This is a genomic window from Oleidesulfovibrio sp., from assembly GCF_047973035.1.
GTDB lineage: Bacteria > Desulfobacterota > Desulfovibrionia > Desulfovibrionales > Desulfovibrionaceae > Oleidesulfovibrio.
Map to the genome: position 1 here is coordinate 57,672 of NZ_JBKEBF010000039.1, position 57,671 is coordinate 115,342.

Below are 57,671 nucleotides of genomic sequence, written 5' to 3' on the forward strand. Positions count from 1 at the left end.
GTTGGACGTTGTGTGTTTGTTCCGTGGCCCCTCCCCGACTTGCGATATACACAAGCCTGGGAGATTGTTATGTCTATTCTTACTTTGAACAGTGCGCTTTCCGGCGTGCTTGAGCAGCACATTGCCGATCTGGCAGCGCGTGAACGTCTTTCCGAAGGCGCTATTCGTGCTGGTATTCAGAACGGGACTATGGTTCTGCTTGCCAACCCCTCTCACCCTGATGTGCTTCCGACGCTTGTAGGTCAGCCTGCCAGCGTAAAGGTGAATGCCAACATCGGTACTTCTCCTCTTAAAAACAGCGTTCCCTGCGAAATGCGCAAGTTGCAGGTTGCGGTTGATGCTGGTGCAGATACTGTTATGGATCTTTCCATTGCAGGTGATCTGGATAGCATCCGTCGCGAAATGCTTGCCAATACGCGACTGCCTCTCGGTACAGTTCCTATGTACTCCGTGGCGCAGCGCTACCTTGATGCGGATAAAGACCCCGCAGGCATGGACCCTGAAGAACTGTTTGAAGAAATTGAAAAGCAGGCGGAGCAGGGTGTTGACTTTATCACTGTACACTGCGGACTGGCCCGCCGTGGGGCCGAGTTTGCTACTGACGGCAGCCGTCTGCTGGGTATTGTTTCCCGTGGCGGATCGATTCTGGCTCGATGGATGTTGCGCAACAATAAAGAAAACCCGCTGCTGACCGGCTTTGACCGTTTGATTGAAATCTGCCGAAAGCACAACGTGACATTTTCTCTCGGTGATGGTCTGCGCCCCGGTGCTGGCCATGATGCAGGTGATGCTGCACAGTATGAAGAAGTCATGGTTCTTGGCCAGTTGGCCAAGAAAGCACTTGCAGAGGGTGCACAGTGCATGATCGAAGGCCCCGGGCATGTTCCTTTTAATCAGGTGCGCAGCCAGATTCAGACCATCAAGCGTATGACTAATAATGCGCCTTTGTATGTTCTCGGACCGCTGACCATTGATTCCTGCCCCGGTTATGACCACATTGCCGGTGCGATTGGCGGTGCCATAGCGGTTGAGGCCGGCGTTGACTTCCTGTGCTATCTCACTCCTGCAGAGCACCTGACTTTGCCTTCGATGGAAGATGTGCACGCTGGTGTTGTGGCTTCTCGTATTGCTGCACAGGCCGGTGAAGTAGCTCTTGGCAGAGCTGCTGCACTGGAGCGTGAAGAAGGTATTTCGCGCGCCCGTAAAGATCTGGACTGGGATGCAATGAAAAAGTTCGCCCTTGATGCTCCCAAAATTGATGAGCGCCGTGGCGAACACAAAGATGAAGAAGAATGCGCTATGTGCGGTAAGTTCTGCGCAGTAAAAATGCTTCGTGACGACCCTATGGGTAAACTGTAAGCTTTTTACACATGATAAAGGCGGGATGGCGGCTTGCCGACTTGCTTTTGCGTAAGTTCGAAGAGATTACGGCCTGTGATGTGCTCATCACAGGCCGTTTACTATTTACATGAGATGCGAGTTGACGACATGTTGAGGGGCTGTTTTGATGAATGCCCGTATGTTTTCAGCTGTAATGTCCATAAGCCTTTTTCTTGCCGTTAGTGTAGACCAGGCGATGTGTGGCGTTATCAGGCAGTTAGCGGCATTCATAAGAGTGTTGTCCGCGGGCAGGGGCTCAACCTCTGTAACATCAAGGCCCGCTCCTCCCAGCTTTCCGGCGTTTAAAGCGTCAGCCAGTGCATTTTCATCAATCAACGGCCCTCGGGCTGTGTTCAGGACTATTGCGCCGTTTTTCATGGTTTGAATACGTTCTGCGTTTATCAGGTGTTTGTTTTCGCTGGTAAGGGGGCAATGCAGAGAGACGACATCAGCTTCAGCAAGCAGTTCATCCAGTTGGCAGAATCTAAAGTTGTTGTAAGCCGGAGCGGCCTTCGGTCGCGGGGCATAAGCAAGAATGTTCATGCCGAATGCGTTTGCCAGTTCCGCAACGCGTCTGCCAGAATTGCCAAAGCCGATGACCCCCATGGTAAGGCCTGTAAGCTCTCTTTGTGTGCCGTCCCAGAAGCACCAGTCCGGCGCAGCAGTCCAGACGCCTTGTTTGACAAGGCTGTCATGGTGGGCAGTTCTTCTGCAAAGTTCCAGCAACAGCGCCATGGTATGCTGTGCGACAGCTTCTACTCCGTAACCCGGAACATTGGATACGGGAATTTTTTTGCCTGCTGCAGCTGCAATGTCCACCACGTCATAACCAGTTGCAAGAACAGAAATAAACTTCAATTCCGGCAAAGCGTTAATGATGTCTGCTGTAAGCCTTGCTTTATTGGTAAGAAGAATGTCAGCACCTTGAGCTCTGGTGAGTATGTTTTCCGGTGCGGTTCTGTCGTAAGTTATCACTTTCCCGAAAGTTTGAATTTTGTCCCAAGGGTTATCGCCGGGATTTAATGTATAGCCATCTAAAACAGTAATGTTCATTGCGCCCTCTGTGTCTGAATTTGCTGTATGCAATCGTTTTGGCAAAGTTGTGTGTTACGGGTTGCTGACTTGGCAACAAAGGGTAATGTGCCTTGCCGGAGTGTTCAGCTATAGCATTTTTCAGTTACATATTTTATCATTATTGTTTGAAAAAATGAATGTCTGATGTTTCGGAGAGTTGCATAGTGCATAAGAGAATATTATGGGTTTTTGCCGGTGCGTTATGCGTTTTGGTCGCAACTGTCCTTATTGCGGCAGTCACACTTTTTGATTCTGATTTTCTCTCGGCTACCCTTGAGGACTTGTTAACTAAACAGTTGGAAACAAGTTGCCATATTAATGGCCCTGTGAATCTGGCGCTTTTTCCGGTGCCTGGTTTAGAGGCAGAGGATATCGTTGTTGATCAACCCGAGGGATTTGTTTCCTCTTCGCCTCTGTTAACCGCAGAAAAGGTTCTTGTTCAGTTTAAGCTGAACAGAATTTTCAGCGGGATATTTGAATTGGGGCACAGCAATATTCAACGGCCTGTAATTTCATTAGTGCGAGAGGTAGACGGGCGCGCGAACTGGCAAGCTCTGGCCGAAGCTTTTGGTGGGACCAACAGGTTAGAAGCCCCTGCAGACTTGCAGCCTGAATTGCCATTTAAACTTGCAGACAGCAGTTTTGATGGTTTCCGCATGATGGACGGTACGATTCAACTTGAGGACAGGCAAAATAATATTGCTCTTTCCGCCTCTGAGCTGAATCTCTCCTTAACCGGAGGAGAAGCCAGAACCTTTTCCGTTGACGGAGAAATTGCTTTAAACAACACCATTATTAAGCAGAATTTTTCTATCATCGGCGAGATGGTTGTGGATGATACAGAGAACATTCAGCGGGTATTGGGAAGCCTTAAAAGTGAAGGAATTGTCACCATTCTGGGACGCCAGCTTCCGGCAACTTTGGATACCGGAATTGATTACGATATTCAGCAGGGGCTGTTGGATATTGTTCTGGCGAAAGCTTCACTCGACCGTGCTGAACTTTCCGGCGAAGTAAAACTGATCGGATTTTGGAACCAGCTAGTCCTGAATGGTGATGTGAGCGTTGCACATCTCAGTTTGCCGTTCTGGTTTGAGTTCGGTCAATATCTGCCGGACAGCCTTCAGCATGCACTCGATGACTTAAGCGGCTCTCTGACTTTTCAGATGGATAAGAACGGTCTTGTGGTTTCCGCTCTTCAGGCATCTGTGCTTGGTATGCCTTTGAGTGGCAAAGGCGGCGTTTATGACTTTGCAAAACCTGTCATCTCTATTGATGTAAGTGGCCGGTCTATTGATGTAAACAAAGTCTTCCCCGAACTGTCTGTAACTCCTCCTGCAACTTTGCCACGAAGAATCGGCAATGAGCCGCCGGTGCTGCTTTTTGAAGATTCTGCCGACGATGATGAGTCCGGCATCGGGTATGATATCCGTGTTGCCGCAGACAACTTTTCCGTCTTTGGATTTGAAGGGCAGGGTCTGTCTTTCAGGTGCTGGCCCTCAGAACAGGGCACGTACACCTCATATGACGTTGCATCTATTTATGGGGGCTCTGTAAAATCACTTCTTGATATTCGTGATGACTTCGGGTTTCAGGTGGATGTGCAAAATGTCAGTATAGACATACCTGCCAAGCTGCTGGCCGGCAAAGAGGTTGCGGGCGGCATTTTGAACGCACGGGCAGATGTGGTTGCCGATGCTTCTACTATTCAAGGGTTGTTGGCAGATTTACACGGCAGGCTTGATGTTGATATTTCTTCCGGTTTCTTTGCTGTAAAAAGCAAGCGGCTTGCCGGCGGCTCTTTTGAACTGCAACGTGTTCCTTTTGAACGGTTTGATTTTGCTTTAAAAATGGATGGCAAAAGTGCCGATCCTGATAAGCAGAAAGGACTTCTGCCATACTATTGGAACCTTAAAGGGGCACAACGTTCCAGTGCCTCAGATAATACTTCGTTTTCCTTAATCGGGCCTGTTGCACTTGATCCTTTGAGCCTTCTTCCCGAGGCACTTCATAATGCACGCTTTAAAATTATCCGAAAAATGCCGATTGAACTGCCTTCGGGAACAGAACCTAGAGTAATTACATATGAAGGACGTGTTACGGCTGACCTGATACGGGGCAATGTTCAAGTTTCAGATGGAAATGCAGAGTTTATCGGAATTAAAGCCGGATGGGATGCTTCAACGAAGGATATATATTCCGATGAGGCATGGAACGGAACGTTTGATGTAAATGAGATTCCTGTTCGTCGTGTTGTGAGTACTGTTTGGGGTAAGGATAGCTTTCTGCCGCCGGATCCGCGTGTATTGAATTATGCGGAACTTTCAGGGCAATTCCGATATGCGGGAAAGCGCCTCAATCTGGAAATTGCACAAGGGCAGATAGATAAAACTGTCTTTGCGGCTTCAGTCGAGGCTTTGCCTGAAAAGCAGATTTATTCTTTTGTCCTTGATGCAGATAATGTAGATATGGACAGGTATCTTCCAAAGGCTGCTAAAGGGCAGCCTGAAGATAAGCCCTTTGACTTTTCGGGATTGCGTAAACTTACTCTGCAAGGTGTAGTTTCTCTGGGGCACTTGATTTATAAGAATATGGCTTATTCCGACGTTCAGGCATCGTTAAGCTGCGCCGGAGGGCGTGTTGCTGTAGAACCCTTGAGAGCGCAGCTATACGGCGGTACCGTAAGCGGATCATTCAGAGGCGACCTGACGGATACTAAGGGGCTTACAACAAAAGCTTCTTTCAGCTTTCAGGAAGTGGATTTCGGCAAGCTTACAACAAGATTTGCAGGCGATGCCTACGTGACCGGCACTGCTGATATTTCATTTGATGTCGCAGGCGTAGTTGATTCTTCTGCGGATGTACCGGCCGGACTTGACGGAAACTGGCAATTTGTTGTCCGGAACGGTGAATATAGCCTGAGAAAGCAGGAAGAAGGAAAAGATAAACCTGTTTCATATAGCTTTTCCGCAGCCAGTGCTTCCGGTTCAATGACCAGAGGCGTGCTGCGCAATGACGACTTCAATTTGTCCGGTCCGCTTATCACCATTACAGGTAAGGGCGATGTAGACCTTGGACGTGAGCTTATTGACTATACGGCAATCGTTTCATTTGCACGCATCCCAAGCTTTCCTGTGCGGTTGCGCGGCTCTATGTACGATCCCAACGTGAACGTGAAACACCTTGAGATTTTGCCTCGGACAATAGGTAATATCGGAGGAGGTGTTTTTAGTATTATCCGCGGAATCATTTCTGTGCCTTTGAAGGCTGCGGATAAGTTGATTGATGGCACTTCACCATAGTTCACTTTTTGCATCTTGTGCAAGTTGTGCAGTGCGCGACTTGTATTTTTGTGCCTTTTCTTGCACTATTTTGTGCATGAAAAGGCTTTTTTTGTGAAGATCTGTTTCTACTGGTCTGATTTTATGACTTTAATTCGTTTGGCACATGTTTTTCATGTGCAAAGCCGGATTATCTCAACAGGATACTTTTATGGAAGTTGCAGATTATAAACGTGAACGAAGCACGCTGATTATCGCCGTGCTAACGCTGGTGACAGTCGGGTTAAGCCTGATTGTTTCTACCGGTCAGGTGTTGTCTCAGCAGGAAGATGCGGGAATGCAACACCTGATTCTGGCATCCCGTTCCGTTTTGCAGGCTGTGGATAGCTCATTGCGACGGAGTATGACAATCGATGAGGCCGGTGATGCCACCTTTGGCAGCGGAGCCGCAGAGTTTTTCAGAGAACTGGAGCAGAGCGGAGAAGTTCTTTTTGTCGGGCTGATTGATAAGCACGGCGGGCGGGTATTGACCTCAAGAGCGAGTGGAGAGTCCGGCACTATTCTTTTTCCTCCTGATGCCCTCAGAACACTGGCGCAATCCGGCGAGTGGCATGGACGCGTCGGCTTCGGCGTAGAAAGTGCTTATGTCTATGGCAAGCGGATTCTGCCGGGCAATACCGGCAGTATGAGCATTCCGAGGGCAGAAACAGGCGAACCTTTACCTGCATTTCTTGTTGTCGGCCTTGATATGGCAAAGCATCAAGCCATCTACCGCAAGTTCAGACAGAACGCTTTGTTTCAGGCTGCGTATATTCTGGGTGCCGCTGTTCTTATCTGGGCGCTTGCCATGGGCCTTATCAAGCGCCGTGAAATGGCTGGCAAAGCACGTCAGCTCGAACGTTTTCAGGTGAAGCTGCTGGATAACCTGCCGGATGGTCTTGTCACTGTAGGAATGAATGGCACCATAATGGCAGCCAACCCTGCCGCAAATGGTATTTTGCAAGCCAGGGGCGATGGGCTTGCGGGAAAGATACTGACGGATCTTCCTGATGAAATGCGCCGTTGCCTTGCTGCTCCCGATTCAGAAACTGCCGGATGGCGGCAGGAGAGTGTCCGCGGGGCGCATCTTGAAATTTTGAGCGTGAAGATGCCGGAAAGCGGTGATGCCGAAGAGCCTTCCCGTCTGGTGATTCTGCGGGACAGAACCCAGATTCGTACTCTTGAAAAAAGCCTTAGTGATGCAGAAAAGCTTGCCGCGGTAGGAACGCTTGCCGCCGGTGTGGCTCATGAAATCCGGAATCCGTTGAGTGCGTTACGAGGCTTTGCTCAATATTTTGCTAAAAAATTCAAGGAGAAGCAGCCGGAAGAAGTCTACGCACAGACTATGGTGCGGGAAGCGGACCGGCTTAACAGGGTCATCACAGATCTGCTTTACCTTGCCCGCCCGAGAAGGGTAAGTCCGAGGCTTGTTCCACTCAGGCGCCTTATTTCAGAGGTTGAAGACCTTGTTCGCTTTGACCTCGATGAACGAAAGATTTCATTGGTGGTCAGCCTTGGGCCGGAAGAAGTCTGGGCTGATGAGGATACCTTGAAGCAGGCTTTGCTTAACCTTGTCCTGAATAGCCTTGATGCGCTGCGCGAGTCGAATAGTCCTGTCAGACAGGTTGATGTGGCATCGGGAATGGCTAAAGACGGTGTCTGGGTTTTTGTACGTGACACTGCAGGTGGTATGACAAAAGAACAGGCAGAGCAGGCCTTTGAGCCATTTTATACTACTAAAAAGAAAGGTACGGGCCTTGGCCTTGCACTTGTCCATAAAACAATGCGCGACCACGGTGGTAAAGCTATTATCGACTCTTTGCAGGGGCAAGGAACAACTGTCGGGTTGTTCTTCCCTGAAGTTGATACGACTGAAGATGTACAACGTACCGTTGATGAAACCGAGAGGGATGCATGATCAAGCGATTGCTCGTTATAGATGATGAACCAGGCCATCGCCTGATGGTCAGGGCCGTAATGGAAGACGCCGGATGGAAGGTGTTCGAAGCCGGAAGTGGCGAAGAAGGACTTTCGTTTCTGGGGACAGATTCAGTTCATGTTGTTCTGCTGGACATGCGTATGCCTGGAATGGACGGTAAGGAGACTCTTGCACGGATTCATGAAATTTATCCTGAATTGCCGGTGATTATGCTTACAGCCTATGGTACCGTTGGATCAGCTGTTGAAGCAATGAAGAAGGGCGCGTTCGATTATCTCAGTAAGCCCGCTGACAATGATGAGCTGACCGCTGTACTGGAAAAAGGATGGGAGTATTCCCTGCTGCTCGCAGAAAACCAGAATCTGCGACGCAAGCTGGGGCAGGGGGATCCTTCTCTGAACATTGTGGGGGGAAGCCCTGCAATGCTCAGAGTGTTGGACTTTATCCGTCAGGCGGGACCAAGCGAAGCTACCGTGCTTATCATGGGTGAGTCCGGCACAGGTAAAGAATTAATCGCGGAAGCGTTGCATGAAGCAAGCGTAAGGCAAGGCAAGCCGTTGGTAAAAGTCAACTGCGCGGCGTTGCCGGGCAACCTGCTGGAAAGTGAATTATTCGGTTATGTAAAAGGTGCTTTTACCGGCGCAGTTAAGGATAAGCCCGGTCGTTTTCAGCTTGCGCGAGGTGGAACACTGTTTCTGGATGAAATTGGCGAAATGCCGGTTGAGCTTCAGGCCAAGCTGCTGCGGGCACTTCAGGAACGTGTGATTGAACCTTTGGGGGCGATCAAACCGGTAGAAGTTGATGTAAGAATAATAGCAGCGACGAACCGCGACCTACGAAAAGCTGTAGAAGGCGGTGAGTTTCGTGAAGATTTATTTTTCAGGCTGAATGTTCTGGAAGTGATTTCTCCTCCTTTGAGAGAGCATATTGATGACATCCCGTTACTGGTCAGCAGGCTGATGGATAAGTTAAGCCGGAAGAACAGGAAGGAAGTTAGAAGTGTAAGCCCCGAGTTTCTGGATGCTTTGATAGCCTATTCATGGCCGGGCAACGTCCGTGAGCTTGAAAATGTCCTTGAACGGGCTTTGATCCTCAGCCGCTCTGATATTCTTGGTCCGGAGTCATTGCCTGCGCAGCTTTTGGAAGGCTCTTCAAAGAGAGAAACACAAGCGCATAGTGGTGCATTGCTGCCTGCTGTACCATCTTTTGATGAAGCTGAAAGAGACACCTTGCTGAAAGCTTTGGACGCACACGGCGGGCATAGAGAAAAGACGGCTGACGCTTTGGGAATCAGTCGACGAACGCTGCAGTATAAGTTGAAAAAATTTGGCCTGACGAAAAGAAATTAACCACCTGGCCCCATTGTATTTTGCGCTTTTTCAGTAAGTATGCTTTTATAGATAGTTACCTAGGCTGTATTAGCGTAACAAAAATGTGAGGGGCTGTGGTGCTTTTCTCCCATGGTGCTAAATGGTTTTACGCAGTCACGATTATGCTGGCTTTAGCTGTTTCCGGCTGCTCAGCCAATCAGAGCGGTTATCAGGCGCTGTTGCAAAGCCGGTACGATGATGCCGGACAAGCATATGAATCTTGTCTGGCTGATGCATGTTCCGACCTGCGAAGCCGCGTCCGCTATGCGTTTGTACTTTATAAGACGCAACAGTATCAGCAGGCTCTCGATTTATTGGATGCGCTGAAAGCCCACCCTGACGTAGCGGAGTTCGCATTTTACTGGAGTGGTCTTGTCCATCTTGTTGTGGGAGACCGGCATCAGGCAATTTTAGATTGGCGACAGTGTGAACCTGACGCTTTTGAAGTACGAAAAGCTGTTTATACTGCTCTTTGGGCAGTGGAAAACAGTAATGATTCAGATCTTGCCTCTGTTGCACAGTCAGTGGATGTATCCGTTCAAGCTGCATATGGACTGTACCTTTCCAGAGTCAAACATGATCCTGAGCTTCCGGCTGCTTATTCCGATGCCGGTTTGAACAGGCTTTCTTCTTTGCCCAGTCCTTATATCCCCTGATGGGATGCTTCTATGAAATGTATTGATTATGAAAAGTTGTATTCCCGGTTTGGTGATAAAGATCTGATCAGAACAATGCTGGGGATATTTATCGGTGACTTTGATGAGCGTTTAGCAAAGATGAAAACTTTGTCAGAGTCATCAGACTTTAACGGATTGTATAAAGCTTCACACGCGTTGAAGGGGGCGGCAGGAACTATTGGTGCCTCTCAACTGGCTTTTTGTGCGGCAACTCTTGAAAACGCTGCAACCGAAGGCAAAGAAGATTCTATTAGGCAAGCATGGTCAGCGCTTATTGATGAAGCCGATTGCGTGAAGTCTGAAGTTGAGATTATTTTGCATGAAGCCGGAATGACATCCTCATAATTTTTTACGAAGGAACGCCTTGCTAGCGTTAATGTTGGTACCTATATGAAAAGAAAGGGATAAAGATAACCCAACGTTCGCCAGGAGGCTTCAATGACAATTGAAAATGGAAGAGATATCTCTTTGATTTCTGCAGGGTGCAATGGGTGCAGGGCGTGTGTTGAAATTGCTCCTGACTATGTTGCATGGATGGAAGGAGACGAGCGTCCCATGCTGCTTTCCGATGTTGCCCCTGATGATGTTGCGCATGAGTTAATGGCTTTCTGCCCTGAAGGTTGTTTTGAATACGACGAATAGCCAGTTACTAATTTGCAAGAAAAAAAGCTGGTCCGGTATTCCGGGCCAGCTTTTCTGTTACATCCAGGAGCCTTTTGTATATCTGACTATTTCTGTAACTCTTCTTGCTTTAACAATATCAAATTGGCCACTCATGGCTTCTGAGGGGGTTTTGCCCCGGGCTTCGTAAACCATCTCATGATACTTGATGATGCCGATATACCTGCCGGAAGCCGCGGACTGCTTCACTCTGGTGGTCAGGTTTTCTGTATTGATGGAAAGATATCTGGCTATATACTCTCCATTTTCTTGTACAATTTCTTTGGAGTGAACAGAGGGTTTGATATTAGCGCTGATCGATTTCAGTTTGCTGTCGGCAAAGGCAATCAGCTTAGCAGCAACTGCAGGATTAGGGCTGAGTGGAACATGAGTGGTTGAAGAATCCTGCCCTGCAAAAGCATTTCCGGCCAGCATGGTGAGGCATAAGGCCAAGCCCAGTACGAATTTCATTTAGCTGTCGTCTCCGGCAACATGTTAATGTAAAACGGCCCAGCGAACACCGCCGGGCCGTTTCTATTCACATTTTCAAAGCCTTACTTGAAGGTGATTTCAACCCTTCTGTTCAGCTTTCTTCCTTCCACGGTGTTGTTGTCAAACTTAGGATTGCTTTCGCCGAATCCTACAGCGTCAATGCGATTTCCGTCAACACCCTCTTTTACGAGGAATGCTTTTACGGATTCAGCACGACGCTGAGACAGACCCATGTTGTAGGTTTCAGGACCGGTGCTGTCAGTATGACCGCCAAGGGTTACCTGCTTGCCTGCATTTTCTTCGATAAGAGCAGCAGCTTCGGTCAGAACGTCGCTTGCTTCGTTGGTGATCTTATCAGAGTCGAAAGCAAATTGGACACTACGCAGAACGATAACTTCTTCGTCTACGATGGGTGCAACAACAGGAGCGGGGGCTTCCACTTCGCGCACTTCGTAGAATACGTCGCGTACAAAACCGTTCAGGGCCTGCTCGTCGGCCAGCAGAGTTTCTGCATCAGCCTTTACGGAGCAGCCGTTCAGAGCGGCAATCTGGTCGAGAACTGCTTTGCCCGCCTCAGTTTCAGCTACGGAAACAACGTGCAGACAAAGGCCGGGGGCGCTGTCATACAGAGCCTGAGCCTGAGCAACTGGATCAGAACCGAAGTTGGATTCGCCGTCACTTACCAGAATGACAGCAGCCTTGCGGGACATTTTGTCAGCCACAGGGCGGAGCATATGCAGGCCATCACCCATGGGAGTGCGGCGGGCATAAATATCCTGCTCGGAGTCAAGGCTCATGATGCCTTGCTCAAGAGCAGACTTGGAATAGGGGCCATAAGACACTACTTCTTTGTAAGGGGCAAAAAGATGCATGCTTGCATCGTAGTTCAGCGCAGGAATAGCTGCGTTGATTTTGCTCAGCGCCTTTTTGGCAACTTCCATCTTCGGCATGTCCAACTTTTCATGAGTCATCATCATGGAGCCGGAATCGTCAACAAAGACGTCGAAGCTGGCAATTTTTGGGGTGTACTCCACTTCTGCGGCATTTGAAATTGCCGGGGCCATGATCAGCATGGCCAGCAGGAGTGAGAAGAAGGGGTTCAGTGTTGCTTTCATACTATTACCTCCGTAAAAAGCAAAGAGAGATGGCAAACTAGGCCGATACTGATTTGTAGAAGTCTATATAGCGTGAATAAGTGGCTGTGACAACACTATTCCATAAAAAAGGGGCATTCTTTGCAAATTGCCCCTTCAATTATAGTGCTTCTAAGGGTGCGGATAAAGCGGCTTCTAATGCTTCATCCAGAGTCGGATGTGCATAAATGATATCGTGTATATTTTTTTGCTGCCACCGTTGCTCAACCATAATGGTTGCTGCTCCTATCAGGTGTGACACTCCATGACCAGTAGCTGCCATACCGCGTAGCTCAAAAGACTCTTCTTTCTTTATCCAGACTGCCTTTACAAAACCTTGCGTTGTTCCATAGGACTGGGCAATGGGGTTTGCAATAAGCGCAGCGCGCGAAACGAAAACATCAAGTCCGGATTCCAGCAACTCTTTTGCTGTGGCTCCTGCGCGCATTACTTCCATGTGTCCATAAACACACGAGGGCATGGCAGGGGGCAAATAGTCTTCTTCATATTTGCCTGAAATTACTGAAACAACATAGCGGGCCTGATGTCCCGCGGCATGTGCAAGCAAGGTTCTGCCATTTACATCACCGATGGCGAATATATTCCCGGCTGCCCGTAACTGGTTGTCGGTAACGATCCAGCCTCTGGATGTGATCTGAACTCCTGCTTTGTCCAGCTGCAATGTAGTAGAAGCAGGAACTCTGCCAGCAGCCATCAGAGCTTTGGCAGCCGTTATTTCTGTACCATCTTCAAAAGTAAGCTTGGCGTTGCCGGATTCTGTTACAAGGCTGGAAACCCGTTTTCCGGTATGTATCGTCCAGCCTTCACGCTTCAGAGCCTTTTGTAATGCTTCGCCGATATCTGCATCTTCGCTGGGAGCAAGATGCGGCAGGGCTTCAACAATGGTAATCTGCGTTCCGAAACGGGAAAATAAATCGCCTATTTCAAGTCCGATTGCGCCCCCGCCGACGATGATCAGGCTTTCAGGGGCTTCTGTCAGGCTGAGAATATGGCTGGAGTCCAACACGCAATCTCCGTCAGCCTGCAAGCCCGGAAATGAAGCCGGAGTGGAGCCGGTGGCGATAATCAGCTTTTTGAACGTGACTGACTGACTACCTTCTGCAGTTGCAACTTCAAGTTCATGCGGACCGGCAAGTGAGCCGGTGCCGGTCAGAACAGTGATTCCGGCTTGCTTCAACTGCTTACCGAGTGCTTGCCTTGACCCTTTGATAAAGCGGTCTTTTTTCTGTTGTAACGCATTCAGAGAAAAGTTGATTTCGCCTGTAGCTGATTTCTGTTTTCTCTGGATATCCAGCAGAGGCTTACTGGCAGTGGCACCAAGCAGCATCTTGGTAGGAATACATCCCCAGTTGAGGCACGTACCGCCAAGGTCATCCTGCTCGACCAGTGCTGTTGTCATGCCTGCCTGTGCTGCAAGAAGGGCAGCCCGGCTTCCGCCGGGGCCTGCCCCTAATACGACAAGATCATACTGTTCATGCGTCATCGGTCAGCACCATGCTACGCGCGGCAAGGGTTTCATCCAGTCTGCGCATTGGCGTGTTAACCGGAGCCTGCTGCAGGGCTTCAGGGTTGATCCGGCCAGACTCAAGTATTTCGAGCAAGTCTTTAATGAATACATCAAGTGTTTCTTTACTTTCAGTTTCGGTCGGCTCAAACATCAGGCACTCTTTGACAATCAGCGGGAAGTAGATTGTCGGTGCATGATATCCCTTGTCCAGCAGCGCCTTGGCAATATCAAGCGCACGGAAGCCGCATTCGGCCTGATCGCAGGCTGATGCGACAAATTCGTGCATGCAGGTGCGGTTGTAAGGGATAGTGATGTGGTTTTCCATCAGCTTACGCATGTAGTTGGCGTTAAGCACCGCAAGTTCTGCAGCCTTGGGTATTCCTTCACGACCAAGTCGCATAATGTAGGCAAGCGCTTTGATATATACACCAAAGTTGCCGTAGAACGGCGCCATGTAACCGATGGATTTCGGGTAGTCATAATTCAGGAAGAACCTGCCGTCGCGCAGCCTGTCCACACGGGATACAGGCAGGTACGGTTCCAGTCGTTCGCTGACACCAACAGGGCCGCTACCGGGACCGCCCCCGCCATGAGGCGTACCAAAGGTTTTGTGCAGGTTCAGGTGGACAACGTCGAAACCGACATCGCCAACGCGCATCTTACCCATGATCGCATTGAGGTTTGCTCCGTCGTAGTACAGCAGCGCGTCAACCGAACGCAGTTTTTCCACGATGCGGGGCAGATGCTTTTCAAAAAGGCCAAGGGTGTTGGGGCATGTCATCATCAGCGCTGCGACATCATCATCCAGAACGGCTTCAAGAGCTTCCGGATCGACGATTCCGTCTTTAGAGTCGATGTTGACTACCTCATATCCGCCAAGAGCCGCAGAAGCGGGGTTTGTTCCGTGCGCGGAGTCAGGGCAGATGATCTTGGTTTTTTTGTTACCTTTATCCTTATGGTAGGCCGCAATCAGCATCACTCCGGTGAGCTCGCCGTGGGCACCCGCCATAGGATGCAGAGTAAAGGCATTCATGCCGTTAATTTCACAAAGCAGACGCTCTGTTTCGTACATGACTTCCAGCGCACCCTGCGTGTACAGACCGGCACTTTTGATTTGTGCCATCAGGGGATGCAGATTGGTAAAGCCGGGCAGTGCGGCTACATGCTCGGTAAACTTCGGGTTGTACTTCATTGTGCACGACCCGAGAGGATAAAAGTTGCTGTCTACACCAAAGTTAAGACGACTTAACCTGGTGAAGTGACGGACAACATCCAACTCGCTCAGTTCCGGCAGTGCGGGCCGTTTGGCGCGAAGCAGATTCTGGGGGATGAAGTCTGTCGCACGTTCTTCTGCTTCCGGTGGAATCGTGCCTGTGCGACCGGGAACGGATTGTGAAAATACAGTTTCCATTACAGCATACCTCCCACCAGTTCGGCTATGATGCCGATTTGTTCAAAGGAGTGCTTTTCTGTGCAGGCTACAAGCAGGACATTGTCCATGTTTTTGTAGTAACCACCAAGGGGGAAGCCAGCCACAAAGCCATGTTCAAGCAGTTTGTCGACTACAGAGTAGGCGCACACAGGTAGCTTGACTGCAAATTCGTTACCGAACGGCGCATCATGAAGCAGCGTTACACCGGGGATGGCAGTCAGCCTGTCTGCGGCGTAATGAGCGCGCTCCATGCTGAGTTCCGCAGTGCGAATCATTCCTTCAGGTCCGCTCAGGCACATGTGCATAATAGAGCGCAAAGCACACAACGCCTGATTTGAACATATGTTTGATGTAGCTTTGGCTCTGCGGATGTGCTGTTCACGGGCTTGCAGAGTAAGAACATAACCTGTTTTGCCGTCAAGATCCTTGGTTCTGCCGACAATACGGCCGGGAATCTGTCGGGCCAGCTTGGTGGTGCAGGTCATTATGCCCAGATAGGGACCGCCGAAACTCAAAGGGAGTCCCAGAGATTGTCCGTCTGCAACGGCAATGTCCGCCCCCATTTCGCCGGGGGTCTTAAGCACAGACTGCATGACGGGGTAAACCGAAATAACCCCGAGTGCTTTTACGGAATGTGCATGTGTGAAAATCTCAGTGTAATCGTCTACTGCGCCGAAAAAGTTCGGATTCTGGACTACTACTGCTGCGCACTTGTCATCCACAGCTGCAATCAGCGCATCTTTATCAGATTTGCCTTCGCAGTGGGGTACTGTGACAAGTTCCATGTTCAGGTTGGACGTATAAGACGACAGCATAGTGCGGTAGATGGGGCTTACTGCCTCATCAATCACCAGCTTTTTACGTTTGGTTGCTCTGGCTGCCATCATCATAGCTTCGAAAATGGCTGAGCCGCCATCATAAACCGAGGCATTGGCGACGTCCATTTCAAGTAGACGGCAAACTGCGGTCTGATATTCGAAAATGGCTTGCAGAGTACCTTGGGAAGCTTCGGGCTGGTAGGGCGTGTACGCAGTGTAAAACTCACCGCGCGAGACAAGATTGTCTATGGCTTTCGGGATATGGTGGTCATAAAATCCCGCGCCCAGAAAGCTGACCAGATTTGTTCTGTTTTTTGCCGCCATGCGTTCCAGTCTGGCGCAGACTTCCATTTCGCTGAGCCCTTCGGGAATATCGAAACTGCGGGGCTGCATGTCAGCAGGAATTTCGGCAAAAAGGTCATCAATGCTCTTTACCCCGATAACATCCAGCATCTGCCGGATTTCATCAGGCGTGTGGGGAGTATACGGCATCAAGCGCCTCCTTGCGGCCTAGTGGTCTTCGCTTTCAATCAGAGAGGTGTATTCATCTGCCGAAAGCAGGCCTTCGGGTGCGGAGGTCAGCTTTACTTTGAGCATCCATCCATCAGCGTAGGGGGATTCGTTAACTGCTTCGGGGGCATCTTCAAGGGCCTCGTTAACAGCAATAACTTCACCGGAAACAGGTGCGTACAGTTCGCTTGCCGCTTTAACAGACTCTACGGAGCCCACTTCTTCGCCGGCATTAATGCTGTCGCCTGCGGCAGGCAGTTCGACAAAGGTCAGGTCGCCCAGCTGCTCCTGAGCAAAATGGCTGATGCCGATTACTGCTTCTTCGCCTTCAATGCGAACCCATTCGTGGCTTTTGGAATACTTCAGTTCTGCGGGAATATTCATGAGTACTCTCCTGGAAATGTTGGTGTGGTTGGCTCGCCTTTTACATCTACAAGGCTTGTGGGGCAAGGCAAATAAAAACAAAACCGACCATACCGCAAAGCGGCATGGTCGGAAAATATGTTTTGCAAAAAGACATGCAGAAAAAGGGGAGGCGTTAAGCGACAGCCTGATCCAGCGAGATCCCCAGCGTGGCAATTTCATCCAGCAGCAGTTGACGCCGAATCGGTTTGACAATGTAGCTGGTGGCTTCCCCTAAAAAGAATGCGTCATGCAGTTCCTTGGAGTCATCAAGACCGGAAATCATAATAACCTTAACGGCGTTTTCCGGAGCAACTCCCATTTCTTTCTCAATTTCACGAATTTCGCGCAGCGCTTGTTGTCCGTCAATATTAGGCATCAGGATGTCCAAAGTGATCAGGTTGTACGGCTCTCCGTCTTTTAATGCGGTACGGAAAGCCTCAACGCCTTCTTCGCCGTCAGTGGCAATATCTACATACCCGAACGGGTGAAGGATTTTCTGAACCAAGCGTCTGCTATCAAAATCGTCATCGACGATAAGAAACTTCATCAGTTCCTCCCGGTAGGCGGACGAAGCGTGTCTTGCAGGTGGCAAGTGTTTAGCAAATTGGCTTCCTTGTCCTGCACAGTTGTTGACTTTTGTCTTTATACGACCTCTTAAGGTTATCCTCTTGTACCGTGGTGCGTCAATGTGCTATTGTAATAGATTTTTATTATACTCCGGCTAACGCGGTATCAACTATTACCTGCGCTTCGGCAGCAATTTGTTCAAGATGTTCTGCCCCTTTGAAGCTTTCTACATAAATTTTATAGATATCTTCTGTTCCAGAGGGGCGCGCGGCAAACCAGCCATTAGCCGTTGTTACTTTTAATCCGCCTATTGCTGCGCCATTGCCCGATGCGTGGGTAATGACTTTTTCAATGGGCTCACCAGCCATTTGGCTTGTGGTAATCATGTCCGGCGACAGGCTCTTAAGAGCTGTTTTTTGCGCGGCATTAGCTGGAGCCTGCAGGCGCTGGTATACAGGTGCGCCGAATTGTTCGGTCAGCTTCTGGTACCTTCGGGCCGGAGTTTCGCCGGTAACCGCGGTAATTTCTGCTGCAAGCAGGTTCAACGCTATTCCGTCTTTGTCCGTGGTCCAGACGGTACCGTCTTTTCGCAACAGAGAAGCACCGGCACTTTCTTCACCTGCAAATCCGGCCGTTCCGTCAAGCAGCAGGGGAACAAACCATTTAAATCCTACGGGAACCTCAATGACTTTTCTGCTCTGCGCTGCTGCCACCCGGTCGATCATGTCGCTGCTGACCAGAGTTTTACCTATCGCTGCCTTTTCACTCCACTGTAGGCGATGCGTGAAAAGGTACTCGATGGCGGAGGCAAGATAGTGGTTCGGGTTCATCAACCCTTCGGGGGTGACAATGCCGTGCCTGTCCACATCAGGATCGTTGCCGAAAGCAAGGTCGTAATTACCCCGCAAGTCAAGAAGCCCGCGCATGGCCCACGGTGAAGAACAGTCCATGCGAATAATTCCGTCCTTATCAAGCGGCATAAAACGGAAGGTCGGGTCAACATTTTGATTCACCACGTCAATATTGATTCCATACTGGTCGGCAATGCGGCTCCAATACGCTACAGCTGCACCGCCAAGGGGGTCGACCCCGAGCCTGAGTCCGGACGACGCAATAGCCTGCATGTCGATGACTGAGGCAAGATCGTTGATGTACTTTGAGGCATAATCACAGGTGATCGTGGTGTCTGCCTTCAAGGCTTTGCCTAAAGGTATACGGCTGACTCCATGATTACCGGATGCCAGCAACTCATTTGCCCGCGCTTCGATTACACTGGTCGTTTCCGTGTCGGCCGGACCTCCATGCGGGGGATTGTACTTAAAACCGCCATCCTGAGGAGGGTTATGTGATGGGGTGATGACGATGCCGTCTGCAAAGCCGGAGGCACGTCCGACATTATATGTCAGTATCGCATGTGAAATAACAGGGGTGGGAGTATAGCCATGTTCCTGCTGAATGTAGACAGTAACGCCATTGGCTGCGAGTACTTCCAGCGCGGCTGCATGAGCCGGTTCTGACAGAGCATGGGTATCCATTCCCATATACAAGGGGCCAGTGAAGCCGTTTTGTTTTCTATATTCGCATACAGCCTGTGTGACGGCAAAAATGTGTGCTTCGTTAAAGCTGGATGATGTAGATGTTCCCCTGTGCCCTGAGGTTCCGAAGCTTATGCGCTGTTCTAAAATCTCCGGGTCAGGATTGTATGTGTAAAAGGAGCTGACGAGGCGGGGAATATTTACAAGCGTATCGGGGGCCGGAAGTGTTCCCGCTTTGGAAGCAACAGACATGGTTATTCCTTTGTTGGAGACAGAAACTAAATGGAGTTACTGTGAAAACTGGCAAGACTATATAGCTGTCGTTGGAGATAATTCAAGTTGAACAGGAAAAATATAATAAGATAAACAGGGCAGTCGTATGATGCGTCAGTTGATGACCGAGATATAGTTGTACATGAGCATGAAGTGGCAAAAACTGCCCCCCATTACAAATAAATGGAAAACTTCATGAAAGCCGAAGTGCCGGTAGAAATTTGGCCATTTGGCAGCATAAATCAAGGCTCCGGCGCTATATAAAAGGCCTCCGGCAAACAGGTAGGCGAGTGCTCCCCATTCCAGCGTGGTCACCAAAGGGTAAATTGCTGCAAGAGCCATCCAGCCCATGCCGAGGTAAAAGCAGGTTGAGAGCCACCTTGGAGCTTCGAGCCAGAAAATTTTAATAAAAACTCCCCCGAATGCCATAACCCATGCACAGGCAAACAACGACCACCCCCAGGCTCCTCGTAACGCGACAAGGCAGATAGGGGTGTAGGTTGCCGCGATGTAGATAAAGATCATCGAATGATCAATCCTGCGCAGCAGCCGGATACCACGCTCTTTGACGGGAAGCCAGTGATAGAGAGTGCTTGCGGTATACAACAACACCATTGCGATGCCGAAAACGGAAAAAGAAACGATGTGCCAAGGCATCTCGGGCGACGCCACGCGGACAATAAGAATAATGGTGCCGATAAGTGCCAGCACGGCTCCTATGCAATGAGTGAGTCCGTTAACCGGATCGCGTAAAGGCATGGCTGCTCCCTGAAATGCCCGCAAGTTCTAAATAGAAAAGCCCAATGGCTCCGTATGCTGAATCGCTCTGAATCCGCAAGTTATACGATATTTCTGAGCTGTTGATTCTCTGACCGATGCAGCATACCTGAGTATCAGGCTGCTACAAACATTGCATACCCTGTGCCTAACGCAAAAGAGTGTGTACCCTCAAGGGGTAGCCGGTTAGAGTTTTTGCCGGATACTTTTACATGCTATTACGTGTCATGTTGTTGACGAAGGAATTCTATTAGCGCTCCGACAGCTTCAACCAACAAAGGGGCAAGCATCAGAGCGCGCTCAGGATTGTCAGTTCTGTATGCTTTTTCCAACTCTTCAGCGATGTAACGCCCTTCCAGCGAGCCTATACTATGCAGTGGAGACTTGAGCGCATGTCCAAGCTCTCCAAGTAGCTTGACGTCTTTGGCTTCAATACCTTGAGAAAGGGCGTCAATACGTTCAGGCATGGTCCGGACAAAAGTGCCGAGCATGACATTGAGAACTTTCTTTTTTCCGCTCAGCATTGTCAAAGCCATTTCCAGATCGGGTGGAGGAATTGTTCCGAAGTCAAAGCTCCGTTCGTCGGGCTCTGCTGTTTCAGGTGAAGCTAAATCGTCTTTGATGATTTTTTCTAACAGCGTGTAAAGCGTGTCGGGAATTACCGGCTTAGCAAGATAGTAGGACATTCCGGCATCAAGAAAACGTTCCTGATCACCTTTCATGCTGTATGCTGTCAGGGCAACAATAGGCATATGCAGACTATGCCTGCTGACGGCGCCTGTTTTGATAATTCTTGCGGTCTGAACTCCATCCATGACAGGCATCTGTACATCAAGCAGAAGCAGGTCAAAATCCTGTTTTTCAAGTATCTCAAGTGCCTCTTTGCCGTTACCTGCCAGAGTGACACTATGCCCGCCCATTTCCAGTATTTCTTTAATCACTTCCTGATTAAAGGTGTTATCTTCAGCCACAAGAATAGAAAGTGGTCTGGATGATGTATACGCAATGGCAGAGTGTACATCATCAGGTGCGGCATGTTTGCTTGTCAGCTTGTGCAAAGGCAGGCTCACACTGAACACACTACCTGCGCCCGGACTGCTCTGCAGCGCTATTTCACCTTCCATCAAGTTTACAAGTAATTTGCATATGGATAATCCGAGACCTGTTCCTCCATATGCTTTTGTGTAGGTACCTTCGGCTTGTGTGAAACTTTCAAAAATAAGCTGATGCATTTCGGGCGCAATGCCGATGCCTGTATCTGTAACGCTGAATATGACGTTCACTATATCTGCCTGCGGAGAGTCCTCCGCTTTGCATTCAATAGCCACTTTTCCTGCGTGAGTGTACTTTAAGGCATTGCCCACAAGGTTAACTATGATCTGTTGAATTTTTCCTTCGTCCGCCAGTACATTTTCAGGCAGGTTGTCTGAAAAGTGCAAAGATAATTCTATCCCCTTTTTTTTTGCCCCTTCTGAAAACATTTCATAGGCATGTGTGAACGGGGCTCTCAGTTGAAAAGGGGCAAGGCATAGCGTTGCTTTTTCTGACTCATACCTTGAAAAATCCAGAATGGAATTCAGAAGCTGGAGTAGAGAATGTGCGGCCTTGTTAAGCACGGTCAGGTGTTTTTTTTGCGGTGGCGTAAGTTCAGTTCGCAAGACAACTTCCGACATTCCGATGATGGCATTCATAGGAGTTCGAAACTCATGACTGATGTTTGCCAGAAATTCTCCTTTTGCCTTACTGGCAGCCTCAGCTTGTTCTTTTGCCTCCCGTAACGCCGCCTCTGCATTGGTTCTTTCCCGGATTTCTTCATTCAGGTGTGCATTTTGTTCAAGAATTCTTTTTTCACTGGCAGATGCGGCTTCTGCGTGTGCTTTCAGAATCCGTGCTCTCATATTAACACGAAAGACATTGTAGCCGAATACAGCAAGTATTCCGGATAAAACGGAAATTACAATGAGAGTCATATCCGGCGAGATATATGTTCCCATTGCATCGTCGTTAAAGATAACCAGCAGGTCGAAAGGGGAGTTTGCAACAGGGTAACGAATGCCGATTTCATTATTCGACGCCATGCCGCGCTGTAACAGGTTCAGCTGGCCGTATTTATCTAATGCGTAGAGTAACGCCGGTTGCATATGTCGGTTGAGTCGAGGCCAGTCAGGAGCAATCCCCGCATTGTTGCTGAGCAGAATGCCATTGGAGCCTTGCATGAGTATGAGCTGGCTGGTGTCCAGATCCCAGAGGGATTTTAAAAAAGCCTGAATAGCTCTGGTACTGCAGGTAATTACAGCGTAGCCAACCCGTGTCCCCTTGTTCAATATGGGTAGTGCCAGTTTGATGCGCTCAACGTCCGGGCTTAACGCAACCACATGGGGGCCAAAGATGTTTTGCTTGATAAGGCGGCTAGTTTCTGAAGGAAGAACAGGAACTACGTCTTTGTCTCCTGTGTCCAGAATGATCTTTCCGGAAGCAGAAAATACGGTAATTCTGCGGTAGATATTTTTTTCGTTAACAGTTTTGCCGGAAGCGAACTCCCGCAACAACTGCCTGATGGCATCACTCTGCTGTATCCATGCAGCAGAAGGGGGCGTGTTTGTCTGGAAATCTGTAACCAGATCAACAAGAGCCTGCTGTCTGAAGAGCAGGGCAATATCAAGCTTGATTTCGTCCAGAAGATAGCTGACGGCAGCGGCTTGCTTTTGAGCAGTGTCAGAAATTCTGGAATAGTCGGCTTCCAGCAATTGTCGTTGGGAATAGTATACGACGCTGATCAGAGCGCAAAAAAACACCGCAAGGATAGAAGCGGCAAGAAAGGAAAATATGCGATTACGAGAGAGGCCTGCTGGCCCGATTGGCTTGCGGAAAAAACTCATACGCGCCCCGTTTGTACAGTAACTGTCCGTAAGGATTAACCGGGGCGGTAGAAAGAACGTTGGGTGTCCGTTCTTTTTGCAAATAGCCCCGGGATGCCTTAAGGCATCCCCGAGGCGTAAGACTATTACACATTGAAGAGAAAGTGAATGATGTCACCATCGTTGACGACGTACTCTTTGCCTTCCACACGCAGGACTCCGGCCGTGCGACACGCGGCTTCAGAACCGTTTTTAACAAAGTCATCATAGCCGATGACTTCGGCGCGAATAAAGCCACGCTCAAAGTCGCTGTGAATAACACCTGCTGCCGCCGGTGCTTTCCAGCCCTTCTGGATTGTCCATGCTCTTACTTCTTTTACGCCGACAGTAAAGTAGCTGATAAGACCCAGCGTAGAGTAGCCGGTATGAATTACTTTAACGAGACCGCTTTCCTGAATGCCGAAAGAGGAAAGGAATTCCAGCTGTTCAGTATCGTCAAGGCCTTGCAGTTCTTCTTCAACCTTTGCACATATTTTTACTACATCGCACGAGCGCTGCGCTGCAAATTCCCGCACTCGCTGTACGTGCTCGTTATCTTCCAGCAGTCCTTCTTCATCTACGTTTGTGCAGTAAATGACCTTCTTAGCAGTAAGAAGACCAAGTTCTTTGTACAGCTCACGCATGGCGTCTGTGTCTTTTTCTGCAAAGGTAGATGCGGGATTGCCGGCATCAAGATGCGCAACCAGTCGTTCCATGGCGCTTACAAGGTTCTGCATTTCCTTGTTGCCCTTGGACTGGCGGCGGGTGCGGTCAAGTTTGCGCTCTGCAGACTGAACATCTGCAAGCAGCAGTTCGGTTTCAATGGTATCAATGTCACGCAACGGGTCTACAGAACCATCAACGTGGGTGATGTTTTCATCGTCAAAGCAGCGGACAACCTGAAGGATTGCGGCAGATTCGCGAATATTGGCGAGGAACTGGTTGCCAAGGCCTTCACCTTTGCTTGCGCCGCGTACCAAACCGGCAATGTCAATAAAGTCAACAGTAGCCTGAATGGTTTTTTGCGGTTTGACCATGGATGTCAGCTTGTCCACACGGGCATCCGGCACAGGTACGGTCGCTTTGTTCGGCTCGATAGTACAAAAGGGGTAGTTTGCCGATTCAGCGTTCTGAGCTTTGGTAAGGGCGTTAAAAAGAGTGGACTTGCCGACGTTGGGCAGGCCCACGATGCCGATGCTTAATGCCATGATAGTTCTCCGGGAAAGAAAAATGAAAAAGCAATTATGCTTTCGGGCGGGTTTGTAGCTGTTTTTGCGTCAATTGACAAAGAAAAAGTAAAGCCGCCTCTCGGGGGAAGCGGCTTTGCATATATTTATGGAAGTACTCTGACTATATATGCCTCGTCAGGCGTCAGGTACTTTCTGGCAATAGCCTGCAATGTCTTTGCATCCACAAGCTGAGCCTTTTCTACCATCTCTTTTTCAAAATCAAGTGGCAGCATTGCAGATGACAGTCTCGCTGCTTCGTTACTCCGGCTGCCCAGAGTCTGGCGTCCCCGGTAATATTCTCCTGTAAGCAGGTTTTTGGCTCTGTTTAAAGCTTCTTCAGGCAGCAGCTCATTATGCAGTTTTGTTACTACGGAGCGAAAGCCTGCATCTGCCAGATACAGCTTTTCAGGCTCTGTGCCGATGTAAAAAGCCAGTAAACCAGCTTGCTCCGCCTGCCATGGGAAAGAAGTCACGGTGTAGCCGAGTCCCTGTTCATCGCGCAGGTCGCTGAACAGCAGGCCGGACTGTCCAGAAAGAACCGTTTGCAGCAACTCAAGTGCGGGAGTGTCTTCATCTGTTACGGGAACAGTTTTGAAAACCATCAGCATATGGGCCTGATTTCTGTCCTTAAGCGGAATATCAATCTGCTTATCCGCGCCCCATTCAGGAGCGGCAGGTGTGGTGCGGCCGGCGGAAGGAACAGGTAGTTGTTCTGCCAGCGCCAGCACTTCTTCACGGTCAAAATTACCACATACAGCTAATGACCACGGCTGCGCACTTTGATTTTTCCAGAATGAAGCGATCTGCTGCCGAGAGAATTCAGCAATCCTGCCAGGTTCACCCATATGCAGGTAACCGTAAGCGCTGTCCTTGAAAAGAAACGGGAAGAGGCGGCGGAACGCAAGGCCTAGCGGCTGGTCTTCCCGTGCCTTGATTCCGGCGATCTGGTTTCTCTTTTCGCGGGCTGCTTCCTCTTCTGCCAAAGCCGGAGCTGTAACAATGTCTTTCATCAGCTTGATGATGTCATTGCTAAATCGTTCAGGGAAGCGGGCGCTTACAGTAAAAGACGTTCGTCCCGCGGAAGCTGTCAGGCTGGAAGCCCGATCCGCTTTAAAAGACTCAAGTGTCGGATTGTCCAGATCCCGAGTGCCTTTGGTCAGTGTGCGCGCAGTGAGAGCCGCAAGCCCTTGATCTTCTGGTTGAAGCAGGGCATCGCCGCCGCGGAAACTCAGGTCAATTGCGGTATAGGGCAGTGTGTCATCCGGAATCAGAATGACGGTTCTTCCGTTTCCTAATTCAATAACTTCTTTATTTCCCGAATGTTCTTTTGTCGTTAAAGATGAAGCTTCAGTTGCACCCGAGGGCCAGTTGGCGGCAAAGCGTGTTGTGACTTGATCTGCATTGACAGTTGCGTTTTCCGGCGTGAGCAGCATGCCGCGCATCTGCTCAGGAACAATAAAGGTGCTGATTACCTCTTCCAGCGCAGGTCTGTTAACGTGCCTCAGGTTTTGCAGATAGTTACGCTCGCCTTGTTCGCCGTTTTCAAAAAATTGAAAATAGCCAAGCTTGGAAGCAAGGCCCGAAAGCGTTTCCTTGGAGCGGAAAAGGTCATCTTCAAGGTTCAGTTTCGCTCTGTTTATGGCTTCATCAGTAAAGCTGTCACCGTTCAACTTGGCGAAAAAATCAGCCAGCTGCGTTGTAAAATCATCAATATTCTCAGGATCAAGTACTGCCGTAATGAAGAACATACCTGTTCTTTCAAAAGCGTATGCAGATACCGAGATATCGTCTACCAGCATCTTGTCATACTTGAATGTACGATACAGAAGGGAGGTTTTGTCTCCGCCCAGCATCTGTGCCAGTGCTTCGATGGCGGGCATGCGGGCATCGTGAAAATTCGGCAGGGGCAGCGCAAAGCCCGCATACACTTTATTCCATTCACCGCTTTTTACGCTGATGGTTGCACCAGCATCAGTCCGAACAGGGACGACAGGTAAGGGCGGGTTTACCGCACGGGTATTTTTCAGATTGCCGAAAAGGCTCTCTGCTTCTGCAATTACTTCTTCGGTCGGAACATCGCCGCAGACGACCAGCAGCATGGATTGGGGTTGGTAGTATTTCTTGATATAGTTATGAATATCTTCTGCCGTGATGGCAGAAACTGTATTACGATATCCGATAATGGGGCGTTCGTATGGTGTACCGCTTAAGGTTTCGGCTTGGAGTTGTTTAAATAATAAGCTTCCGGGCGAGTCTTCTCCGCGTTGCAGTTCTGAAAGGACTACATCAATCTCCGGCTCAAGCGCTTTAGGATCAATAATTGCTCCGAAGGTCATGTCTTTTAAAACGTCCATGCCGAGCTTCCAGCTATCTGCGGGCACATCAGTAAGATATACAGTGTAGTCAAAGCTGGTCGCGGCATTGATGTTGCCACCTATCTGCTCTATGTCTCCGGCAACACCGCCTTTGGGACGTTTTTCAGTTCCTTTGAAGACCATATGCTCCAGCAGATGGCTGATTCCTGCCTGTTCTGCAGTCTCATAGGCAGAACCTGCATGCACATAGAGGCGCAATGAGGCAAGAGGAAAGCGGTCATCGTGTTGAACAAGAACCGTCAGACCGTTAGCGAGTCTGGTTACGCTGGCGGCATGAGCGGCTTGAAAAGGTAAAGTCATTAACAGTGCTCCGAATAGTAAGGCGCTTACGCGTTGTAATGTCATGGTTTGCTCCTTGAGCGGAAGTGGTTGCTGCACGGTCCGATTCAAGTGAACGGAGTCAACTACTACAAGTAATCTGTTTGGCAGACAAGGCAAGATCCGACAAGGTAATCGGCTGCTTTGCCAAGATATCAATCACTGGCATATCGTTTGGTGCTATGGTAATTAAACAATAATTAAAAGAGTAAAGTGCCGGTAACGGTATCTGGCTAATTTTTGTTTGCAGGAGAGCGTTTTTTGTCAAATCGCAGAGAAGACATACGGCAGGCCTTTTTTAATGATGCTCAGGATCATCTGGCCGCGATGGGTGTGCTTTTACTTGAGCTTGAAGTTTCAGGTAACGATGCTGACTCTGAGCTTTTGGGCGGTTTGTTACGCTCGGCACACGCGTTGAAGTGCGCAGCAGGTGTACTTGAACTTGATCAAGCCTTCACGCTGGCACGCACTCTTGAATCCTTGCTGGACAGCTGGAATGAAGGCGTCATTACTCCTCAAGCCAATACGTCATCCCGGGTTGAAAAAGCCTTTGACCTGCTTGCCGCACTGTTGACTCCTGTCGAGCAAGCTCCTGAAGCGGTAACGCTGTATGCTGAAAAAAAAGCAGATGCAAAATCGTTATCACAGATTATTGAAGGAGATCTTGGCGTATCTCCGCAAGCCGGCGGTACTTTTTGCCCTTCAGAATATCGGGTGATATCTCCTGAAGGACAGCAGGTATTCAAAGGGCACTGCCCTGATCTGCACCTTGCTTCAAAGCCGGGGGCAAATCTGTATGTAATTGAATTTTTATTTGATAAGGACCTTGAGCAGAAAGATGTCACGCCTCAGGCCCTGCTCGGTTTTTTACAGAAGAGCGGTTACATCCTTGCGATTGGAAATAGTGGCATTTACGCAGGTTCATTATTCATTTTATACTCTTCGTTTCTCGAAATTGATTTGATCGCGGCTGTATTTCAACTTGATAAAGCCCGTATTCATTCACTTGATCTTGATACGTTATTAGAGGGAGAAGCCGTTTGGAAAGCAAGTTCTCCCGAACGTGAGGAATATTCTTTATTGCAAGCTGTAAAAGAGCCGGAAAAAGACAGTGTGGACGAGTTGGTCAGGCAGTATGATCAGGCAATGGAAAAACTGAAAGAAGCGGGGCCTGATGATGCCGGAGAAATTCTGGAAGGATGGGATTTATCTGAAGCAGTTTCCACACCTTCCTCCGGTGAAGAGGATGACCCGTTTCATGCTGTGTTGGCTGATATGGCCGAAGGGACGCTTAGAGCAGAAGCTGACAACGATGTTTTCTCTGAAACAACCGGCGGTATGCGGGAACCTGCTGCCGCACAATACTCTGTTGAATCCGATAGTCCTGAGGAACCTTCTGACGATACTGATAGTGATGACTTTGAGCTAGACTTTGAAGGGGACTATCTTGATGAAGAGGCGGAATTGTTGATGAACGAATTGCCGGATGAACACCCTTTGCGTAAAGCTCATGATCGTCCGCTTCAGACCGACGATGATTTTTTCCGCGACTCTCAAGTAGAACCCGACTTGTCCTATCTGGATGACGGGCTGGGTGATTTTGAAGAAGCTTCAGGTATCAGCCTTGACCTTGACATGCCGGTAGATGACAGCGGAGGAAAAGAATTAGCTGATGCCGTTGTTGCTGACGAAGAACAAGGTGGTGCTGCTGAACCTGCAACAACCGTAACACCTTCTTCAGGCGGTGAAGTGATGATTTCCGGATTTGAAGTCAAAATTGACGATGATCAGGCTGTGGTCTTTCTGAATGGAGATGTTACTATCGAGCGGAGTGTACAGCTTCATGAAGCCTTGCAGGAGCTTGTTTCACGTTTCAAAACATTGAAAATCAATTCACAGGGCGTTGAAGCTGCGGACCTTACTTTTATACAGTTGATCTGTGCTGCTGCAGAAAATGCCAGAGAGCGCGGTGTGACCTTGGATGGAGATGGTGTACCTTCATCTGCAATTTTACAGATGCTTGCCATGACGGGTTTTGACAATCTGGCATTGGAACGCAGGGGACTTTCGTCCGTGTTCAAACTGTAGTTTTTATAAAGTATGAGCAACACAAAAGGGAGCCATCAGGCTCCCTTTTGTGTTGTATTGATTGCGTTATGCTACTCGAATGATTGAGAGAGCTTGGTCAGCTTAAAGTCCAGAATGCTGACATCGGGTGCGATAACTTTCACAAGTGAAAGTGGAGACAGGTAATGATTCTCCCAGTTCATTTCAAGAGCAAGGCTGGCATCTTCAAGCCTGTCGATGCTTTTGAATAAGGGGCGAATATCTGTAGTGCGAGGGCCTTTTTTGGTCTCTCGTGACCACTCCTTACTTGTGCATTCTTTGAAATCATTCCATGCTGCAAAGAATGCTGCTTTGCCTTTTTCCGGTCCAGTGTAGTCCAGTCGGAACACTTCGTGTACCGCTTGTTTTACTTTTTTCTGGTTGTGCAACTCTTCAACATAAAGAACTTCCATACCGCGGGGAAGACGCCCGATGAGGGCTGTACGGATTTCATCGGCAGTATGGGGAGTGCGCAGATATACGCTGAACCATTCAGCGCGGCTTGCAACGCCTACCGGCAAAGCTCTGCCAAAAGAAATGAGTGGCAGAGGGTGAAAGCCCTGAGAAAACGTCATAGGCAGATTGGCTTTTCGCATTACCCGCTCAAAGATGCTTTGCAGCTCAAGCTGGCTCAGGTAAACAGCCATATCTTCCTTGGTGTACCATATGCGGAAGTGACCGGCCTTGACTTTGAGTTCGTCAGCCAGCTTGGGCGGTTCGTTTTTCGGCGGAGCAACAATGTTGCCTGCTTCGTCGGTCATTGGCTTGTGGGTTTCCTGATCGCGCGAGTCTCGGTTGAGCAGGTTGCCGTAGCGGGTTTCATCCGTCAGCCTGTCCAGTTCGGAAGGCTTGTTCCCCACATCACAAACTCCGCACAAGCGGCATGCACCATAGCGGCAGTCTTCGGTAATCTTCATGTCATAGGCACGGGCTCGTTCTTTCAGCAGGAACGCCTTTGTCGTGCCACTATGCAGATGGTCCCAAGGCAAAGCCTCTTCTGTCTCTCTTGCGCGCGAGAACTCTTCCGGTGATAAACCATGTTCGGCCATGGATTCGAGCCAAGGTTCGTAATTGAAGCCATCAACCCAGCTGGAAAATATGGCACCTTTTCGATATGCGCTTTCTACAACGCCGCCAAGGCGTCTGTCGCCGCGCGAGAAAATACCTTCAAGAGCGCTCATTACCGGTTCGTGCCAGCGCATTTTCATGCATTTTTCACGTCTGAAGGCGTCACGCAGGTATTCGATACGCTCTTTGATTTCTCCCAGTGTAAGTTGTCGTTCCCACTGGAAGGGGGTGTGCGGCTTGGGCACAAAGGGAGAAATTGCCGCAGTTACCTGCAGACGGCGGACTCGTCCGGCTGCACCGCGAACTTTTCTGCAAAGCTCAACAATGGCGTCAAGGTCTTCGTACGTTTCTGTCGGCAGACCAATCATGAAATAGAGCTTAACCTGTTGCCAGCCATGCTGGAAAAGCTTTTGCACATGCAGCATCAAGGCTTCTTCAGTGATGCCTTTGTTAATGACATCGCGCAGACGCTGACTGCCTGCTTCCGGAGCCAGAGTGGCTCCTGTTCTGCGAATTTCAGCCATACGGCCCATGATGTCGTCATCAATAGATCCGACACGTAAAGAGGGGAGCGACAAAGAAACCTGTTCCTTGGCGCATCGGTCTACAGTGTTCATAAAAAGGGTTTTGAGCGCGGAAAAGTCGCCGGTACTTAAAGAGAGAAATGAAAGCTCGTCAAAACCGGTTGATGCGAGACAGTTGTCCAGCAGCTTTTCCAGATGATCAACGGAACGTTCACGGGCAGGACGGTAGATGATGCCTGCCTGACAGAAACGGCATCCGCGGGTGCATCCGCGCCCGATTTCCAGCGCAAGACGGTTGTGTACTGCTCCGAAAGGAACCGGCTGCTTTGCAGGAAAAAACGCTGTGTCCATATCCGGAATTACACGGCGGGTAACATGGCGATAATCTTCGTGCTTGGGCTTTACTGTATTGGTATCAGCATCAAATTCGAACAATGAGGGAACATAAATGCCGGGGATGACTCTTGCTTCATACAAGAAGCGGGAGCGGCTCCAGCCTTCTTTTCGTGCCTGATTCTGCAGATCAAGCACTTCCAGCATCACTTCTTCGCCTTCACCCAGAATCATCAGGTCGAAATATTCTGCCATGGGCTCCGCTGCCAACGTGCACCCGCCACCAGCAGCAATAATGGGCCACTTTGCCAGCTCATCACCGCGATCAACCGTACGCAACGGAATATTACCAAGTTCCAGCATATACAGAACATTGGTGTAGCAAAGTTCATGTGTAATGCTGAATCCTAAAAAATCCAGCATGTGCAGTGGAGTATCGGACTCCAGCGTACAAAGCGGTGCTTTATGCTCGCGCAGAATTTCGGCAGCATCCCGACAAGGTGTAAAAACTCGTTCAGCCCAGAATTCCGGACGCCCGTTAAGGACCCCGTAAAGAATTTTCTGTCCAAGGTAGGACATACCCACCTCGTACATATCGGGGAATGCAACGCCGATTCGCATTTCGACGTTTGCGGGGACTTTAGTCACGGTTCCTTCCTCGATTCCGGCATAGTGGCTGGGGCGAGGCAGAAGAGAGAGCAGTTCGCGCATTGTTTCCTCTGGGTAAACGGAAAAAAGGGTGGCCATACGGCCACCCCGATAGGTTTGTTAGTGCGGGGACGTTCCTGCTACTTGCGCAGCAGGTCGGATACGTTGGAAACCTTGCCTCCGCCGGCAGCGCCTCCGGCAAGATTCAGTCCGCCAAGCCCGCCGGTGGAAAGAGTCAGGTTGCTGATTGCTTCCATGTACTTGGTTTTCAAGTCTTCAGGGAAGGACTTATATTCATAAAGGACGTGTTTATATGCCAGCTCACCCTTAAAGTCCTGCTCAAAGGGGTAACCATAAGGAAGCATCATCATCTGGACACCCTGCTGGGTAGGAACCGTCTGAAGAGTCGCCACTTCCAGAAGTTTCTCGTTTTCAACATCAAATTTACCCAGAACGAGTTCGCCGGTAATGAGTTTTACAAGTCGGATATCGTAAGCCATTAAAATGCTCCCTTTCAGTTGCGTTGTTCATTTGTTAAAGCAACATGATTTCGGCATAGGTAGGGGCTAGCGCTTTCACTGTCAAGTTTTGAGGTGGATTTCTGGCCTTGTTAAGCTTCCTTGCGGATATTTCTATCACTGCGGATCATCATTAAAGGGATCAGTGTGATGAAATTTAACAGCGCCATTATTACAAATCCGGAGCTGAAGCTGCCCATATCACCAGTAAGACCAAGCAATGCCGGAGCGATGCCTGTGCCTACCACAGCTGACATCGGCATAATCAGACTCATTGCCGCAGCCTGCTGCTCAGGTTCAAAGGCTTCTGCCATAAGTTTGAATGCCGCCGGAAAAACGAAAGCGGTTAACAGAGCCTGCAAGACAATGTTTATTGTAAGCAAGCTACCGGAAGTTAGCCCGACTCCAATCAACACAATGCCATGAGTAATAAAGTACAATTTTACGGCTGTACGGGTTCCCAGTTTATCCGCCACAAATCCGGCGATAAGAACCACTGCGGGGCACGCCAGTCGTGAGAGACTGAGAATGCCGTTTGTGGTGTCAAAGTCCATTCCTTTTTCATTTACCAGATATAACGGCAAGACGCTGAAAGGCGCATATTCTCCTCCTATGCTCAAGCCGATGATGAGCACGAAAAGCCATATTCTGGGGTTGGCCAGCAAGCCTCTTATCGAAGGGGATGTTCCGGCCGTGTGCTGTTTTGCGCCGCCTCTGCCTATAATAATAAATAAAAGCCCCAGAAGGATTGACGAGCATCCTACGGCAGCCAGCGCCCAGCGCCATGATGTAAACGACAATGCGTAAGACGCGACAAGCGGTGCTACGATAAAACTTATATTGGGAGCCAGCTCATGTATCGCAATGGCCTTGCCCCAGTCTTTACGGCTGACAAGGCTGGCAAGGGTTGCCATGCCGGAGGGAAAGTAAAGGCCAGCGGCAAGGCCGAAGCATAAAATGGCGATACGTACCTGCAGCAGAGTCTCCACATGTAGAAAAAGCAGAAGAGCTATGCCGCCTATTACAGCAGAAAGCCCCGCAATAGTACGGTGTGCCAGTATCCTGCTGATGAAGCTGGAAAGGGCCATGCTGACAGAAAAGCCTGCAGAAAGCAGCAGCAACAGGCCGGTGGCCTGTGAATGGCTTAAATGCAGCTCTGCTTCAAGGGGAACAAGCAGAGGAGACATAAGACTGCGGGGCAGGTAGTTGATGAAAAAAATAAGCGAAACAAAAATTACCCAAGGCAGACTTTTAGAAAAGGATATGGAGGAATCAGTCACTTAAAATATCCAAAGAGCTAAGAGTGAATAGAGGCATAACATGGAGTAATAATTTGCACAGTTGTTGCTACGGCTTCCTTAGGCAGGCTTTTACGGAAAAAATTGCCGTGCCGCTTGTTCGTTGCCTGAAGGAGGAAGCATGCCCAGGTTGCTTACATTATTCGGTAAAGTTGTGCTGGTAGCCGTTCTGACGTGGGGGTGCGTCAGTGCAGGGCAAAGTTATTCAAACAGAATAGCAAAGCTGGCAAAAGGAGATCACGGTTATCAGGTGCGTGGTGAAGTGACTTTTGAACCCGTACGACAGACCATGTAGATTGCCGTGCCTATTTCGTCAAAAGGGGCCTTGCGGCCCCTTTTGTTTTGTCATCAGCTAAATTCCCATGACTTCTTTCAAATATGCGAAGTCCAGTGATGAACTGACAAGCTGGGCACCTTGCCGGATTTTAATGACATCTCGCAACTTATGCCTCGAAAGAATTACTTCCATCTTTTTGGCAACGGTGTAGGTGTCATCCCGCACCACAACAATGGGAATATTCAACACCTCAGAACGGGTGAGAATAATGTCGTTGGGATAAAGGTTGCCCGTGAGCACCAGACACGGGCAGTTACCTTCAAGCGCAACCAGTTGAACGTCAGAACGGTCGCCGCCCACGATGACCGCGGAATTTTTGTTCTTGCGGAAGTGGGTCATGAAATTTTCTACCTGCATAGTGCCGATAAGGAAGTTTTCTACAACCTTGTCTGCCTTATTTTGTGCAGAGATGACCTTGCCGCCCAGACGTTCTGCCAGGTCACCGACTTTAATGGCCCCCATCAGCGGGTCTTTGGGAATTACGCCCAGCACTTTAACGCCGTTGGATTCGAGGAAGGGGCGAATAAGGCCGTCAACTTCATTAATAAAATTCGATGGAATATCATTAAGAATTACGCCTGCAAGGGTGTCCCCCAGCGTATCTTTGAGCACAACAAGGTAGTCATAATTCAATTCCTTGTGCAGTCTGTCGATGATGACAGCCTTCAGGCCCAGCTCTTTAACCACTCGTACGCCGTCCACGTTGCAGTACCTGCCGGAATACATACTGCCGGAACCGGCAACGATCATTACATCGCGGTTCTGCTGTAGCGTATTGTAGTTAGATACAATAGAAGGCATCAGGTCGTCGCACTGGCCGCTGAAGGCCCGCACGCGGAAATCCTGCGTTACTACAACGGGCGTTACGGTTTCTGCGGGTTCATCAAGCCCGAGAACGCTTTGAACAAAAAAAGCGTCTTCATCGCCCATAACGCCGTTTACTTCCTGAGGCATGGCTCCTACTGGCTTCATGTATCCTACATTGTAGCCATCCTTTTGAAGCCGCATTCCCAGCCCCATCACAACCATATTCTTTCCGGAGTAACCGGAAGTGGAGCCAACATATATTCCGGCAGCCATAGTGACCTCCTGTGCGGGTTATAGCTACTTATATCCGTCTGGTTTGTTCCGGTTCACTTTCCATGGTGCAGGTTGGCGCGGGTACCGAAAGAATCGCACGTGCGTCCGCAACCAATGCGCCAGAGTCATAAACCAGAACAGGGTTGAATTCTGCCTCTAAAATCTCTGGAAAATCAAGAGCAAGCTGCGACATTGCTAAAATAATGCGTTCAAGGGAAGCGAAATCAATTGCAGCTTCGCCTCTGATGCCGCGTAACAAAGGAAACGACTTGATTTCGCGTATCATATCGCGTGCGTCTTCACGCGACAAGGGGGCAAGGCGAAAAGATACGTCCCGCAATACTTCAACATAGATGCCGCCCAGTCCGAACATAAGCATCGGACCAAATTGCGGATCACGCCTTACACCGACAATCACTTCTTTGGCACCGGACGGAGCCATTTTTTGTACAATGCACCCTGTGATATATGCGTCTTTTCGCAGTTTGCTGGCTTGCGTTGTAATGGTCGAGAACGCCTTGGCAACTTCTGTCGGTGTCTTGAGGTTGACTACAACGCCCCCGATGTCACTTTTGTGCGAAATGTCAGGAGAAGCGATTTTTAATACAACAGGATATCCTATCTTTTCTGCTGCTTGCACGGCTTCGGTACTTGTTCTGCACAGAAACGTTTTGGGAAATGATAATCCGTATGCCGTTAGAATCTGATGCACTTGAAATTCGACAATTTCTTGAGAGTCGCTTTTCATGGCGTGGTCAATTACCTGTCGTGCTGCAGTGAAGTTGCGCATGGTGCATAGGTCTGTACGGGTACCCCCAAGATTTTGTGACCGGTACATGTACATGGCATCAATGCATTTAATTGCCTGTTCGGGAAATTCGTAGCAGGGAATTCCTCCGGCTTCCAGAATCAACTTGCCTTGTTCAATACCTTTTCCGCCCATAAGTGAACAAAACACCGGCTTCTTATATGTAGCCACCGTTTGAACAATTGCCTGAGCAATTTCCTCTATACCTGTTCTGGCTGTTGGGGCGGCAAGGAGCAGTAGCGTATCCACGTGCGGATCTCGCAAAACAAGGTCGATCGCACCGCAAAATCTGTCTGCCTTGGCGTCGCCGATAAGATCAACTGGATTATAAAAAGATGCAAAGGGGGGTAAAATTTGTTTAAGGCCTTCAACTGTATCACCTGATAACGATGCCATGCTCAGGTGGGATTGTTCGCAGGCATCTGCGGCAAGAATCCCCGGCCCTCCGGCGTTAGTCACAACAGCTAAAGCAGGTCCTTCAGGCAGCGGCTGCATGCTGAACGCCTGAGCAAGGCTAAACAGTTCTTCAAGTTCCCGTACTCGAATAATGCCGGTCTTGTTGAAGGCGGCATCATATGCCTGATCCGCTCCTGTTATCGCTCCGGTGTGAGATGATGCTGCTTTTGCGCCGGCAGCCGTTGTGCCGGATTTAAGCATTATAACAGGCTTGCGCTTGGTCGCGTCTCTTGCGCTTTTAATAAAACGTGCGCCGCACTCTACACCTTCAATGTACCCCAGAACCACCGATGTGTCCGGATCGTCGGCAAGATAATCCAGCATATGGGCTTCATCCAGCAGGGCTTTGTTCCCAAGGCTGATAAAGTTGGAAAAGCCGATGTTTTTACTCTGGGCCCAGTCAAGAATGGCTACGCAAAGTGCCCCTGACTGAGAAAAAAAGCCGATGCTGCCTTTGCGGGGCTGACCTGTAGCAAAAGTGGTGTTAAGAAAGTGGCTGGTGTTGATCAGGCCAAGGCAGTTAGGCCCTAGCAGGGCAATATTATGGCGTTCAGCCATTTTTTTGACGTCTGCCTCAAGGTGCCACCCTTTACCGCCGATTTCTTTAAAACCTGCGGTGATGACTATACAGGCTTTAGTGCCTATACTCCCTAGCTGATCAATAGTGTTTAAAACAGCATCGGGCGGAATACTGACCACAGCCAGATCGAGCTTTTCAGACAGGTTTGTAATCCGGTTTATGCAACGTAAGCCCAGAATGCTTTTTTCGTGCGGGTTGACTGGGTATATTTTTCCCGCGTATCCCGCTTGTAGCAAATTAGCCAGTATGACATTGCCTATTTTGCCTTTAGTGGCCGAGGCCCCTATAACAGCAACTGCCTGCGGTGAAAAAAGTGCAGCTATTTGTTGTGAAAGGCGCATTGGCGATCCATATGGAGATAAGGTGAATGATTGATACTCTACAAAAATCTATCCTCTATCAGTTTCGTGAAGTCAAGTTGCTTGAAACTGCACTTACCCATAGTTCGTATGCAAACGAACATGGGGCGGAGATTGAACATAACGAACGGCTGGAATTTTTAGGTGACGCAGTGTTGGAACTGGCTGTTTCGGAACAGCTTTTCCGCAAGTTTCCTGATGCAAGGGAAGGCCAGCTGACGCGTATGCGCGCTCGGCTTGTCAGTAAACCGTCTCTGGCGGAACTGGCAAAAGAGCTGGAGCTTGAAAAGTGCCTGCAGTTAGGCCGCGGAGAAGAAAGTCAGGGAGGCAGAACACGCAGTTCTGTTTTGAGTGACGCTTTTGAGGCTGTATTGGGGGCTGTCTTTCTGGACGGAGGGTACTCCGCGGCAAGTAACAGTATCTTGCATATATTACGAAACCGCTGGCCTCAAGACGCCGAAGCGACACGCAGTAAAGATTCGAAAAGCTTGCTGCAGGAGCTTACACAGAAGCTGTTTAAAGAACGCCCTGTTTATACATTGCTTGGCAGCAACGGCCCTGAGCACGAAAAAATATTTACAATTCAGCTTACACTGCCAGACGGCAGATCGGTGGAGACCGAAGGCCAAAGTGTAAAAAGGGCAGAACAGCAAGCAGCCGCACAAGCTCTTGAATTGCTGGAAGATGAACAGAGCTAGCTGCAGCAGATAGACCAATAGCACTATCAAATGACCGAGGAGGGGGAGCTCCCCGGTCATTTGTTGTCTTTGGTCACCCGAAACCGAAAGGGAAGGCGTCAGCGGAATTAGCCGCCGATAAGCTGCATCGCCATCTGCGGCAGCGAGTTCGCCTGTGTCAGCATAGCAACTGCCGACTGCGTAAGAATCTGGTTTCGTGTGAATTCCGTCATTTCAGTTGCAACGTCTACGTCTGAAATACGGGATTCGGACGCTTGCAGGTTTTCAGACTGGATACTCAGGTTAGTGATGGTATTCTCAAGTCTGTTCTGCAGTGCACCGAGCGCTGCTCGGATTTTGTCCTTCGAAATGATGGCCTGATCGATGGCGTTCAGGGCACTCTGTGCAGCGGACTGCGTGGAAATTGTATATCCGCCGACAGTGGGGTCTGACTGGTTGCCTACACCCAGCATAGAGGCAGTAGATCCCGCAATGGCGATGTAGTAGTAGTCTTCGCTGGAGTCGTTACCGGTACCGAAGTGAATCTTCAGTGCACCAGTCTGCTGCAGGCCTGAACCGTCGTGTGTACCGGAAAGAGTACCATTAAGCAGGTGGATACCGTTGAAGTCGGTAGCCAGCGCGATACGGGTAATTTCTGAGGCCATTGCCTGATATTCGGACTCAATCATCAGACGTTGGTCAGAGTTGTAGGTACCGGTTGCGGCCTGTTCTGCCAGCTCTTTCATGCGGATAAGCTTTTCGTCGATAACCTGCAACGCGCCGTCAGCAGTTTGAATCATGGAAATGGCGTCGTTTGCGTTACGAATGCCCTGCTGCATGGTTGAAATATCTGCTCGCATCAATTCGCGGATTGCGAGGCCCGCTGCGTCGTCAGCTGCGGTGCCGACACGGAGACCTGAAGAAAGGCGGCGAGTTGATGTGGCCAGACGTCCGTAACTCTCAGAGAGGTTACGGGCGGCGTTCATTGCCATCATGTTGTGATTAATGACCAAAGACATTTGGAAACCTCCTTATGGATTGCTGAAGCTTACTGAGCAAAGCAGGTGCCAAACTTTCTTTGTGCTGTAAAAACAGCATGTTGAATTTGAAGATTATTACAAGGGTGTCGACTTTTTGTGAAAGGGGTCAATTTTTCCTGCTGTTACCAAAGCTGGCGAGCCGCGTTTGTAGTTAATGTGGAATTTTTTGCACTGTGCCCTAAAGAGACGTTGTTTTATGCCGATAGGTGTTGTGAAGGGGAGTAATCGTTCCGACTTTGTCGGGCATGGCCCGGAGGTCTGACTATGAAAATAGAAGATGTCAGCGCCAGACGCGTAACAGTGTTCGAGGATGGCCTGAAGCGCCAACCTGAGCGCTCTGCTGAAAATCCGCAGGTATCGCGTGAAAAAACAGATCCTGCTGCTGTGGTGCGCTCAAAAGATGAAACAGCAACTGCACAGCCAGACGCAGAACAGCTGGAAAAGGCCATTGATGCTCTGAAAGAGCGGCTCGGGGACAACGGGGCAGGTTTTACCTTTGCCGTTGAAAGCTCCGACCACTCTATAAATGTAACGGTCATGACAAAGGATTCCGAAAGGGTTCTTATGCGTATTCCGGCAGAAGGGATCGTTCGGCTGGCAATGGAAGGTAGTGACGCCGTGGGGGGCTTGCTCAATAAGTCGTATTGAGTTGTTGCTCAGACCTGAACATCTCTCCTTGTTAAAAAAGACAAGGCCTCGGCATTGCCGAGGCCTTATTTTTTTTGCAGACCGAAAGTTTCGGGGCTTTTAGCCTGCTCAACAGGAGGTCAGTACTGTTAACGCTTCATCTGGATAACGACTTCAAGCATCGTATCAGTGGTTGTGATTACCTTGCTGTTGGACTGGAAACCACGTTGAGTCGTAATCATGGTTACAAACTCTTTTGCAAGGTCTACGTTAGACTGTTCCAGCGAGTTTGAATTGATCGAACCGAGGCCGTTCGCATTAGCTGGGCCGGGGGCAGCCTGTCCGGATGCGTTACTTTCACTGAAAAGGTTTCCGCCTTCTCTTCGCAAGTTGTCCTTACTCTGGAAATCATAGAGCGTGACCTGATACAAGTCCAGAACCGCACCGTTTGAATACCGTCCTTGCAAAATGCCGTCACGGGTAACAGTCACATTCTGCAGGAATCCGAATGTATAACCGTCCTGACTGAGGCTGAGCGTTGACGAAGAACCCGCAAAGCTTGTGGTCGCCGAAGACTGACGCTCGGCTTGAGCTCCCAGAGTCGGCAAGTTGGCAACAGTTGTTCCCACCAGAGACGCGTTGGACACGGCCGCACTTGCCCAGGTGGAAGGATCAGTGTTCTTCAGGCCCAGATTCAGTTCCATAATATATGGTTCTGCAGCAGGGTTAGGGTTGGGGGTAACGTAGCTCGCATTGGAAATACCCGAGAAGTTGGCAACAAACATGGGGTATCCGTTGGTAGAGAACGTTGTTGGGTTCCAGTTGCTAAGATCCTTCATGGAGCCGGATGCACTGCTACCGGGAGTAAATGCACTCTGATCAACAAGCTGGCCTGAACTGTCAAAGGTCAGCGTGCCAGACATCAGCAGACCGGCAGCGGGAGTACCGTTGAAATCGATTCCATTGATTGACCGGCGTTCTTCCGCAGGGTCCATGGTGACAATGTATTCCCAGTACTTGCGTCCGCTGGCTTCGCCGGAGATGGTATCAGCAGAAACCTGATCGTAATATACGGTAAGGTTATGTGCTGTGCCGCCTTCATCGTAAACTTTAATGGTAGTTTGGTAAGCAAAGCTGTTTTCGCTAAGCGGAGGTTCTGCCGTGCCATCCCAGCTGTTGAACAAAGCAAACATCGGGTTGGCAGCATTGGTGGTGTTATCGCCGCCGGCGGCATCATCAAGGTTACTGATGATGGTCACATTAGAAGTATGCTTAGGTTCGGCTGTAAATCCGGGAAGCTGGATATCCTTAGGAACACCGGCCCCTTTGATTTTGGATGAAGAGCTTACGCTGGAAGCAGTGCTGGTTGCCAGTGAAGGTCTGGGAGTTTCAACCTGCCAGCCCTGCAGCACGTATCCGTGCGGGTCTACGAGGTAACCGTCTTTATCAAAACGAAAGTTACCGGCACGGGTGTAGTAGTTAGTTTCTTCACCTTTGGGCGATACTGCAAAAAAGCCGTTACCGCCGATAGCAAGGTCGGTTGCTTCTGTGGTGGTTTCAAAGGAACCTTGGCTGAAGTCACCGTAAATTGCTCCAAGGCCTACACCACGACCGATTTGTTTGGAACCGGATGCCGTGTTTACGTCCTGGCTGATAAAGTCTTCAAAGTCCATTCTGGAGCCTTTGAAGCCCACTGTGTTAACGTTGGCAATGTTGTTGCCGAGAACGTTCATTCTTTCGCCGTGGGCCAGCAAACCCGAAATGCCTGTCCACATTGAAGCGGTAAGACTCATGGTCGACCTCCTGATATAAACGCTTATGCGAATAAGTTCTGCTCAAAGAGCGAACATTTTTCCTATATCGAAATTGAATTGTCTGGCTTAAGGCGTAGTGGTGGAGCCGTCTCCGGAACCGCTGTTATCGCCAGTTCCATCTCCTGTTCCGTCACCGGACCCTTCGCCTGCCCCGTCCCCCGAGCCATCTCCTGATCCGTCGCCCGAACCGTCACCGCCGTTCGCATTACCGTCTTCAACGGTGCTGGTGTTAACAACTTCGCGAACCTCGGTAAATTTAACAAAACGTCCATCTTCCAACCGCAGCCAGTGATCGTTACCATCACGCTGTACGCCGGCAACTTTACCGCTGACTTCTGTGTAGACCATGACGGGGGCACCATCGACACCTTCTGCTGCCATGGTGATGTAGTAAGGACCATCGGCCATTTCTTTTCCGGTGTAGTCTTTACCATCCCATACGTATTCGTATTCACCGGCCTGCTTGGCCCCCAGGGCCTCTGTGCGGACAAGGTTCATGCCGGAATCGTAGATATTCACATACCCTTCAACGATGGGAGCGTTCAGTGCGAAGTAAACAGAGCTCGCCTTCTTTTCTTTAAGGGTAAGGCTGTTGCCTGCGGCACGGACTTCTTTACCGATGAATCCAACAGCGCTGATCATCTGCCCCTGGTCCGAAGCTTCGTTCAGGGTGTCGATTCCGCCACTGATGTTCGTCAGCTGTTCCAGACTGGAGAACTGAGCGAGCTGGGCAACAAATTCCTTATCATCCATCGGGTTCAACGGGTCCTGATGTGAAAGCTGGGTGACCAGCAGTGTGAGGAAATCCTCTTTGCCAAGGTCAGCACCTTTTCTTTCCGCATAAGGATTGTTGCTGAAAAACTGTTGTTCGGCCCGGCCGATGAGAGCGCTAGTTGAAGCCATTTTCGCACCTTCGCTATGCTATAATATCCACTGATGAGGTGGTAATTCTTGCCTTATGCTCGGGACTGTGCATTTCTTGGGCCAACTCTGTGCCTTCTCGCCGGATGGCTGCCATGCGCTGTTCACGCTGGAACCATTGTTGCTGTTCACGCGCAGAGTTATGTTGGTCTGTCCCTTGCCACGAAGGTGAAGAAAAGTTGTTCTGCAGCTGTTGCTGTACTTCTAAACGCTCGACTTTAAGCCCTTGCTGTTCGAGGTTGAGGCGCAGCTGATGAAGCTGGTCGTTAACAGCCTTAACCGCCTCGGGAGACTCGGGGCGTATAATGGCTGTTACTTCCTTGTTAACCACGGTAAGAGTAACTGCAATTCTGCCCAGTTCAGGCGGGTCAAGACGCAAAGTAAGTCTGCGCTGCCCGTTGTTCAGGGTTTCAAGCATTCCCTTTTCAACCTGATGCATGCTTCGTTCGGAGCGGGCTGTCTCTGCAGCCTGCTGCGGCATTGCCGGCGACTCATCCTGCGTTTGATACATGCCGGGAAGGAGAGGGGCAGCAATACGCGATTCTGCACGGTTAACTAAGTTTTCTGCAGCAATGCGCTGTTCACTCTTATGGGGGGAAGCGTGTTCTAAAAGTTCTTTTGCGGCGTCTTTAGACTCTTTGTGCTCCTGATCATGGCCGGTGAAGGATTTCTCTTCAGGATTTTTACCGGACTTACGCTCGATTGCAGCGGCTTCAAGAGAATTCCTTTGTGCGGAGCTATCAGCTTTATTATTAGCGGGTATGCGGTTGCGCATCTCATCTGTTACGTGTGCAGGGTCAGAAGCGTTTGCAGTCGCTGCAGGATTTTCCTCAAGCTTTTCTGCAATACGGGTATGAACGCTGTCACGCATAAGCAACAGCTTATTGCTGGTAGACCGGGTCTGCCTGTTGTCAGCTTGAACAGATTTAACTTCAGCTTCCAAGGCGGCATTCATTGCCGGTTGAATAATATCCCGCAATTGATCGATTTTTTCGTCGATGCCGTCCTGAATTTTGGATACTGCAGAGTTGATTTCAGACAGGGCCTGCTTCATTGCCGAAGGAGAAGAGATCACCCCTTGTGAATCTTTCATCACTGACATTAGGCGGCTCATTCCGTCGGATGAAAGGCGCATAATTTTGCCGATCGACTGCAACTCGTTGCTGTCGATCGAAAGCAGGGCCTCTTTGGGAAGCTGATCCAGCTTCGTGGCGATTGCGCGCCATGTACCATAAATGTCGCCTTGTTCCGCTTTTTCAGTAAGCTGCGTAACTTCTCTGTCTAAAAATCCAAGCTTTTGCAGGAAAGACTGGAATGAGTTGCGTGTTGCTCCGTCAAATTCCGCAGCTTCAGCTTTGCCGAAGCTCGTCAAGTCTTGCTGAAGTTTCTGTAATAACTGATTCCAGCTGATTCCGTTTTCACTGGCAGCCTGCTGCATCAGGGATTCAAGGGTTTCTTCCGAGATGCCGATATCTTTTAAGTCTTCTTGCAGTTCTTTTAAGGTGTCCGGAGAGGCTGGCAGCGATGTAAAAAGAGCGTTTTTACGATTTTTGGCTTCCTCCGGAAGGAATGGCGATGCGGAAAGAGAGTCAGGGGCAACGTTGTTTCCCTCGGCTACAGTGCTAAGCGAGCGGAACACGTCATTAAACCCGTTACTTTTCGGGTTTAGTTTGCGCTGTACCGTATTAGCAGCTTCTGTGATGAAACCGGGAAAAACTTGCATGCGGAACTCCTTTAGCGGTCTTAGTTACAAAAGGCGTTCCAAAAAGTGATGATCTGTAAATACAGAGCGTTAAGGGGGCGTGTGGTTTGAGGAAGAGGAAGAAGTTTCCTATTGATTGTCTGAAATTGAGCCAAGCAGGCTCTCAATCATTTGCAACGCTTTTGAGTACGCAGGGCGTGAGCAGTCTTCAGTAGTCAAAGCCTGTTGCAAATACCCGGAAAGAGGGCGCATGAAAGGCGGGTGTTTCTGCCAGAAATCCTGACAAGCTATGCTTACAGGATCTTTTAGGCTTTTAGTTAAAGCACGGCTTAACGAAGTGACGGCTGGAATAAATGTTTGTGCGATAGCCGGTGAGCCTGCTGTTAGTTGCTTCCAGCGTATTGCCACAAGCTCGCCTGAGAGCACGCCGAAAGAATACCCGAAGAACGCCTGCCAGAAGTCTTTTAGCGGCTGCCTTATTAAAGATGAGTCAGGCCGTTGCCCTTCCAAAGAAGAGAGCCTGTAAAGGCCATACTCGTCACGGGAAGTCTTCAAAAGCTCAAGCCCGGGCAGGTGCAGCTTGTTTACGAAGCTTCCTGATGTAGAAAGCATCATACGTACCAGTGATGCAATGCGATGGGGAGTGAATGCGTCATGGCAAAGAGGACGCTTGTGTTTACAACGCCAGCAACCGACGCAGCTTATGGTACTTTGCAGGACAAAGTGACCGGGAGGAAATGGTGCGGTTTCCCATGCTGAGACTGGCCCCATGGACAGGTTAAGAGTTGGTGTTCCGACCCATGCTGCCACATGCATCGGCCCAGTATCGGGCGTTACCAATAGCCGAAGCGAATGAAGAACCTCGACCAGTTCCGGCAGGGAGAATCTTCCTGCCATGTTTAACGCAGGAGCATTGATAAGGGCTGCAACTTCGGATGCTAAAGCCAGCTCTGCTTTTCCTCCTAACAGGACCGGCTTTAAACCTTTTGAAAGCAGATTTTCTGCAAGTGAAGCCCAGAATTGAGCAGAAGGGCGCTTATCTATTTCGCTGGCCCCCAAAAAAAGGCCTACTCGTCCTTCAGATGCTTTTGTATAGCTTATTGTAGGCCAGAATGTTTTTTGGAGTGTCTGTAATGGCAAACTGTCCAGAGCATTCATGTCTGCCCAATGGAACGCATTGTGACGATTGTTATGTGTCAGACTGGTACGGTACAGTTGCCATTGCCCGCCAATCCTGATGGCCCCGTTATCATCATACGGCCCGTACTTAGCGTCTGCTTTTGCACTTCCGGCAAGCCTCGCCGCATTTGGGCGGTGGCTTAAGTTGATAATTGCGGAAAAGGATTCCCGCACAAGAGCAGGAGCAGCATCAGGGGGGAAAAAAGTTACAGCAGGGGATAAGGCCATCAGCCCTTTAAAAAAAACCGGCTCAGCCACCACCCAGATGGGCGCATCAGGAAAGCGAAGACGCAGCCAGCCTAGCAAGGGGAAGGTCAGAACAAGGTCCCCCATGCGTTGCATCTGAATGACTAGGATCGGACGAGAACTCATGGCTAACCGAAAGCTTGCTGCATGTTGCGGATAAGACGCTGAAGCCGGTGTTCGTATGTGTGCTCATTAAGAATACGTTTGCGGGCTGCAGACGCGATACTGTTTCTTGCGGAGGGGTTTGCCAGATAAAAGCGTATCATATCAGCTGCCTCTTTTGGCTCAGAGTAAAACGCTACTTCTTTTTGGGGCTCAAATAATTCATCCATCTGGTAACGCCAGTCCGTCAGAACAAAAGCTCCGCAAGCCGGTACGTCAAACACCCTCTGGTTAACTGCGCCTTTCATCTGTTTACTGGTGCAATTAAAATTGATGGCAGACAAGGGGTAAAACCACGGCAGGTCAGAGTAATAGCTGAGTTCTTTGTGGGACCTCCACTTGTTCCGGTCGTTTTTAAAAGTTATCTGCCAACCTTTATCCCCCACAATCAGCGGGTTGAATATAAGCGTCTGACGCACGCAATTACTGCGATATTGTCTTGTAGCTTCCCATGTGATCATCGTTTCATAGGCAAGACGTTGTTCCGGCTCTGGCAGCTTCTCGTAAGCGGCAAGAACATTAGGATGATCAGCCTTAAGATATCTACGGACATCGCGCTCGTTACTTCGGGAAAAGCCTGCTGCTACCTGTTTGTATTCACGAAGCATGGAGGCCGGAAAGCGTCCGGCTTTCATACGCTGGGCAACTTTGTAGACCATTGAGTTGCCGACAAATGAAACATCTGCCTGCAACGGATGTTGTTGTGCGAGCTTTTTGGAGGGCACAAATCGGCTAGGGTCTGTCCCTAAGGGCAGATGAAAGACATGCTTAAAGCCGAGCTGCTTTAACGAATCAAGGTTGTCGGCATCCCAAGTGAATAAGGCGGTCCAAGGCGAAACCAGCTTATTATAGAGGTACAGAATAAGATGGGGATTGTCGACAAACCACGAGGCAAGCGGAAGCTGCAGTCTTTCCAGCAGCTCCATAAGGATGCCTTCGCGGTCTACACCAAGGTGGTTTATGGTCAGGGCAAAGTCGGGCTTGAATTTGATGACTGCGGTCAGCAGGTGTTCGACAAATTCATTTTGCCCGATAGCATCATCGCCAAGGCTGAGTAATTCGTATTCAATCCCCATCCGCTTAAAGGCTGAGACGACTTCACCCATCAGAAAGTACTGGCTGGTGATCAGTAAAATTCTGGGAGAATTTTGCTGAAAGCGCGGGTAGTTGACCTTGCTCCAGAAATCAAATTTCTCACTGGCTGCAACAGTTTGCTGTACAGTTGCATAAAAATCTCTGTCCAGCCGAAGCCATGCAGGATTGATAATGGCCTTAAGGGCGCGCGAACCATGTCGCAGTTGCCAGTTCGTCAGTTCCTTAAGCGCAGTTTGCAGGTCGGGAGAGTCAACCCATAAGGCTCCGGCCCGTTCCTGCACGTCTTTTTTGATATTTGTCAGTGCGGTGATGCTGGCTTCTTTGTCCAGCACCGCAAATGGCCCTTCGTATTGCTGCATGAAAAAACGTATCGCAGCACCTGTCCCGCTGCCGATAAAGACAGGAAGATAGCCGGAACGCGGCTTGAGACATTCTGCAGGGATGAGGGCTGTCTCCCGTTTTACACCGGCAGGTCCAAGCAATTTCCATTTGCGGGTAGCGAGGTGGATTTCGACATCAACAAGTGATTCTTCAGCAAATACGGGATGTGCGGTGTAGCCTGCAGCTTGTGACATTACATTACCAACTTTTCACACTGGGAGTATGAAAGTAAAATTCAAGACGACTGTTTACATACCGGTTTTCATCAGTGTTATTAGGTAGTAGTGGTTGCGAATCTGCGTAGCCGACTGCCTTCATGCGTGAAGGTGCAATATCTCCGGCCTGCATAAGTATACGTAGGGTTGTAGCTGCTCTGGCAGAAGAAAGTTCCCAATTGGTAGGGTAAAGCGAATTTGAGTCGAGAGATCTGTCGCTGGTATGGCAACGCACAACAAGGCCGAGATTACGTTCTTTCATAATGCGTACCACTGTAGCCAGCTTACTGGCGGCATCAGCCACAGGCTTTGCTGATCCGGGAGCAAAAATTTCAGAGGTAGGAATCCTGATTACAACTCCAGCATCGTCTGTCGAAATCTTTGCAGTTTTTTTCAAGTCGGGGTCTTGAAGCACAAAGTTTTTAATTTCCAGCACCATGCCTAAAAGCTCTTTGTTTTCCGGATCAAGCTCAACGTCTTTACGTTCAAAATCAGACGGTGAAAATGCAGCAAAAGGAGCTTCTTTTCGTTTGACCTGCACGCCAAATGCTTCTTTGATGGACCCCATCAGCGTTTTAAACTTGTTTGCGTCCTGTTGTGCAAAAGAAAGCAGCAATACAAAGAAGCAAAGAAGCAGAGACATCATGTCCGCAAAGGTCGCCATCCAAGGAGGTAGTCCCTCTTCACAAGGGGTGTCATCCTGCCTTTTAGGTGGTGGCGGAGCTTTTTTATCGTCTGCAGCCATGCGTACCTACTTACTAGCCGAGCGCAGGTTGGGAGACAGAAACGATTCGAGTTTTTCTCTTACGATGCTGGGGTGGTCTCCGTTAAGGATGGAAAGAACGCCCTCCATGGTAAGTTCCATGTTGTGCGCTTCTTCGTTGGAACGTTCTTCAAGACGTTTTGCCATGGGCAAAAAGAAAACGTTAGCAAGAACAGCACCATAAAACGTAGTCAACAGCGCAACAGCCATAGCAGGACCAATGGAAGCAGGGTCGCTGAGGTTCTGCAGCATCTGTACAAGACCTACCAGTGTGCCGATCATGCCAAATGCAGGTGCAAAAGTACCTAATCCCTTGAATACTTCCTGACCACGCCTGTGACGCTGCTTCATGATGCTTATGTCAATTTCCATAACGGAACGGACCAGAGACTCTTCTGTTCCGTCTGCAACCAGCTGGATGCCGCGTTTGAGGTAGGGGTCGTCCACGCTGACTTTTTCAAGCGCAACCAGACTTTCTTTTCTGGCTTTTTCTGCAAGGCTGATAATTTGCTGGATAGTATCTACCGGGTCAGGTGCTTTAGCAAAAAAACATTTCATGGCCACTTTGATAGAGCTCAGCACTGTTTTGATCGGAAACATTACAAAGGCAACGGCAATGGTACCACCGACAACAATGGCAACAGAGGGAACGTCAACAAAGCCGCCTAACCCGCTACCCATGACAATGGCGCCCAGAATCAGGCCCATTGCACCAATCATCCCGATTATAGTTCCTATATCCATAATATTGCTTGCTCAGAATTGCTTAGTTATTTTTCCAGCGCTGGAGAATGATAGACTATTTCATCATTCTCCAGGCAAAATCTTACATTTTCAAGATAGTCGTTAACCTTGAGGTAGGCTTTTCCGATACTGATTTCCACACCAGGCCGAACTTTTCCGGGAACCAGAATTCTGCAGCCCGAAGGCACATCCTCTGCGTCGAATTTTTCCCAGATGCTGGTTCTGATGCGGTGAAGAGCCGTAAGCTTTTCAAGTGCGTCTTTTTTTTGCGGAGTAAATTCTTCTCTGTGCTCAGGGCTTTTGGCACACAAGCTTTCGAGGGATTCGACTTTGGTTTTATAAATTTTGATATTTTCTTCTACATCTCGCAATTTGCTGAAAAGAAAAGGGTCGTAACCCATTATGAATTGCGTAGCTGTACCTTGTCCGCCCCCGAGTTGCTCCATAACGTACACCATGCCGGAGGTGTAAATCGTTCCTCCTTGCAGGCGTTCCTTTATCACCACATTACCCGAAGCGTAAATATCTGTATGCATGCAAGAAGTGTCGATCATAACATTCGAACGTGTACGCAATTCTGCATTTTCACAAAAGGGCAGGCGAATATTCTGACTTGCACGTAACAGGGCTGACTTCTGCCCTTTTACACCGGTTTCAGAAGCAAGAGCACCACGCGCGTTTATTTTTGCGCCTTCGATGATTCCTTTTACAAGAATATTATTACCATGAACTTCAAAACCGGTTCGCACACTTCCATGTACCGCGATGTCATTTACAAAGACAACATTGCCAGTATGAAAATCAACATCACGCCTTACGTTAAGCATCTTTTTTACAGTGATTAGTCCGTCATTGTAAAAAACATACCCGTTGGCAGCAGCCAGAATACAATGTTTGTTTGCCGGGTCGATTTTGCAATTCGGGCCGACAGGCAGGGCAGAGGTGTTGTATACATATCGGGAGTCAAGACCGGCGGCTTCTTCATCCGTCACCTGTCTCAGTTCCGCAACAAGTTGGCCTTTTACTACGTTCTGAACATAGCCTAGATTATAATGATCAACTTTGCCTGTTTTGCCTTCTTTGGGCTTCAGCTCAAAGTGGTTGAAGTCAGGATCAAAGTGATGTTCAAGATACCAAGGCATAACAGAGTCCTTTTGGTCGGGCTAAAGAAAGCGTTCGGGCAGGCTGCTTGGTTGACTATGAATCCGTCATGACCAGAAGGTCATCTTCATTTTTTACGATGGTGAAAAAGTCCAGTAGCTGCACAAGGTGCAATGTCTTGATAGCCTGATCGGACGGACGGAATAAAACCATATGCTTGCCGCTGCCTTTCAGCCTGCTATTCACGGAAACGAGCAGCCCTATGCCGGAGCTGTCAATAAAAGGCACTTCAGAGAGATCTACAACAAGATGTGTAAACACAGATGCTTCCAGCAGCTTGTCGCAGCGTTTGCGAATTTGCGGCACTGCTTGCTGGGTCAGTTCTCCGTCGATGCCCATATGCAGAATGTCACCTTGTTGTTCTATTCTGAGGCCACCCATATTTCACTCCCTGTGTTGACTGTTATGTGCAACGTATTTTTGCCACCACTGTTAGAAATGGCAAATGAATCAGCTAGACTGGAAATTATAAAAAGTCCTCTGCCGCTTTCTGCCTCCGGCGGCGAGAGCGGAATCGGTTTTTTCAGGTTAAGAGGACATTGCGTAAAACCTGTTCCCCAATCGCTTACTGTGCATTCTATCCTTACTTTCGGTAATATTCTGATGCAAATTTCAATACGTCCAGATGTAGCGTCAGTATATGCATGCTGGACAACGTTAGCACACGCTTCAGTCAAAATTAAATTTAAATTATGCAGTGACTCTTTATCATTAATCCATTGGGCAATGACTTCAATAACACCTTTTACCACCGCCCGGCATGCATAGGCTTCTGCCTGCGTGGAAAAAGAAAAACTAGCCGGCCTGAGTGTCATAGTATATCCACAGTGCCGTTAAGTCGTCTCTGTAGGCTGGCATTCCGCCGCCAACTTCTGCCAGCTGGTCGGTAATGGACTCCAGAACAGTTTGCCCTTTAGTCATGCATTTTGTGGCAACCGCAATAAAGTCTTCCAGCGAAAACAGGCTGCCGTATTTATCCTTCCAGTCAAAAAAGCCGTCAGTAAACAATAAAAGTCCGCTACCGACAGTAAAAGAACAAGTTCCGTAGCGGATAGGTGGATTGAAAAAGCCGAGAAGAGGCATTGTGCTGGAAAGGTTAGAAAAAGTACCATCTTCTGACATGAGAATTCCGGGGCAATGACCGGCGTTAACATATTGCATGCTGGATTTTTTAAAGTCGATATCAGCGGCAAAAACGGTGACAAAATCTTCTTCAGAACCGATAGCGTCCATCAAATGTTTATCAAGAAGCTCAATAGTCTCTGTCAAAGACATAAACTTGCTTTGTGTAACCCGAAATAGTGTCCGGACAATGCTCATAATAAAAGCCGCCCGGGCACCGTGGCCGGAAACATCTGCAACCACAGTTCTGATACTGGTGCCGTCATGAATGGGAAAGAAATCGAAATAGTCGCCGCTGGCTTCTCCCGAAGGTTGGTACAGGCTTTCTATATGAATTCCCTGCATATAGGGAGTGGCTGTCGGAAGCAATTTACTTTGTAGTGAAGCGACAAGGTCAATTTCATTCTGAATACGGCGTGCGTAATCAACAAGTTGCTTTGTCAACTTCCGTTGCCGCTCGGCAACTCCTACTCGGGCTTTTAATTCCGCAATATCAAATGGCTTGGAAAGAAAGTCATTTGCCCCAAGACTGAGACCACGGGTTTTGGTCTCTGTGCTGTCATCCGCAGTCAGAATAAGAATATACGTTTCGTCGTCGTTATGATCTTCTCTGATAACCCGAAGGACTTCCAGACCATTCATACCGGGCATATTCAAATCCAGCAGGATTATATCAGGCCGTGACTGAGTATAGGCTTGCAGCGCTTCTGTGCCATCAGCCGCTTCGTTGATTTGATGTGTTACAGACAGCAAAGAAGCAAGGGCGCTTCGCACTGATCGTGAATCATCAACGATAAGGATGGAGCTGGAGTCTTTCATTGACCTACTGTCTGGTTAGCATTTCGTCTGAAAGCTCAATTGTGACAGGCCCCCAGTTGGTAAGGCATATATCCATTTCTGCTCCGAAACGTCCCGTTTGTACTTTACCTGATGTACGTGTCTTGAAAGAGTCTATCAGCAAGTCGTAGAGCGTTTCGGCAATTTCAGGAGCAGCGGCCTTGGTAAATGAAGGCCGCTTTCCTTTTCTGCAATCAGCATACAAGGTAAACTGAGATACGATTAAAATTTCGCCTCCGTACTCCTGCAAACCTAGATTCATTTTCCCGTCCGTGTCAGGAAAAATTCGTAAATCAACAGCCTTGCGAATCAGTGTCTCCCAAGTTTTAGACTCTGGAAGCGAAAGGTCATCATGGCCGCCGAAGCCTGCCAGAATCAGCAGGCCGCAGCCGATTTGTCCTATTACTTCGCCCTCCACGCTTACGCTTGCTTTGCGGACGCGCTGAATAAGAAGCTTCATTATTCTGTGTCGCCTTTATCGCCGGAAGAGCGTTTTTTCAACTTCTCTTCTTCTTCTGCGCGTAAAGCCCGTCTAAGGACTTTTCCTACAATAGTTTTAGGAAGTTCTTCTCTGAATTCGACCTGCCGCGGAATTTTATAGTTTGCAAGCTTTGCTCTGCAGTGGGCTATAATATCATTTTTGGTCAGGCTTTCACCAGGCTTAGGCACAATATAGGCTTTAATTACTTCGCCTCGTGTCGGGTGCGGAACGCCGACAGTGACAGCTTCTTTTACTTTGGGGTGCTCATACAGCACTTCATCGATTTCTCTGGGGTATACATTGTACCCGCCAACGATGAACATGTCTTTCTTCCGATCAACAATATAAAAGTAGCCATCTTCGTCCATGGTGGCGATGTCGCCCGTGTACAGCCAGCCGTTACGCAATGTTCCGGCAGTTTCATCAGGACGGTTCCAGTAACCCTGCATGACCTGCGGGCCCTTGATTATCAATTCGCCAATCTTACCGGCAGGCAAGGGGACGCTGCCAAGCTCCATATCGACGATTCGGGCTTCCGTATCAGGAAATGGAACTCCTATTGAGCCATTCTTATTTAATCCTCTGATTGGATTAAGGTGTGTAATGGGAGAAGCTTCAGTAAGGCCGAAGCCTTCAATGATTGCGGCTCCGGTAAGTTTTTTGAAACGTTTCATCTGCTCAACAGGCATAGGCGCAGAACCGGCAATACAGTATTCAATAGAAGTAAGATCGTATTTGCCTACTTCCTTTTGTTGCATCAAGGAGATGTAAACCGAAGGCGCTCCCGGAAAAATTGTGGGCTTATGTTTTGCAATGCCGTCCAGAACATCCTTGGGAACATATCTCGGGAACGGGATAATTGTAGCCGCGAGAGAAGTCGGGAAGATAAGACACGTTGTAAGGCCGTACACATGAAAGTAGGGCAGGAGGCCCATGAAGGTATGCTTGTTGTGAACAAGCTCCTGTAGCATGGCACAGCATTGCTGCACGTTAACGCACAGGTTCTGGTGGGTAAGCATCACACCTTTGGCAATGCCTGTGGTGCCACCCGTGTATTGAAGCAGAGCGAGTGTTTCAGCAGGATCTTCTATCTTTGCGCAGTACCGACGTTTTCCTTTGGTCAGGTTTTTCCACGGCTGAATATGTTCGCCGTCATACGGAACGGGCTTTGCGGTACCGTCTCTATGTGATTTGAAATCGTAAAGAAAATTCAGGGGGAAACGCAGTGCATCAGAGATTTTGGTAACAAAATATTTTTCAATCCCCAGCTTATCTTTCAAAGAAGCAATCTTGGGCCAGACAAGATCAAGCGTAATCATAAACCGTGCACCGGAATCATCAATCTGGTGCACCAGTTCTTTTTCCATGTATAGCGGGTTAGTCATGACCACAATGCCGCCGGCCTTTAGCACTGCCCAGAATGCGATAACAGTCTGGGGCAGGTTAGGCAGCATTATTGAGACCCTGTCACCGTTTTGGAGTCCTTGCTCTCTTAAGTTGGCAGCCAGAATTTCAACTTGCTCATTCAGCTTTGCATAGCTGAGACGGTAGTTACGAAAAACTACAGCTGTACGGCGGGGATGGGTATGGGCAGCTTCATCAAGAAAGGTAAAAAGAGGATGCCTCTTGTAATCAATATTCGCGGGGACGCCGTCATCATAGTGGGCGAGCCAAGGGAAAACGGAAGTAACTTCAGGTGTAGTCATAGTTATTACTGCTGTTCCGGTTAGTAGACGATACCGTGCTTCCTGAGCCTTTTATGAATGTTAGCCTGTAGGCGTTAGCGGTGCAAGAATATAAGGGCTGATGCGTTGTAATTAAAGCTAACTGAGAGCAGGGCGTAGACCCGTTACAGCGGCTACAGCCTTGATGCCTTTCTTTTCGCCTGTAAATCCCAGCTTTTCTTCTGTTGTCGCTTTAACGTTGACCTGGCCGGCCTGAATCCTTGTCAGCCTGCATATGTTTTTATGAATCTGGTCCCGCCACGGGCCAATTCTGGGAATTTGTGTGATAATGGTCAGGTCTATGTGCGTAATGAGCAGACCTTCGTTACGTACTTTTTCAAGTACCTCATTTAGCAGAACAGAGCTGTCGGCATTGTCAAATGCAGCATCGGTATCAGGAAAAAGCATACCTATGTCGCCCATGGCCATGCAGCCAAGAACAGCATCCATCAAAGCATGAAGCAACACGTCTCCGTCGGAATGAGCAAGTACGGCAGGGCCTCCGGCGATTGGTACGCCGCCGAGCTTCATAGGGCGACCATTTTGTCCGAAACGATGAACATCGTACCCCCAGCCGAAACACGGCAACATTGCCGGAGCGTCTGACTTTTGTTTCAGCAAGCTCAGATCCTCCGCGTTGGTAATTTTAATATTATCAGCTTGTCCTGCAACCGTTTGAACGCGCATGTCTTCGCAACGCTCAAGAAGCGATGCGTCATCGGTTACATCCCAGTTATTTTGACGGCAGATTTCGTGAGCTTTGAGTAAAACATTCTTCTGAAAACCCTGAGGGGTCTGAACAGCTACCAGACTGCTGCGGTCAGGAGTTGTCTTTACAATGCCCGCTTCAACTACTTTTATAGTGTCTGTTACAGGCAGCGCAGGGATGACACCTTCAGCTCCGTTATGCAACGCATCAAGAATTCTGTTACACAAATTTGCGTCTGCAAAAGGGCGGGCAGAATCATGCACAAGTACATGGTCACACTGTTCCGGCAGTGCGATAAGGCCGCTGTATACAGAATCCTGCCTTCTTTCCCCTCCGCATACAGTTTTCCAAGGAATGCCCAGCGCTCTTCCATCATCCAACTGTTTCAGGCGAGTCGTAGCAGCTTCAATTTCTTCAGCCGGAAGTACAAATATAATACCACGCACTCTGGCAATGCGGGACAGCATTGCCGCTGAATGCCAGAACAGGGGGGCGCCGTTCCATTCGATGAATTGTTTGCGGGTTCGTCCGCAAGCTTCTGAAATGCGAGCCCCTTTGCCTGCCGCCAACAGCACAGCCCAAGTGTGCATAACTACCTCACAATGCAAAAATCAGGGGCGCCAAAAGCGCCCCTGATTAGTGTTACAAAAGGGAGCCGGACTATAAGCCGGGTTCTGTTCTTTCCAACAGGAAAGCAGCTGCCATTCCTCTAGGACTACAGTTACCTGCAGCCTCAAGCAACCTACCCGAAGACATCGACCGGGCCGGCCTTCAGCGTCTTCCTATTTGGTCTTGCTCCAGACGGGGTTTACCTAGCAGGAATCGTCACCGATTCCTCTGGTGGGCTCTTACCCCACCGTTTCACCCTTACCTGCAATAGCAGGCGGTTTGCTTTCTGTGGCACTGTCCGTGGATCACTCCACCTGGGGGTTACCCAGCGTCTTGCCCTGCGGAGCCCGGACTTTCCTCTCCGTGTCAGACACGCAGCGGCAGCTCGTCCTGCTCCCGAAAAAAATTACTCGGCAGAGGTGTCGTCGCAGAAGTGCTCGCACCAGTAAACAAGGCGCTGGCAGTTTGTGCAGCTGAGAATCTGGGTCCCTTTCTGTAAGTCGATAAAGCTCTGCGGCGGAATAGCAATGTTGCAGCCAGAGCAGATGCCGTTCACTACGGGAACGATAACGGGGTGGTCAAGGCGCTCACGGATAAACTCGTAGCGGGCCAGAACAGGAGCGGGAACAACACTGCCGGCGGCTACACGCTTTTTATCCAGCTTTGCCAGTTCTTTTTCAGCATCTTCAAGGCGTGCCTGCAAAGTTGCCTGCTTCGCTTCAAGATCTTGCTTTACTTCACCATACACTTCATCAAGCTGCGCAATTGCATCATTCTGACGCTGCAGCTCTTCGATGAGGGTGATTTTTTCTTCTTCGCGAAGACGGTTTACCTTTTCAAGGTTGTCCATTTCGCGCATCATTGCGTGGTATTCTTTAGTGTTGCCGACAAGCATCAACTTGCTTTTGCTTTTCTTCACACGCAAAGAATCGTCTTCGATTTCAGTAATAAGACGACGTTCCTGCTCACGCAGATGTTCAATTTTGTCCAGCAGGTGGTTGCGCTGGCCCTCAAGAGTGTTGAAGCGGCCCATGAGAGCTTCTACTTCTTTGGGGGCGTGCTCGAGATCTTTGCGGATGGCCATGATCTCGTTGTCTACCTTTTGCAAGGCGACGAGCTGCTCGATTTGTTTAAGATACAGGCTCAATTTCGTGTCCTCCTGATGGCTTCGAACTGACCGGTAAAAACCGGGCTTCAGGGCCGCTTATTTGCTTACGGCGTGAAGCAGTATGGGATCCTGCCCGGGCAGGAAGGTTATTTCCACATCAGGTGCATGCTTAGCAAGTAGCGCTGCAAAACGCTTCATCATTTCTTCTTCCAAAGAAAAATGCCCTACATCTATAATACACCCGTTTGTATCCAGCGCGCCGTGGTATTTGACGTCGCCGGTAATAAACACGTCAGCACCACGGGCGAAAGCAGCATCAGCAAGAGAGCTGCCCGAACCGGTGCAGTAACCTACGCGTTTTACGCGGTCAGGGCGGATACCGCACACTGACCAGAAATTTCTGTTTACCTTGCTTTCCAGAAGAGCAACTAATTCTTTCCAGCTGCATTCTTGTGGGAGATCTCCGATCATACCCAGTCCAAGAGTTTCTCTGCCTGCAGCTTGAGGCAGTTCTACAACCACAGCACCTTCAGGAGATGCATCCTGAATGACTGCAAGAGCGGAGGAGGGGGCAGTGTCTGCACTATCAAAGGTAACTACTGTTCCGCCGGATTTATGTGCAACATTATATATAGCAGGCAGACTTGTATGCTCAATGCTATGTGCAAAAATAAAGAATGAATAGAGTGAGCTGCTGTGAGTCTGTTCCAAGATATCAATGTTATACAGGTCCAATTCTCTGCCCAACCAACCCACAGGTCCGTCGGCATTGGCATCAAGCGAGGTGTGCGCAGAGTAAAGCGCAACATCCCCGCCAATAAGCTGAGAAACTACATGATGAAAGCTATCCAGCCGGCCAAGGCTTTTAGGCTTCATGTATAGCGGGTGGTGTGTAAGAATGAAGTCAGCACCTAGGTGCAGGGCTGTGTTAATAGTTTGGAGAGTAGGGTCAAGTGCAACAGCAACTTTAGTGAGCGTTTCGCGGGGGGAAGCAATCTGAATGCCGCAATTATCCCACTCGGCAGCACCGTGAAGCGGGGCGAAGCGTTCAATAAGGTTTATAAACTCATGTTGTTGCATGAATATCCTGCAAATAAAGAAGGCGCCTTAACGTGTTTACGTGAAAGCACCACCTGATTGTAAAATTCTGTGATCAGCCTGTATAAAAAGGCAGGCGTGCAGCTATCGCTTTGATTATATTACAAATCAAAGTACATAATGATCTCTCTAAAACATAAAGACAGTCCTAAATACATGAAGTTTCGTTAAGGGTCAAGAAAGAGCAGTTTTTGAAGCATCCTGATGTGTTATTTTTAAGGTGGCTATGATTCATTTAAAGAGTGATGAAATTTGTGCTTGCATCAGATAGGAATTTAGCCTAGATAAACCGCCTCTTGAGCAGGAAACTGCTCAATTGATTTGCGGAGAGGTAGCGAAGTCCGGCCGTAACGCGCTCGACTCGAAATCGAGTTACGGGTTAATAGCCCGTACGTGGGTTCGAATCCCACCCTCTCCGCCAAGAGCTTGAAA

At 49.2% G+C, this 57,671-nt stretch carries 46 protein-coding genes, 1 tRNA gene and 1 other RNA gene; 12 read left to right on the top strand and 36 right to left on the bottom strand.

Annotated features, from left to right (window positions below):
• The first annotated feature begins 69 nt into the window (after window positions 1-69).
• Window positions 70-1,359: a phosphomethylpyrimidine synthase ThiC gene (gene thiC / locus ACK5LI_RS13755; protein WP_416950327.1), complete on the top strand. Its 1,290-nt coding sequence runs from the start codon at window positions 70-72 to the stop codon at window positions 1,357-1,359.
• 105 nt (window positions 1,360-1,464) lie between these two features.
• Here thiC and ACK5LI_RS13760 read toward each other — a convergent pair whose 3' ends face one another.
• On the bottom strand, window positions 1,465-2,433 hold the full coding sequence (locus ACK5LI_RS13760) for a D-2-hydroxyacid dehydrogenase (protein WP_416950329.1): 969 nt from the start codon (window positions 2,431-2,433) through the stop codon (window positions 1,465-1,467).
• Window positions 2,434-2,618: 185 nt separating this feature from the next.
• Between ACK5LI_RS13760 and ACK5LI_RS13765 the strand changes: the two genes are divergently transcribed.
• The 6 genes from ACK5LI_RS13765 to ACK5LI_RS13790 all read left to right on the top strand — a co-directional run bounded on the left by ACK5LI_RS13765 (window position 2,619) and on the right by ACK5LI_RS13790 (window position 10,402).
• On the top strand, window positions 2,619-5,756 hold the full coding sequence (locus ACK5LI_RS13765) for an AsmA family protein (RefSeq protein WP_416950331.1): 3,138 nt from the start codon (window positions 2,619-2,621) through the stop codon (window positions 5,754-5,756).
• 190 nt (window positions 5,757-5,946) lie between these two features.
• The gene (locus ACK5LI_RS13770) at window positions 5,947-7,692 is read left to right on the top strand and encodes a two-component system sensor histidine kinase NtrB (RefSeq protein ID WP_416950333.1); all 1,746 of its coding nucleotides are present in this window, start codon (window positions 5,947-5,949) and stop codon (window positions 7,690-7,692) included.
• The gene (locus ACK5LI_RS13775; protein WP_416950335.1) at window positions 7,689-9,062 is read left to right on the top strand and encodes a sigma-54-dependent transcriptional regulator; all 1,374 of its coding nucleotides are present in this window, start codon (window positions 7,689-7,691) and stop codon (window positions 9,060-9,062) included. Before ACK5LI_RS13770 ends, ACK5LI_RS13775 begins: the two co-directional genes overlap by 4 nt.
• A gap of 143 nt (window positions 9,063-9,205) precedes the next feature.
• Window positions 9,206-9,739, top strand: coding sequence for a tetratricopeptide repeat protein (locus tag ACK5LI_RS13780; protein WP_416950337.1), 534 nt, complete (start codon window positions 9,206-9,208; stop codon window positions 9,737-9,739).
• Window positions 9,740-9,751: 12 nt separating this feature from the next.
• A complete protein-coding gene (locus tag ACK5LI_RS13785; protein ID WP_416950339.1) occupies window positions 9,752-10,105 on the top strand; it encodes an Hpt domain-containing protein in 354 nt (117 codons plus the stop codon).
• A 93-nt stretch (window positions 10,106-10,198) separates the two neighbouring features.
• Entirely contained in the window at window positions 10,199-10,402 is a 204-nt protein-coding gene (locus ACK5LI_RS13790) for a ferredoxin (RefSeq protein ID WP_416950341.1), read from the top strand.
• A gap of 57 nt (window positions 10,403-10,459) precedes the next feature.
• On the opposite strand, the gene ACK5LI_RS13795 is transcribed toward ACK5LI_RS13790, so the two are convergent.
• The 12 genes from ACK5LI_RS13795 to ACK5LI_RS13850 form a co-directional block, all read right to left on the bottom strand.
• A complete protein-coding gene (locus tag ACK5LI_RS13795; protein ID WP_416950343.1) occupies window positions 10,460-10,891 on the bottom strand; it encodes a hypothetical protein in 432 nt (143 codons plus the stop codon).
• Window positions 10,892-10,974: 83 nt separating this feature from the next.
• A complete protein-coding gene (locus tag ACK5LI_RS13800) occupies window positions 10,975-12,027 on the bottom strand; it encodes an OmpA family protein (RefSeq protein WP_416950345.1) in 1,053 nt (350 codons plus the stop codon).
• Between the two features lie 139 nt (window positions 12,028-12,166).
• Window positions 12,167-13,549, bottom strand: a complete 1,383-nt coding sequence (locus tag ACK5LI_RS13805; protein ID WP_416950347.1) for a dihydrolipoyl dehydrogenase family protein — start codon at window positions 13,547-13,549, stop codon at window positions 12,167-12,169.
• A complete protein-coding gene (gcvPB, locus tag ACK5LI_RS13810; protein WP_416950350.1) occupies window positions 13,539-14,984 on the bottom strand; it encodes an aminomethyl-transferring glycine dehydrogenase subunit GcvPB in 1,446 nt (481 codons plus the stop codon). The genes ACK5LI_RS13805 and gcvPB overlap by 11 nt, the downstream gene beginning before the upstream one ends.
• Window positions 14,984-16,315: an aminomethyl-transferring glycine dehydrogenase subunit GcvPA gene (gene gcvPA / locus ACK5LI_RS13815; RefSeq protein WP_416950352.1), complete on the bottom strand. Its 1,332-nt coding sequence runs from the start codon at window positions 16,313-16,315 to the stop codon at window positions 14,984-14,986. Before gcvPA ends, gcvPB begins: the two co-directional genes overlap by 1 nt.
• Before the next feature lie 18 nt (window positions 16,316-16,333).
• Complete coding sequence (gene gcvH / locus ACK5LI_RS13820) at window positions 16,334-16,717, bottom strand: glycine cleavage system protein GcvH (protein WP_416950354.1); 384 nt, start codon at window positions 16,715-16,717, stop codon at window positions 16,334-16,336.
• A 154-nt stretch (window positions 16,718-16,871) separates the two neighbouring features.
• Window positions 16,872-17,285, bottom strand: a complete 414-nt coding sequence (locus tag ACK5LI_RS13825; RefSeq protein WP_416950356.1) for a response regulator — start codon at window positions 17,283-17,285, stop codon at window positions 16,872-16,874.
• Window positions 17,286-17,448: 163 nt separating this feature from the next.
• Complete coding sequence (gene pgm, locus ACK5LI_RS13830; RefSeq protein ID WP_416950358.1) at window positions 17,449-19,092, bottom strand: phosphoglucomutase (alpha-D-glucose-1,6-bisphosphate-dependent); 1,644 nt, start codon at window positions 19,090-19,092, stop codon at window positions 17,449-17,451.
• A 135-nt stretch (window positions 19,093-19,227) separates the two neighbouring features.
• Entirely contained in the window at window positions 19,228-19,872 is a 645-nt protein-coding gene (gene trhA, locus ACK5LI_RS13835; RefSeq protein ID WP_416950360.1) for a PAQR family membrane homeostasis protein TrhA, read from the bottom strand.
• 236 nt (window positions 19,873-20,108) lie between these two features.
• Window positions 20,109-22,769 carry an ATP-binding protein gene (locus ACK5LI_RS13840; protein ID WP_416950362.1) on the bottom strand — a complete coding sequence of 887 codons (2,661 nt, stop codon included), beginning with the start codon at window positions 22,767-22,769 and terminating at the stop codon, window positions 20,109-20,111.
• 125 nt (window positions 22,770-22,894) lie between these two features.
• Window positions 22,895-23,995 (bottom strand): redox-regulated ATPase YchF, encoded by a 1,101-nt coding sequence (ychF, locus tag ACK5LI_RS13845; protein WP_416950364.1) that lies wholly within the window; start codon window positions 23,993-23,995, stop codon window positions 22,895-22,897.
• Window positions 23,996-24,120: 125 nt separating this feature from the next.
• Window positions 24,121-26,691 carry a M16 family metallopeptidase gene (locus ACK5LI_RS13850; RefSeq protein ID WP_416950366.1) on the bottom strand — a complete coding sequence of 857 codons (2,571 nt, stop codon included), beginning with the start codon at window positions 26,689-26,691 and terminating at the stop codon, window positions 24,121-24,123.
• Window positions 26,692-26,970: 279 nt separating this feature from the next.
• On the opposite strand from ACK5LI_RS13850, the gene ACK5LI_RS13855 reads away from it, so the two are divergent.
• Complete coding sequence (locus ACK5LI_RS13855) at window positions 26,971-28,797, top strand: STAS domain-containing protein (protein ID WP_416950368.1); 1,827 nt, start codon at window positions 26,971-26,973, stop codon at window positions 28,795-28,797.
• Between the two features lie 71 nt (window positions 28,798-28,868).
• Here ACK5LI_RS13855 and ACK5LI_RS13860 read toward each other — a convergent pair whose 3' ends face one another.
• The 3 genes from ACK5LI_RS13860 to ACK5LI_RS13870 all read right to left on the bottom strand — a co-directional run bounded on the left by ACK5LI_RS13860 (window position 28,869) and on the right by ACK5LI_RS13870 (window position 33,186).
• The gene (locus ACK5LI_RS13860) at window positions 28,869-31,451 is read right to left on the bottom strand and encodes a TIGR03960 family B12-binding radical SAM protein (protein ID WP_416950447.1); all 2,583 of its coding nucleotides are present in this window, start codon (window positions 31,449-31,451) and stop codon (window positions 28,869-28,871) included.
• 77 nt (window positions 31,452-31,528) lie between these two features.
• Window positions 31,529-31,888, bottom strand: a complete 360-nt coding sequence (locus tag ACK5LI_RS13865; RefSeq protein ID WP_416950370.1) for a hypothetical protein — start codon at window positions 31,886-31,888, stop codon at window positions 31,529-31,531.
• A 110-nt stretch (window positions 31,889-31,998) separates the two neighbouring features.
• Window positions 31,999-33,186: an MFS transporter gene (locus ACK5LI_RS13870; RefSeq protein WP_416950372.1), complete on the bottom strand. Its 1,188-nt coding sequence runs from the start codon at window positions 33,184-33,186 to the stop codon at window positions 31,999-32,001.
• Between the two features lie 139 nt (window positions 33,187-33,325).
• Between ACK5LI_RS13870 and ACK5LI_RS13875 the strand changes: the two genes are divergently transcribed.
• Entirely contained in the window at window positions 33,326-33,499 is a 174-nt protein-coding gene (locus tag ACK5LI_RS13875) for a hypothetical protein (RefSeq protein ID WP_416950375.1), read from the top strand.
• Window positions 33,500-33,556: 57 nt separating this feature from the next.
• On the opposite strand, the gene ACK5LI_RS13880 is transcribed toward ACK5LI_RS13875, so the two are convergent.
• Both ACK5LI_RS13880 and ACK5LI_RS13885 read right to left on the bottom strand, forming a co-directional pair.
• The gene (locus ACK5LI_RS13880; RefSeq protein WP_416950377.1) at window positions 33,557-34,621 is read right to left on the bottom strand and encodes a phosphotransacetylase family protein; all 1,065 of its coding nucleotides are present in this window, start codon (window positions 34,619-34,621) and stop codon (window positions 33,557-33,559) included.
• A gap of 28 nt (window positions 34,622-34,649) precedes the next feature.
• The gene (locus tag ACK5LI_RS13885; protein ID WP_416950379.1) at window positions 34,650-36,806 is read right to left on the bottom strand and encodes an acetate--CoA ligase family protein; all 2,157 of its coding nucleotides are present in this window, start codon (window positions 36,804-36,806) and stop codon (window positions 34,650-34,652) included.
• Between the two features lie 26 nt (window positions 36,807-36,832).
• Between ACK5LI_RS13885 and rnc the strand changes: the two genes are divergently transcribed.
• The gene (gene rnc, locus ACK5LI_RS13890) at window positions 36,833-37,522 is read left to right on the top strand and encodes a ribonuclease III (RefSeq protein WP_416950382.1); all 690 of its coding nucleotides are present in this window, start codon (window positions 36,833-36,835) and stop codon (window positions 37,520-37,522) included.
• Window positions 37,523-37,629: 107 nt separating this feature from the next.
• Here the strand turns inward: rnc and ACK5LI_RS13895 are convergent, their stop codons facing one another.
• Window positions 37,630-38,520 carry a flagellin gene (locus ACK5LI_RS13895; RefSeq protein WP_416950384.1) on the bottom strand — a complete coding sequence of 297 codons (891 nt, stop codon included), beginning with the start codon at window positions 38,518-38,520 and terminating at the stop codon, window positions 37,630-37,632.
• A 285-nt stretch (window positions 38,521-38,805) separates the two neighbouring features.
• On the opposite strand from ACK5LI_RS13895, the gene ACK5LI_RS13900 reads away from it, so the two are divergent.
• On the top strand, window positions 38,806-39,189 hold the full coding sequence (locus tag ACK5LI_RS13900) for a flagellar protein FlaG (protein ID WP_416950386.1): 384 nt from the start codon (window positions 38,806-38,808) through the stop codon (window positions 39,187-39,189).
• Between the two features lie 128 nt (window positions 39,190-39,317).
• Here ACK5LI_RS13900 and ACK5LI_RS13905 read toward each other — a convergent pair whose 3' ends face one another.
• The 17 genes from ACK5LI_RS13905 to ACK5LI_RS13985 form a co-directional block, all read right to left on the bottom strand.
• Window positions 39,318-40,961, bottom strand: a complete 1,644-nt coding sequence (locus tag ACK5LI_RS13905) for a flagellar hook protein FlgE (RefSeq protein ID WP_416950388.1) — start codon at window positions 40,959-40,961, stop codon at window positions 39,318-39,320.
• 87 nt (window positions 40,962-41,048) lie between these two features.
• A complete protein-coding gene (locus tag ACK5LI_RS13910) occupies window positions 41,049-41,885 on the bottom strand; it encodes a flagellar hook assembly protein FlgD (protein ID WP_416950390.1) in 837 nt (278 codons plus the stop codon).
• 13 nt (window positions 41,886-41,898) lie between these two features.
• Complete coding sequence (locus ACK5LI_RS13915; protein WP_416950392.1) at window positions 41,899-43,626, bottom strand: flagellar hook-length control protein FliK; 1,728 nt, start codon at window positions 43,624-43,626, stop codon at window positions 41,899-41,901.
• A 108-nt stretch (window positions 43,627-43,734) separates the two neighbouring features.
• Window positions 43,735-45,156 (bottom strand): glycosyltransferase family 9 protein, encoded by a 1,422-nt coding sequence (locus ACK5LI_RS13920; protein WP_416950394.1) that lies wholly within the window; start codon window positions 45,154-45,156, stop codon window positions 43,735-43,737.
• A gap of 2 nt (window positions 45,157-45,158) precedes the next feature.
• On the bottom strand, window positions 45,159-46,862 hold the full coding sequence (locus tag ACK5LI_RS13925; RefSeq protein WP_416950396.1) for a CgeB family protein: 1,704 nt from the start codon (window positions 46,860-46,862) through the stop codon (window positions 45,159-45,161).
• Between the two features lie 4 nt (window positions 46,863-46,866).
• The gene (locus tag ACK5LI_RS13930) at window positions 46,867-47,628 is read right to left on the bottom strand and encodes a flagellar motor protein MotB (protein ID WP_416950398.1); all 762 of its coding nucleotides are present in this window, start codon (window positions 47,626-47,628) and stop codon (window positions 46,867-46,869) included.
• 6 nt (window positions 47,629-47,634) lie between these two features.
• Window positions 47,635-48,390, bottom strand: coding sequence for a motility protein A (locus ACK5LI_RS13935; RefSeq protein ID WP_416950400.1), 756 nt, complete (start codon window positions 48,388-48,390; stop codon window positions 47,635-47,637).
• Window positions 48,391-48,416: 26 nt separating this feature from the next.
• On the bottom strand, window positions 48,417-49,532 hold the full coding sequence (locus ACK5LI_RS13940) for a FapA family protein (protein WP_416950402.1): 1,116 nt from the start codon (window positions 49,530-49,532) through the stop codon (window positions 48,417-48,419).
• A gap of 55 nt (window positions 49,533-49,587) precedes the next feature.
• Window positions 49,588-49,932 carry an STAS domain-containing protein gene (locus ACK5LI_RS13945; protein WP_416950404.1) on the bottom strand — a complete coding sequence of 115 codons (345 nt, stop codon included), beginning with the start codon at window positions 49,930-49,932 and terminating at the stop codon, window positions 49,588-49,590.
• A complete protein-coding gene (locus tag ACK5LI_RS13950) occupies window positions 49,914-50,366 on the bottom strand; it encodes an ATP-binding protein (RefSeq protein ID WP_416950406.1) in 453 nt (150 codons plus the stop codon). The genes ACK5LI_RS13945 and ACK5LI_RS13950 overlap by 19 nt, the downstream gene beginning before the upstream one ends.
• Window positions 50,347-51,492 carry a PP2C family protein-serine/threonine phosphatase gene (locus ACK5LI_RS13955; RefSeq protein WP_416950408.1) on the bottom strand — a complete coding sequence of 382 codons (1,146 nt, stop codon included), beginning with the start codon at window positions 51,490-51,492 and terminating at the stop codon, window positions 50,347-50,349. The genes ACK5LI_RS13950 and ACK5LI_RS13955 overlap by 20 nt, the downstream gene beginning before the upstream one ends.
• A gap of 4 nt (window positions 51,493-51,496) precedes the next feature.
• The gene (gene dtd / locus ACK5LI_RS13960) at window positions 51,497-51,970 is read right to left on the bottom strand and encodes a D-aminoacyl-tRNA deacylase (protein ID WP_416950410.1); all 474 of its coding nucleotides are present in this window, start codon (window positions 51,968-51,970) and stop codon (window positions 51,497-51,499) included.
• Window positions 51,970-53,697, bottom strand: a complete 1,728-nt coding sequence (locus ACK5LI_RS13965) for a long-chain-fatty-acid--CoA ligase (protein ID WP_416950412.1) — start codon at window positions 53,695-53,697, stop codon at window positions 51,970-51,972. The genes dtd and ACK5LI_RS13965 overlap by 1 nt, the downstream gene beginning before the upstream one ends.
• Before the next feature lie 117 nt (window positions 53,698-53,814).
• On the bottom strand, window positions 53,815-55,014 hold the full coding sequence (gene ispD / locus ACK5LI_RS13970) for a 2-C-methyl-D-erythritol 4-phosphate cytidylyltransferase (protein ID WP_416950414.1): 1,200 nt from the start codon (window positions 55,012-55,014) through the stop codon (window positions 53,815-53,817).
• A gap of 57 nt (window positions 55,015-55,071) precedes the next feature.
• An RNA gene (gene rnpB, locus ACK5LI_RS13975) (RNase P RNA component class A) lies at window positions 55,072-55,430 on the bottom strand.
• A 9-nt stretch (window positions 55,431-55,439) separates the two neighbouring features.
• Window positions 55,440-56,180 (bottom strand): zinc ribbon domain-containing protein, encoded by a 741-nt coding sequence (locus ACK5LI_RS13980; RefSeq protein WP_416950417.1) that lies wholly within the window; start codon window positions 56,178-56,180, stop codon window positions 55,440-55,442.
• Window positions 56,181-56,237: 57 nt separating this feature from the next.
• Window positions 56,238-57,221 carry a Nif3-like dinuclear metal center hexameric protein gene (locus tag ACK5LI_RS13985; RefSeq protein WP_416950420.1) on the bottom strand — a complete coding sequence of 328 codons (984 nt, stop codon included), beginning with the start codon at window positions 57,219-57,221 and terminating at the stop codon, window positions 56,238-56,240.
• 343 nt (window positions 57,222-57,564) lie between these two features.
• On the opposite strand from ACK5LI_RS13985, the gene ACK5LI_RS13990 reads away from it, so the two are divergent.
• Window positions 57,565-57,660 (top strand) — tRNA-Ser (locus ACK5LI_RS13990).
• The last annotated feature ends 11 nt before the right edge of the window (window positions 57,661-57,671 follow it).

What these genes read in the sequence shown, in the direction of transcription:
- ACK5LI_RS13850 (WP_416950366.1), bottom strand. Translation starts at nt 26,691, where the DNA reads ATGACTTTACCTTTTCAAGCCGCTCATGCCGCCAGCGTAACCAGACTC.
- ACK5LI_RS13895 (WP_416950384.1), bottom strand. Translation starts at nt 38,520, where the DNA reads ATGTCTTTGGTCATTAATCACAACATGATGGCAATGAACGCCGCCCGT.
- ACK5LI_RS13905 (WP_416950388.1), bottom strand. Translation starts at nt 40,961, where the DNA reads ATGAGTCTTACCGCTTCAATGTGGACAGGCATTTCGGGTTTGCTGGCC.
- ACK5LI_RS13800 (WP_416950345.1), bottom strand. Translation starts at nt 12,027, where the DNA reads ATGAAAGCAACACTGAACCCCTTCTTCTCACTCCTGCTGGCCATGCTG.
- ACK5LI_RS13910 (WP_416950390.1), bottom strand. Translation starts at nt 41,885, where the DNA reads ATGGCTTCAACTAGCGCTCTCATCGGCCGGGCCGAACAACAGTTTTTC.
- ACK5LI_RS13805 (WP_416950347.1), bottom strand. Translation starts at nt 13,549, where the DNA reads ATGACGCATGAACAGTATGATCTTGTCGTATTAGGGGCAGGCCCCGGC.
- ACK5LI_RS13950 (WP_416950406.1), bottom strand. Translation starts at nt 50,366, where the DNA reads ATGACACTCAGGCCGGCTAGTTTTTCTTTTTCCACGCAGGCAGAAGCC.
- thiC (WP_416950327.1), top strand. Translation starts at nt 70, where the DNA reads ATGTCTATTCTTACTTTGAACAGTGCGCTTTCCGGCGTGCTTGAGCAG.
- ACK5LI_RS13770 (WP_416950333.1), top strand. Translation starts at nt 5,947, where the DNA reads ATGGAAGTTGCAGATTATAAACGTGAACGAAGCACGCTGATTATCGCC.
- ACK5LI_RS13935 (WP_416950400.1), bottom strand. Translation starts at nt 48,390, where the DNA reads ATGGATATAGGAACTATAATCGGGATGATTGGTGCAATGGGCCTGATT.
- ACK5LI_RS13775 (WP_416950335.1), top strand. Translation starts at nt 7,689, where the DNA reads ATGATCAAGCGATTGCTCGTTATAGATGATGAACCAGGCCATCGCCTG.
- rnc (WP_416950382.1), top strand. Translation starts at nt 36,833, where the DNA reads ATGATTGATACTCTACAAAAATCTATCCTCTATCAGTTTCGTGAAGTC.
- ACK5LI_RS13885 (WP_416950379.1), bottom strand. Translation starts at nt 36,806, where the DNA reads ATGCGCCTTTCACAACAAATAGCTGCACTTTTTTCACCGCAGGCAGTT.
- ACK5LI_RS13865 (WP_416950370.1), bottom strand. Translation starts at nt 31,888, where the DNA reads ATGGCTTACGATATCCGACTTGTAAAACTCATTACCGGCGAACTCGTT.
- ACK5LI_RS13930 (WP_416950398.1), bottom strand. Translation starts at nt 47,628, where the DNA reads ATGGCTGCAGACGATAAAAAAGCTCCGCCACCACCTAAAAGGCAGGAT.
- ACK5LI_RS13790 (WP_416950341.1), top strand. Translation starts at nt 10,199, where the DNA reads ATGACAATTGAAAATGGAAGAGATATCTCTTTGATTTCTGCAGGGTGC.
- ACK5LI_RS13825 (WP_416950356.1), bottom strand. Translation starts at nt 17,285, where the DNA reads ATGAAGTTTCTTATCGTCGATGACGATTTTGATAGCAGACGCTTGGTT.
- ychF (WP_416950364.1), bottom strand. Translation starts at nt 23,995, where the DNA reads ATGGCATTAAGCATCGGCATCGTGGGCCTGCCCAACGTCGGCAAGTCC.
- ACK5LI_RS13955 (WP_416950408.1), bottom strand. Translation starts at nt 51,492, where the DNA reads ATGAAAGACTCCAGCTCCATCCTTATCGTTGATGATTCACGATCAGTG.
- ACK5LI_RS13760 (WP_416950329.1), bottom strand. Translation starts at nt 2,433, where the DNA reads ATGAACATTACTGTTTTAGATGGCTATACATTAAATCCCGGCGATAAC.
- ACK5LI_RS13860 (WP_416950447.1), bottom strand. Translation starts at nt 31,451, where the DNA reads ATGCGCGAACTGCTCTCTCTTCTGCCTCGCCCCAGCCACTATGCCGGA.
- ACK5LI_RS13900 (WP_416950386.1), top strand. Translation starts at nt 38,806, where the DNA reads ATGAAAATAGAAGATGTCAGCGCCAGACGCGTAACAGTGTTCGAGGAT.
- ACK5LI_RS13780 (WP_416950337.1), top strand. Translation starts at nt 9,206, where the DNA reads ATGCTGGCTTTAGCTGTTTCCGGCTGCTCAGCCAATCAGAGCGGTTAT.
- ACK5LI_RS13795 (WP_416950343.1), bottom strand. Translation starts at nt 10,891, where the DNA reads ATGAAATTCGTACTGGGCTTGGCCTTATGCCTCACCATGCTGGCCGGA.
- ACK5LI_RS13945 (WP_416950404.1), bottom strand. Translation starts at nt 49,932, where the DNA reads ATGGGTGGCCTCAGAATAGAACAACAAGGTGACATTCTGCATATGGGC.
- gcvPA (WP_416950352.1), bottom strand. Translation starts at nt 16,315, where the DNA reads ATGCCGTATACTCCCCACACGCCTGATGAAATCCGGCAGATGCTGGAT.
- ispD (WP_416950414.1), bottom strand. Translation starts at nt 55,014, where the DNA reads ATGCACACTTGGGCTGTGCTGTTGGCGGCAGGCAAAGGGGCTCGCATT.
- ACK5LI_RS13880 (WP_416950377.1), bottom strand. Translation starts at nt 34,621, where the DNA reads ATGGCTGCCGGAATATATGTTGGCTCCACTTCCGGTTACTCCGGAAAG.
- ACK5LI_RS13965 (WP_416950412.1), bottom strand. Translation starts at nt 53,697, where the DNA reads ATGACTACACCTGAAGTTACTTCCGTTTTCCCTTGGCTCGCCCACTAT.
- trhA (WP_416950360.1), bottom strand. Translation starts at nt 19,872, where the DNA reads ATGCCTTTACGCGATCCGGTTAACGGACTCACTCATTGCATAGGAGCC.
- gcvPB (WP_416950350.1), bottom strand. Translation starts at nt 14,984, where the DNA reads ATGGAAACTGTATTTTCACAATCCGTTCCCGGTCGCACAGGCACGATT.
- gcvH (WP_416950354.1), bottom strand. Translation starts at nt 16,717, where the DNA reads ATGAATATTCCCGCAGAACTGAAGTATTCCAAAAGCCACGAATGGGTT.
- ACK5LI_RS13875 (WP_416950375.1), top strand. Translation starts at nt 33,326, where the DNA reads ATGCCCAGGTTGCTTACATTATTCGGTAAAGTTGTGCTGGTAGCCGTT.
- ACK5LI_RS13985 (WP_416950420.1), bottom strand. Translation starts at nt 57,221, where the DNA reads ATGCAACAACATGAGTTTATAAACCTTATTGAACGCTTCGCCCCGCTT.
- ACK5LI_RS13920 (WP_416950394.1), bottom strand. Translation starts at nt 45,156, where the DNA reads ATGAGTTCTCGTCCGATCCTAGTCATTCAGATGCAACGCATGGGGGAC.
- dtd (WP_416950410.1), bottom strand. Translation starts at nt 51,970, where the DNA reads ATGAAGCTTCTTATTCAGCGCGTCCGCAAAGCAAGCGTAAGCGTGGAG.
- ACK5LI_RS13840 (WP_416950362.1), bottom strand. Translation starts at nt 22,769, where the DNA reads ATGAGTTTTTTCCGCAAGCCAATCGGGCCAGCAGGCCTCTCTCGTAAT.
- ACK5LI_RS13940 (WP_416950402.1), bottom strand. Translation starts at nt 49,532, where the DNA reads ATGCCTTGGTATCTTGAACATCACTTTGATCCTGACTTCAACCACTTT.
- ACK5LI_RS13915 (WP_416950392.1), bottom strand. Translation starts at nt 43,626, where the DNA reads ATGCAAGTTTTTCCCGGTTTCATCACAGAAGCTGCTAATACGGTACAG.
- pgm (WP_416950358.1), bottom strand. Translation starts at nt 19,092, where the DNA reads ATGTCTGTTGCTTCCAAAGCGGGAACACTTCCGGCCCCCGATACGCTT.
- ACK5LI_RS13925 (WP_416950396.1), bottom strand. Translation starts at nt 46,862, where the DNA reads ATGTCACAAGCTGCAGGCTACACCGCACATCCCGTATTTGCTGAAGAA.
- ACK5LI_RS13785 (WP_416950339.1), top strand. Translation starts at nt 9,752, where the DNA reads ATGAAATGTATTGATTATGAAAAGTTGTATTCCCGGTTTGGTGATAAA.